Raw genomic sequence first — 57,671 nt, forward strand, 5'->3', positions numbered from 1 at the left:
CAATATTTACACCACTTTCTAACATTCGTTTTAAACCAATACTGCACTTTACTTCTCCATTATCAATAAAATGCGGTATTGTACTTGTAGTAAAATCTACATAACCTCCTTTTTTCGCGTAATTTATTCCAGCCTCAAATAAATAACCATTTCGATTAATATGAGTTGGATAAAATTGAGTGATTGGTAATTCTGTTTCTTCTACAATTTCTTCAATCATAGAGAGCATCGCTTTACTATCACCAATATGTATATTAACAACTCCCGATTTACCTGAAAGTAAACCTCCATTCCTCGCATTTGCGGCGATTCTGGCTAATTCTTGTTTAGTCGGCTGAGACGAACGATGATCGGAAATGGCAATTTCGCCTACCCCTATAATCTTGTCAATTAAAATAATATCTTCTTCAATTTTCGAGAACAACGTTTTTACTGGAGTTTGATAAGATCCCGTATAAACAAATGATGTAATACCTTCTTCTTCAAGTGCTCTACATTTTGCAAGTAGACTTGTCATCGTTCGTGTAGTTCCATCTGTGCCAATTACACCTATAACCGTGGTAATTCCACCTTTAATACAATCTGATAGTAATAACTCAGGTGTACGCGTTTTAAACCCACCTTCTCCTCCCCCACCAATTAAATGAACATGGGAATCAATAAAGCCAGGCACAATATAATAGTTTGTTGCATCCACTATTTGTATAGGCACTGATGAAGAATGTAAATCAATTTCTTTATGAACGAACTCTATTTTGTCATTTGAAATCAAAATATCATTTTTACCTAATGAAGCGGGTGAATATACTTCACCATTTTTAATAAGAATCATAGCAACCTCCTGCAATCTTGAATAGTATGACATTAGGTTATCATATTTAATTTGAAAATTGTGATAAGAAATTAAAAACTATTTCATGACAATTATTCAGCTCAATTTAAAATGAAATCCCTGTAATTGTTAATAATACTCATATGTCTAAAACAGATTTAAAAGTTAATTGTTTAGGAGGCATTGTTTATGAGTAGAGCAATGAAGGAAGAAATAGCTAATGCAATCACCCACGGTATAGGTGCTATTTTAAGTATACCTGCACTTTTTTATTTAATTACAAAAGCCTTTAAATATGGGTCCACATGGCATATTATTTCATTTACTACATTTGGGGCAACGATGCTTCTACTATATATTTGTTCAACTTTACTTCACAGTGTTCGTCATCCTAAAGTCATCAAGCTTTTTACAATTTTAGACCATTCGGCTATTTATTTGTTGATTGCAGGAACATACACACCTTTTCTACTTGTCACGTTAAGAGGTTCAATTGGTTGGACTTTATTTGTGATAATTTGGACGTTAGCCATTTTAGGTATCGTATTTAAATTTAAATTCATTAATCGTTTTGAAGTTTTTTCAACAATTGTCTATTTGATAATGGGTTGGTTAATGATATTCGCCATTAAACCTATTTATTTTGGATTAACGGAGAATGGATTTTTCTATCTATTATTAGGAGGTTTACTATATTCCGTTGGTACAATCTTCTTCTTAGCGAAAAAACTACCTTATAGCCATGCGATATGGCATTTATTTGTATTACTTGGTAGTGCCTCTATGTATATTTGTGTCTTTAAATTCGTAAATTGAACGCAGCTTTCGTAAACGTTGTTGTTATTAAAAAAGTATTTCGTTGATTTTCCCTCCTGGAGTCTCGCAAATCTGTTCATCATATTCTTTATTTACAGTTTTTTAAACATTAAAAAAAACACAAATCACTTAGAAAAGAGTCAAATAAAAAAGAAAGCGCTCATTATAAAATCGCGCTTTCTTTTCTTATGCTTCAATTATTTCTTTTATATAGTTTGATAATTCTTTTGCATCTGTTATTCCAATTTTTTCTGGATAAACAGGTGGGAATACTTTTAGTGTAACATTTGCAGGTTTAATTCGATTCCCATTAGCCTCTAATATATTGTATGTCCCTTCGATTCGCACTGGAATGACAGGTACACCTGACTTTGTAGCTAAGTGAAAACTTCCTGATTTAAATTCACCAACTTGGCTAGTTTTACTTCTCGTGCCTTCAGGGAAAATAACTAGAGAATGACCATTTTGTAGTTTTTCAACACCATCTTTAATTGCTTTTAGAGATTGTCTACGATCACTTCTATCCATAAATACACAGTGCATTTGTTCCATCCAATCAGGTACAATAGGTAACTTTGTAATTTCCATTTTTGCTATAAATCCGATTGGTTTTTTCAAATATCCTAATAATAATGGAATATCAAAATTACTTTGATGATTACTTACAAACAAGACAGATTGGTCTTTTGGAATATTTTCTAAACCTTCAACTGACACTTTACTTCCAGTACAGCCAATCATCATATTTCCGAAGTAATCAGGAAAAACATGCATCAATCGATCTCTTTCATGTACAGGTAAATCTTTAGGTAATTTTTTAACTGATGATAATTTAAGCTTTGCTTCAATTACACCAATTACAATGCGTGTTGCAGCAAATACTGTGCGAAACATATTAGTCCTCCGATAATTGAGTATGTTACTTATTATACAAAATGCACTTACACTTGAAAAGCATTTATCATTTATAGCAAATTTCACTTATTATTTCATAAAAAAAAGATCGACTTAAGTAAGCCGATCCCTTCAATTCATTTATCTTTAGTTCGAAACTTTAATTCCACTAAAATCTTTTGCTAATACTTTAGCTTTTTCAATTGCTGCTGCTTTAATATCAGCTGCTTTATCCGGCATAGCTGCCATACCTTCTACATGTAATGTAGTTACTTCTTTAACACCAATGAAGTTTAATGCATTTCTTAAGAATGGGCTGCTGAAATCAACTGCAGTACCTGGTCCTTCAGAATACACCCCGCCACTAGCTTGAATGTGTAATGCTTTTTTATTTTCAAGTAATCCTACTGGACCATTTTCAGTATATCTGAATGTTTGACCAGCTACAGTTACATTATCAATGAAGTTTTTAACAACTGCTGGAAAACCGAAGTTCCATAAAGGTGTTACAAATACATACTCATCAGCTTTTGAGAAAATTTCTAAGTTGCTACCCATTGCTGCTAATGTTGCTTGTTGGTCTGCACTTAACTCTTCAAAAGATGTACCATTAGCTAATTTTCCCCAAGCCTCAAGTACATTTCCGTCTATCATTGGAACATTTTCTTTAAAAAGATCAAAGTGTACAACTTCATGTGTAGGATTTACTTGTTTGTACTCATTAATAAATGCTTCCCCTACAGATAGACCAAATGAATTTTCAGTCGCATTTGGATTTGCAGTAATATAAAGTAATTTTGTCATAGTTATTTCGTCCTCTCAGTTTTAATTATCTTTAATTCGAGATATATTCCCAAAAATAAAGGGATATTTTAATCCCTTAAATTCATAATAATATCTTTAATTCAAGATGTCAATTGTTTTTCGTAAATAAAATATTTAAATTTAATTTTTGAATTTTCATCAAATTGTTCTTCTGAACAAGATTTTACTTTCCATTCATCTTTATTAAATGTTGGAAAAAATGTATCTCCTTCAAAATTATGTTGAATTTCTGTTATATAAAGAGTGTCTAGGTAAGGAAATGAAAGTTTAAATATTTCTTCTCCGCCGATAATAAACAAATCTTTACTTAAATTTTCCTTGATATAACTCTCTATATCATTTATTACAGCTACTCCCTCTGCTTTATAATCAGGTTGCCTTGTAACAACTATATTCTCACGATTAGGAAGTGGCCTACCAATTGATTCAAATGTCTTTCTACCCATGATCACTGTATGACCAGTCGTTATCTTTTTAAAATAAGCGAGTTCCTGAGGTAGATGCCATGGCATTTTATTATTTAAGCCAATTACATTATTTTCTGACATTGCTAAAATAGCTGCGATCATACACTTACTACTCCCTTGATAGCAGGATGCGAATCATAGTCTTCTAATGAAAAGTCTTCAATTGAAAAGTCAAAAATATTTTTGATGTTCGGATTAATCTTCATTTCCGGCAATTTTTTTGGTTCCCTTGTTAATTGCAAATTGATTTGTTCAAGATGATTTGTATAGATATGTGCATCTCCAAATGTATGTACAAAATCCCCTAACTCTAAATCACAAACTTGAGCAATCATCATTGTTAAAAGTGCATATGAAGCAATGTTAAAAGGTACACCAAGGAATATATCAGCTGAACGTTGATACAATTGACATGAAAGTTTACCATCGTTTACATAAAATTGGAAAAAACAATGACAAGGTGCAAGTGCCATTTTATCAATTTCTCCAACATTCCATGCCGACACAATTAATCTTCTTGAATCAGGATTTGTCTTAATTTGTTCAATTACTTCAGAAATTTGATCAATTGTCGATCCATCACCTGCTTGCCATGATCTCCATTGATGGCCGTAAACTGGTCCTAATTCTCCATTTTCATCTGCCCACTCGTTCCAAATTCTAACACCATTATCTTGTAAGTAACGAATATTCGTATCACCTTTTAAAAACCATATTAATTCATGAATAATTGATTTTAGGTGAACTTTTTTTGTAGTTACTAATGGAAATCCTTCTTGGAGGTTAAAGCGCATTTGATAACCAAACGTACTGATCGTTCCTGTACCTGTTCGATCTGTTTTAGTCATCCCATTATCCAATACGTATCTACATAACTCTAAATATTGCTTCATATTGACCTCCTAAATAAAATAACTCACTTTTGATTAAATCAAATAATATTTTATATGTATGGACAGAAAAATCACAAGATTCTTCTTTACTATTTCTCAATATATCCAAAATGAAACTCAGCTGACTTTCGAATTAACTGCTTAAAGCCATATTTTTCAAATCGATCACTCTTAAAATGATCTTTTAAAACGACTCTTTTTCTTGCTACTCTAATTGCTTCATTCATTGCTTCGAATGACAGATCACTAAATGATGCTAAATTTTTTAAGCCTGCTATACCATTCGAGCTCTCAATATTCCGTTCAAACATTGGGTCAAAATAGACAATATCAAAAGAATTATCTTCTAATTTGTAAAGATATTCTTTGTAATCACTATTTTCAACTATTATTCTTTTTGTAATCTGTTCCCAGTCAATTATATTTTGCTTATTTGTATGCAAGCCATGCTCGGTGAGATAAGCTATTATGTTGTTTTTCTCTAGTCCGACAACTCGTCCATGTTCACCTACAACATAACTTGCTACTATACTATCCGATGCCATTCCAAGTGTACAATCAAGTAGTTCATCTCCACTTGTTAATAAACATGCTTCGCAAAACGGATCATGATCTCCATTTTTGAGTCTTCGGATACGAAACACCGATGAGTTAGGATGAAAAAAATATGGGAGTGAATGTCCGTGTTCATACCATTCGATCCTTTGTTTACCTACTACAAGAATGGGTTCTTTCCACTTATTATATAGTTCGTCTAAACTATATTCATTTCTTTTTATTTCCTTACTGGCTAAATCGGATGCGATTTTTTTAGCTTTTTTTGTTAATTCGTCATTTGGTCTTAAGCATGTTGTAACAATCATATGTCTCCTTAAATTAAGAAAAAAAGAGGAGATTTCCTCTTTTTACATTTGGTTAAATATCGACTGTATTCTAGCTTTAATATCCTCAGGAGTTGATCCCTCGATTTGTTCTCTTGGTATAAAACCAACAACTTCTTTCCCTTTAAAAACTGCCATTGAAGGTGAAGAAGGTGGGAACTCAGCTAAATACTCTCTTAATGTAGCTGTTGCTTCTTTATCTTGTCCTGCAAATACAGTCATCGTGTGTACAGGTTTATTATCTGCCTCTACAATTGCTTGAACAGCAGATGGTCTAGCTAAACCAGCTGCACATCCACACACTGAGTTAATGACAAAAAATGCTGTATCATTTAAATCATTCATAAATGAATCTACTTCTACTCCAGTTGTTAATTCCGTAAAACCATTTGAAGTTAATTCTTCTCTCATCGGTTTTACAATACCTTTCATATACTCATCGTATGCATTCATTCGTTTAAATCCCCTTTATCATTTTCTATTTTCATTCGCTCAGTCATTTGTTTCCAAACAGAGCCTAAAGCTTCTTCCCCATTTTCAATTCGATGTAGTGCAAGTTGAATTTGTAACTTCACCTCAAATTCAGGGTCATCAAGAGCTTCCTTAAGTGCCGGTATAGCACTTTCGTCACCAAGCTCAAATAAAAACATTGCAGCACGCCATCTAACTAATTTACTTGGGTCTTTTAGCGCATCAATCATTACTGGCATCGCATCTTCATATCCTAAATCAGAAATACAATCCCCAGCAATTCTCCTTACCCCAACAGCTTTATCTTTTAAAGCTTCATATAAATAAGGTAGTACTAATTTAGATTTTAACATACCTAAATAGGCAGTTGCTAACCTTCTTATTGAAACATGCTCATCTTTTAAAGCTATTTTTAACAATGGTAAGTCTCCAATTGTTGGATCAATTTTCACAAATCGAGCATACCTTTTTTTCCAATCAGTTTCTTCAAAAATATCTGCTGTAAACTGCTCATACTTTGGCGTTTCGTGTTTTTCACTCATTGACGAATCGCTAGTAATGACTTGATTTACGATATTCTGAATATCATTTTCTGTATGAGTGGCTGTTAATTCATCAATAATCTCTTTTTCAATCGTACTCAATTCGCCATAACGAATTCCAAAGTCTATCCATTGTCTTTCAAAAACAACATTTGAAGCTGCTGAAGTCAGTTTCATAATTGCTTCTTTATAATATGGAGGTAAAGCCGCTCTCTGCTCTTCTCCATTTACGATTAATTTTAATTGCATAGGAATATTATGATACATTTGAACAAATACTTGAACCTCACCGAAATGCTTATCAATAGTCGATTCTTCAATTTCTGATTCATTTACATCTTCCCCAAATACATTTCGTACTTGAAGTAGAATAGCTTGCCAATTCGCATTCGATTTTCGATCAATGGCTAAGAAATCAGATACATGATATACACTCTTAATTCCTTCTATTGCTAAAATTTCTTTAATTTTCAAAGGAGCTTTATCAATATTATCAATTGAATAATGATTTCTACTTCCAGTTGGAAGCTCCTCATCTAATAAAACCTTCATTGTATTCGGACTTGGTGTTGGTTCGATTGATTTTATTTTCATCGCTATCTCCTCTTCTTGTCATTAATGTTATTTTATCAAAAAGAGGAACATCTCACTATTGTAACGCCTTCACAAATTGTTCAAACTCTGAAGGCTTTGATTTGTTTACATTTTGAGTTGTCTCTTCAGATCGAGTAGTGAAAAGATGAAATCGCTCTGCTACGATCTCAGTTACATAAATTTGCTTCTCTTGGTCATTCATATAACTCGAAGTCTTTACTATTCCTTCAATTGAAATTTCCATTCCTTTTTTCGCTCTTGAAACTGCATATTCTGCCTTATTACTCCATAATCGTATTGATACATAATTAGTTACTGTTTTCTTTAGATGTTCAGAATACACGTTTGTTGCGATATTAATAAAAGTAGTTTTCTTTCCATTTGAAGTAGTTTGTAAAATTGGATCCTTTGTTAATCTTCCTACAAGAACGACATTATTAACCATTATGACCATCTCCTCTGTTTTTTTACTACAATACACTGAATAGATATTTGAGTAAAAAATGAAAAAAAGTATTTTAATTGAAATTAATTCTTTAAAATACCATTTTCAAATACAAAGAATTAAGTAATAAAGGTTTAATAAACATTGAAAAATAAATTTATAAGTTTTATTTTAAGCTTTCTACTAAATCACTTAATATTGACCAACGTTCCATCTTTGATTCTAATAAAGCTTCATTTTCTTCGATCTCTTTAGATAATTTAAACGCTTCTTCAAAATTTGATCCTACTGCTAATAATTTTTCATTTAGTTGTTCAATCGTATTTTCAATCTTCTCGATATCAGATTCTATGCTTTCCCATTCCTTTTGCTCCTGATATGATAATCGTTTTTTCTTTTGGTCTTTTTGCTGTACAGGTTTTTCGGCTACCGTTTTCTCTACTATCATTTCCTTTTTTTCAATAGATTTACGTTCTAAATAATCTGTATAACTTTCTAAAGTAGAAGAAATCTTCCCTTCACCTTCAAAGATTAATAACTTATTTGTTACTTTATCTAAGAAATAACGGTCATGGGATACAGTTACTACTACACCACTAAAATTTTCGATATAGTCTTCTAAAACTGTTAACGTATCGATATCTAAATCATTTGTTGGTTCATCTAGTAATAAAACATTTGGAGCAGTCATTAATAACCTTAATAAATATAGTCTTCTTCTCTCACCGCCAGAAAGTTTTCCTACTTGAACGCCATGTGAATGTGTTGGAAACAAAAATGTCTCAAGCATTTGAGAAGCTGATATTGTTTTTCCATCAGGCGTATGGATTACCTCTGCTTCTTCTTTAATATAATCAATCATTCTCATAGTTGGATTGATATTTTCTTGTATTTGAGTGTAGTAAGCCACTTTAACAGTTTGACCTATGTCAATCTGTCCATTATCCACTACTTCTTCACCTACGAGCATTTTTAGTAAAGTGGTTTTACCAGCCCCATTTTCACCGATGATACCAATTCGATCATTTTGTAGTAGGAGCATATTAAAATTATCTAATAGATTTTTATCATTAAATGATTTACTTACGTTGATAAATTCAACTACCTTCTTACCTAAACGCGTTTGTTGGAAATTCATTTCTAATTCACTTTGTTCCTGATTTCCAATTTTAGTAGACAAATCCTCAAATCGCTGAATTCTTGCTTTTTGTTTGGTAGTTCGAGCTTTTGCACCTCTTCGCATCCAGGCTAGTTCTCTTCTAAATAAATTATTTCTTTTTTCATTTGTTGCAGCATCTTGTTCTTCCCTTGCTGCTCTTTGTTCAATATAATATTGATAATTTCCTTCGTAGCGATAAATATTCCCATTTGAAAGTTCCAACAAAGCAGTTGTTACTTCATCTAAGAAATAGCGATCATGTGTAACGAATAAAACAGCATTTTGTAATCTCTTTATGTATTCTTGTAAAAATACGATACACTCGTAGTCTAAATGGTTGGTTGGCTCATCTAAAATTAGTAAATCACTTGGATGAATTAATGCTTTAGCTAAAGCAACTCTCTTTTTCTGTCCACCTGATAGAAGCGTAACATCTAAATTCAAGTCATTTAATCCTAACTTTGATAGAATTGTTTTTGCATTTGCTTCTAAATCCCAAGCATTTTTTGTATCCATTTCGGATTGCAGCTTCATTAATTCATTTTGTAATGCTTGATTTGAAGGATCTTTTTGTAATGACTGAAGTGTTTTTTCATAAGTCTTTACTAGCTCCATCACCTTGTCTTCGCTTTCAAAAACTGCTTCAAGTATCGTTTGATTTTTTATAAAATCTTCATGTTGTGGAAGATAGCTTATAATATAATCTTTTGGAGTAATAATTTTACCTTCATCAGCCGATTCTGCACCTGAAATAATTTTTAATAAACTTGACTTACCTGTCCCGTTAATTCCTAATAATCCGATTTTTTGCCCTTCACTTACGGTAAATGAAATTTCGTTAAATAATGTTTTTTCTCCATAAGTTTTCATTAAACTTTCTACACTTAAGATCTTCATTCTGTAAAATTCCACTCTTTCATAAATTGGTTTATGAATCCCTCTACATACTCATGTCTTTCTTCTGCCATTGCTAAAGCTGTTCTTGTATTCATTAAATCTTTTAATTTTAATATTTTTTCATAAAAGTGATGTAGTGATGAACTCTGATCACTTCTATATTCCTCCATTGTCATGTTTTCTCTGATTTGAAAATTAGGATTAAACATACTTCTATCTTTTTTGCCACCGTATGCAAATGTCCTTGCTACCCCGATTGCACCGATGGCATCTAATCGATCTGCATCTTGTACGATCTTTCCTTCTAATGAAGTTGGAATAATGCCATTTCCACCTTTAAATGAGATGTTTTCTACTATATAGATTATTTCTTCTACTTGATTTTTATCTTCAAATAGATTCATTAATAATTCTACTAATTGTCTTTTTTGTTCTGATAGATCGGTATGTAATTTATCATCAATAACATCGTGTACTAATGCTGCACACTCTACTATAAATTCATTTGCGTTCTCTTTTCGAGCAATATGTACGGCTAAATTTCTAACCCGATTTATATGAAACCAGTCATGGCCACTGCTATCTCCACTATGAAGATCTTGAACATATTTTTCGATTTGTATAATGATTTGTTTGTGATTCATTCAAAGTCCCTCCAAGAAATAGACTAGTGATATTATACCATTTTTCTTTTAGCTAAATCATTGATTAGAAGATATCGTGGTAACTAATTTTATTCTATATAAAAATAACCTTCACAAAATAAATGTGAAGGTTTAATTTTTTCTTATGCTTTTAACAATTTCTCAATTGTTGATCTCATTTCTTGAGGGTTCGTTTGAGGTGCAAAGCGCTCAATTACATTACCTTTTTTATCAATTATGAATTTAGTAAAATTCCATTTTATTGATTTTAATCCCATTATTCCTGGCGCTTTTTCACGTAAGTACTTATATAACGGATCTGCGTTTTCTCCATTTACATCGATTTTTCCAAAGATAGGGAAAGTTACACCAAAGTTTAATTCACAAAAACTTTGAATTTCCTCATTTGAACCTGGTTCTTGGTTCATAAATTGGTTGCAAGGGAAACCAAGAACGACTAAACCTTGTTCTTTAAATTCTTCATATATAGCCTGTAAATCCTTATATTGAGGTGTATAACCACATGCACTTGCTGTGTTTACGACAACAATAACTTTATCTTTAAAATTTGAAAGAGGTATCTCTTCACCTTTACTACCTTTTACTTGAAAATCATAAATACTCACAATCTATTCCTCCTCCATACCATTTACCTTTATAGTAATTATTTTCCATCAAAATGTCTATTTCTAAGAACGATTAATGAAAAAAAACTTCAAACATGATTTAAATTAATCTATAGTTAATGTACATACTAATTTTCTACACCATTTAAATAATAAAATGGAGGTAAAATGATGGAAAATATCGGTTTCGGTACATATTTAATTGATTTATATGATTTATCGATGGAAAAACGAACTGGAAGTTATGTCATACTTGCAAATGATTTAACAATTATTGAAACAAGTGCAAGTCCTTCCCACGACTATTTGTTAAAAGGACTAAGCGAATTAAACATTCCTTTAGAGAGCATTAAAAATATTATCGTAACTCATATTCATTTAGACCACTCTGGTGGTGCCGGATTATTAATGGAGAAATGTCCTAATGCAACTCTATTCGTCCATCCTAAAGGTGCACCTCATTTGTCTAATCCAGCAAAGTTAATCGCGAGTGCAAAACAAGTTTATGGTGAGGATTTTGATCGATTATTTGATCCTATATTACCTGTTAACGCTAATCGAATTCATGAAGTGTTTGACGGCGAGGAGCTACTTATTGGCGAAAATCATAAGCTGACCTTCTTATTTACACCTGGGCATGCTAATCATCATATTTCAATATTTGACTCAAATAGCAAATACATCTATACAGGTGATACATTAGGAATTTACTATCCTCAATTGAAAAAAGAAATTGGAACGTATATTTTACCATCAACATCACCAAATCAATTCTCTAAACAATTAACTTTAAATTCACTAGAAAAAATTAAAGAATTTAATCCTGACGCAATTTGCTTTGGACATTATGGTTTAACGGATCAAACTCAGGTAGTATATAATTCTTTAACTTCAAAATTGGATCTATTTATTGAAATCGCAAATAAAGTAATAAATGAGTATGCTCAATTATCATTCAATGAGAAGAGTAAAAAACTTAGTGAAATTTTATTCCAAGAAATCAAACAAGACCTTCTCGAAAAAAACATTCAAGAAAATCATTCTGTTTTTCAATTAATCACTTTAGATATCGAAGTGTCATCAATGGGTTTAATCCTAGCACTTGATAAAAAATAAAAACTTCAGCACAATGCTGAAGTTTTTTCTTATTTTTGTTTAGGCTTTGAAAACTTTTTCGTTTTACCTTGAGTTGGATTAACACTATTTCTTTTTTCATTTGTTTCTTTTACTGGTTTTTCTTTCACTACATTCTTTTGAATTTCACCGTGTGATACCGTTAGTTGTTCAAAAAATAACTTTTGAGTACCTCTAAGTGTGAATAAATGTTTTTGTTCACGAGGCGTCACTAAGTTAATTACCGTACCTTGATTCCCCATTCTTCCAACACGTCCACTTCGATGAGTGTACTGTTCTACTTTCTCAGGTACGTCAAGCGTAACTACATAAGGCAAATCTTGTAAATCAATTCCTCTTGCTGCTACGTCTGTTGAAAATAAGAGTTTTATTTTACCAGATTGTAATTCCTTTAGCACTTTGCTTCGTTCCATTTTACCAAGTTTCGAATGTAATACCGCTGTACGTATTCCTCTGAAATTTAACTTAGAAGCAAATCCTTCTAATTTAAAAGGTTCATTACTAAATACAATTGCTTTCATATGATCAATCGAACCGATTCGTCTTAGTAATTCTAATTTATCACGTTCATCACATGGGATGAAGCCATGAATGATATTACCTTCTAAGCTTTGATTGATTGTAATTTCCTTTAAATTACTACTTTGATCTTTTGCAAATTGCATTGCTTGAGGAGTAATCGTCGCTGAGAAAAATAATAACTGACGATCTTTCATTGTCGTCTTTACAATTTGAGGTAAATCTTTTTGATCATCTGTCTTAATTAATTCATCTACTTCGTCGAATACCATTTTCTTTACGCCATGCATTTTAAGTTTTTTAAGCTTAATTAGCTGTGAAATTCGACCTGGTGATCCTACAATTATTTTCGGCTTTTGTTTCAATTTTTCGATTTGACGCTTAACATCAGCTCCACCAACAATTGATGCTACTTTTATATTTGTATTTTGAGTATAGTCTTGAACGACTTGGAAAATTTGCATAACAAGTTCTCTTGTCGGTGCCATAATGATTACTTGTGGACTTTCCTCTTTTTCATCAATTAATTGAATTAAAGGCAATACGTATGCAAGAGTTTTTCCAGTACCAGTAGGTGACTGTACTACTACATCGTATCCCTCAAAAATTGCAGGAATCGTTTGCTCTTGGACTTCTGTCCATTTCGAAATATTATTTTCTTTTATTTTTAATACTGTTTGTTCTGATAATTGAAATAGTTCCATTTAAATCTCCTTTAATAGTTGCTCATCGTACCATTGTAACATTATTTCCGAAATATGTATTAATTCTTCTAATTTATCAAAATCATCTTCCGTAATTTTTTCAGTGAAATAAAAAATCACCGATGTTTCTATAGTATTTTTATCAATAATTCCTTGTTTAATGTTACGAATTACTGAGAATTCTTGCCTTGTATGACTATTTAATAGAAGAAGACTTCGTTTAAGAACTTCAATTTTTAATTCCTTTGGAAAAAAATACGCTATCTCGACTGTACATCCAACATTTGAATCTCCTTTTAGCAATTCTGAATACAAATCTCTAGCGGTCGTTGAAAGAGTAATTTTACAAATAGAATTTATTTGATTTGTATTTATTTTTTTGAATTGTAACGAAAACTCACGACTCATTTTGGAAAGATTTACTAGATCATTCCGATCAATGATTTCAAATTCTCCATCTAAATCTTTATCATAAATAATTCCCTCTGTGATCACCTTCATATTATCGAAAGCTGTAGGATCAAACATATTAACAACACCTCCACTACAAACGAAAGAGGATAACCAATTAAAGTTTGGTATCCTCTACCTCATTACAAAATTTCTAATTAAAATAAACCTTGCGCTTGTCCAAATTCATCTACATCCATATTTAAAGCTGCAGGTTTTTTAGGTAATCCTGGCATCGTTAAGACATTGCCGGTTAATGCTACAATAAAACCAGCCCCAATTGATGCTTTTAATTCTCTAATTTCTAGCGTAAAACCAGTAGGTCTTCCTAAAAGCTGAGGTTGATCTGATAACGAATATTGAGTTTTCGCCATACAAATTGGCAAGTTATCCCAACCATTTTCTTTAAATTCAGTAATTTGTTTTTTTGCTTTATTTGAAAAGTTCACATCGACTGCACCATATACTTCCCGTGCAATCTTACGGATCCTTTCATCGATTGAATCAGATAAATCATATAAATAATGGAATGGTTGTTTCTGTTTATTTAATGAGTTAACAAGGGTTTCTGCTAAAGGGACTCCTCCAGTTCCACCATGTTCCCAAACTTCTGTTAATACAACTTCTATTCCGTTCATTTGTCCCCATTGTTTTAGATACCTAATTTCATCATCTGTATCTGTAATGAATTTATTGATTGCCACGATAACTGGAACATTAAATTTTCGTATTGTATCAACATGCTTTTCTAAATTACAAATTCCATCTTTCATTGCAGAAACATTCTCAAATGTAAGTTCATTTTTATTTACACCACCATGCATTTTCAGCGCTCTAATCGTCGCAACAATTACGACTGCATCTGGTGTAACACCTAATGCTCTTGTTTTAATGTTTAAGAATTTCTCTGCACCTAAATCTGCACCAAACCCCGCTTCTGTAACAACGTAATCCCCTAATTTTAAAGCCATTTTAGTTGCTATTACGCTATTACATCCATGAGCTATATTCGCAAAAGGACCTCCATGAATAATTGCTGGTGTGTGTTCAATTGTTTGAACAAGATTTGGTTTTATCGCATCTTTTAATAATAGTGTAAGTGCTCCATGAACACCTAAATCACCTACTGTTACTGGTTTTTTATGTATAGTATAAGCAACAACAATGCGTTTTAATCTTTCCTTCAAATCTTTTATTGAAGACGCCAAACATAGTACTGCCATAATTTCTGAAGCAACAGTAATATCAAAACCATCTTCTCTAGGAACACCTTCAGTAGGTCCTCCTAATCCAATAATTATTTTTCGTAACGCACGATCATTTAAATCAACTACACGTTTCCATGTAATTCTTCTAACATCAATTTCGAGTTCATTACCTTGTTGAATATGATTATCGATAAATGCAGCTAATGCATTATTTGTTGTTGTAATTGCGTGAATATCACCATTAAAATGTAAATTAATATCATCCATTGGAAGTACTTGAGAATAACCTCCTCCAGTAGCTCCACCTTTTACTCCCATTGTCGGGCCTAATGATGGTTCCCTTAAAGCAACAATCGCTTTTTTACCAATTTTATGAAATGCTTGTGCAAGTCCAACAGTAACTGTCGACTTTCCTTCTCCCGCTGGTGTTGGGTTAATAGATGTAACTAATATTAATTTTCCATCTTCATTATCTTTTAATCGCTCAAGAACTGTTAAAGATAATTTTGCTTTATAGTGCCCATAATTTTCCACATCATCTTCAAACAGATCCAATTCCTCAGCAATATTTGTTATTTTTTTCATTTTAGATTCAAATGCAATTTCTAAATCTGACTTTACATGATTACTCATTAAATCATCTCCATTACAAATCTTAAGTAACCAAATTATAACATGATTTTACATTTTTTTCATTCGCTTAGAACCCTTATATATCAGCATTTACTTGTGAAATTAGTAATACTTTCTACTTATCAAAGTAGCAGTAAGTCGCATACTAAACATAAGGCATGAGAGAAGGGAGTGGAATTATGTATCGTCACAAAAAGAAACAACATCATAAACATCATAACCATAAATTGTCAAACGACCATGAAGAAGAATATGGTGCTGAATTTTATCCAACAAGGGATATTTATTATACAGATTCGAAATCAAATTCATACATCTCCAGATTAGTACTAGGTTATGTAGCTCTATTTTTTTCCCTATTTTCATTGTTCTTAATGCCTGTAGTATTCGGTCTAATCGGAATTGTGCTTGGTATTTATACAGTGACAAAAGGTCACTCCACTTTAGGTTATACATCAATTGGATTTGGTTTATTTTCAGTCATCGTTTCAATATTCTACAATTTATTATTTGTATTAAGTGCAATTCTATAAAGAAGTCTGTTCATTCTATTGTTGTTTTTTAATAGGAGTTTTAGTTTCCGCTCCGATTAAAATTTTATAAATAAATTATCAAAACAACAATTTTTGAATAACAAAAAAGAGGATTCATTAAGAATCCTCTTTTAAACTTCAATAACACTCCACTCATCATCTTTTTTCGAATAAGTTAAATTCGCAAAGTGATTTGTTCGATCTTTATATTCTTCTACATTTTCTAAAACTTCATCTACACCCGAATAAAAATCCACACGAAAAATTGGGATTTCAATTACTTTTCTATTTTCATTTCTATCACTAATATCAATAATTAATCCATCTTCCATTAACGGATAAAGTGTTAACATCAGCTTAATATTAATTGGATTTATCGCTTTTGAACGTTGGAAAATATTTAAACTTCTTCTTTGAAGATGCGTTATTTTTTGAGAAATGACATTACATAACATAAAAATAAAGTCATTAATACGTTTATAATAAACCTTTTGATACATTCCATCGCTAATTGTTAGATAAGCAAAGGAATTATTTAATCTCGGTATAAAAGGTTTCATCAATGGCTCTTTTTTATGTGCAAGATATAATAATTCTGCAATTTCTTTTGGCTCAAGTTCATCTAAGTCTGCTAGTTCTTCAAAATCGATCCAACAAAGTTCATCATGTTCACTTTGTTCAAGAATAAATTGATTGATATATTCTTTTTCAACATAGAAAAAAGAAGAGTTTAAATTAAAATCTGACCATTCTCTATCATGTTTCAATAAAAGAATATTCTGAAGTGGAAAAGGCAGCCCTTGTACAAATTCTTTATAATTTATTCCTGAAGTGATAAAGCAATGATTATGGTTATCACCATATATATAGATAATCTCCTTTACTGAATCAATCCCTGCCAACGATAATGCCACCTTTAATTTTTTTCTTAATCATATCATATATTCCCTTAAAATTATCATCTAAAATACTATTTTCGAATCTTTTTACCTACAAAAAATTCTAAAATTTGCTAATTTGATTCGAAAACCATCATTTCTCAGGCATTTGTTTAAACTGGTGGTCTACAAATAGATGTAGTTTGAGTTCGTATTGGTACTTTTGTAATAGATCTTATATTCCATTCACCATCATCATTTGTAAAATTAAATTTAACTAACGTATAAGGTGGCGGTTGCTGAGGCTTATAGGCTACTAATTGGATCGTAGCTCCAAACACATATGTCCCATTATATTTCTTTTTTAAGTTTGTAATTGCTGCACAATTATACTTCTCCCCTGGCCCGAACATTTTAAATAATTCACTATTTATTCTTGGAAATAAAATTGATAATACTGCATCTTCTAGAACTTCATTTTGTACGGTTAATGCATAAGTAGGTTTTGAAATAATCAACATACTCAAAACCATTAGGATGATTAATCCTTTTTTCATTTCGTTCCCTCCTTTTACATATTGATTAATTTCCTTCTTACTATTCTTTACAATTTCTAGTAGGATATGTTATTTGGAGTTTCTTATAAGAATGAACGGCTCTTTTTTTTAAAAGAAAAAAACTGATTAATGGATAGCAGTTTCGCTAATCATTAATCAGTTTCAGAAATTAACTATTTGTTTTAGGTGATTCTTCTTGGTTTTCTTGAGTTAACTCATTTTCTATATTTGCTTCGTTGTCATTTAACTCAATTTCATCATTTTCACTAGTTTGATGATCAAATGATTCTTCTTCATGCTCATCATTTAATTGAAGATCCACAGTCTCGATTAATTCTGTGTTTTCTCCTTCTATTTGAATTTCTTCCTCTTCAGTTTCAATCGCAACAATCATTTGCTCATTCTTTATATCTTCTTGGACAAAAGTGTTTTGACTATTGTTTAATTCATTTTCAGACACTAATTCTACATGTACATCTTTTCGTGAATCATCAATAATAAACTGATTAATTACTTGATCCAGTTGACCAGATAATTGAGTTAGAATTCCAGCACTTGAAGCAACATCATCCATTGTAGCACTTTGTTCTTCTACAGAAGCTGCAGTTTGTTGAACACCTGCTACACTTTCTTCTGTTACTGCTGCTACTTGCTCGATGAACTTCATTAATTCCATACTACCATCTTGCATTGTAAATAATGTAGATGCAATTTCCTGAATCTCAAGGTTCATGCTCTCAACTCTTGTATTGATACCATTAAATGTTTCACCAGTAGCTTCGATTGATTGAGTACCTTTTTCTACTTCCTTATAACCAGCATTAAGTGATGTTGCCATAGTACTTGCTTCAGTTTGGATTGTTTGAACGATTGAAGTAATATCTTGTACTGAAAGTTTAACGCCTTCTGCTAATCTACGAACTTCATCTGCAACAACTGCAAATCCTCTTCCTGCTTCACCTGCACGAGCAGCTTCAATCGAAGCATTAAGTGCTAACAGATTCGTTTGGTCTGCAATGTCACGAATTACTTTGATTACTTTTGAAATCGATTTTGCATGGGAAACAAGTTGTTCCACATTTTCAACTGAACCTTTTACAACATCATGAATAATTGTCATTTGCTCTAATGATTCATTCATTTGTTTATAACCTAGATTTGTACGATCTTGAACCTCATTTGAAACGCCCTTAAGCATTTCTCCGGCTTGTCCTGCAACTGCCATCTTATCATTGAAGTCGCTCATCATTTCAGCCATTTGATTTGAAGAGTCAGCTTGAATGCCTGAGCCTGCTGCTAATTCTTGCATTGTAGCTGCAATTTGTTGAGACGCTTTTTGAACATCTGATGCGGATTGAGTTAACTCATTACTACGTCCATTCATTTCTGTAGAAACGCTGTTCATTTGTCTCACAATACGTAATAGATTTTCTTTTACTTTATTTGTAGAGTTAGAAAGTACTGCAATTTCATCTTTACCATCATAGACTTCATTTTCTACACTTAAATTACCTTTTGATATTTCATTAAGAGAATGTAAAACCTTATTCATCTTTCCATTGATTAAGCGATTCGTAATATATAGTGCAAGGCTAGAAATTAACGCACTAATTAAAACTGCTAAAATTAAAACAGTTTTTACAGTACCAATTGCGCCTTCGACTTTATTATCTACTTTACTATTTTTCTCACCTAAAATTTTGATGATTTTACTAGAAATACCATCGATATATTTTTGAGTACCGTATGCTTGTTGTACTAATAATTTAACGTAAGAATCATTTCTTTCTGAAATTGCTGGTACGATCTTTTTCTCCAAGATATCATTCATTAAATTATTATAGTCCATTACATCGCCAAGTGATTTTTTTATCTCTTTATTATCCATTGTTTTGTTAGCAGTATCGATGGATTTTAAAAATGATTTATCAATTGATCTGTAACTATCTAAAGAAGCTTGATCTTGAAATGTTGCATAGGCAGATAATGCTACATATTTTTTGTAAAAAGTAGATGATAGTTTTTCAGCCATAAGTGCTTGTTGGTTTATTTGATTAGCATTTTTATATTCATTATGTATAGAGTTTAATAAACCAAAAGTTAGTGCTGATGAAACAACAAATATTGAAATTGTACCAATTGTTACTATTCCATATTTGCCACTAATTCGAATATTTTTCAAGCGAATCATACCATAAAACCCCTTTATTTATATATTTAATATTCAAAAAATTTTGTGTAAAATTTTTATTGATAATTGTTTAAGAAAACATTGAAATCTCTATTTCTCAATTATTTTATACCCTTGTGATTGGAGGTAATTTGTAATCCCTTCATGGATAGCACTGGCAATAATCGTAATTTGTTGACTTGAGGATAAATAAAATTGATCCTTTTTTGAATCAATAAAGCCTAACTCTGTTAATACAGCTGGCATTGTATTATCTCTTATTACTTGAAAATTACCATGTTGAATACCTCGATCTGCTAGGTGCCAAGCATTAACCATTTCTGATTGAATCGATGTGGCTAATAATCGGCTTTGAGAGATATAAGGGTTTTTCCCTTTTGAACCATAATAATAAGTTTCCGATCCACCACCATTTTCACCACTACCTGAATTCACATGAATACTGACAAATAATAACGCATCATTTGATTGGGCTATCTTAACCCGTTCTCCAAGGTCCAAAAATACATCTGATTCCCTTGTAAGTACAACCTGTACATTTGAATGATTAAATGATTGCTTTACATCTAATGCTGTTTCCAATGTAATATCTTTTTCATTTAACTGGTTAAAATGTGTACCTGAATCTTTTCCTCCATGCCCCGCATCAATCGCTATCACGATATTCTTTACATTTACTTCTGAAGATTCAGTAATAAAATCATTACTTACAAATCCAACAATGTTTTTCGTTTTAATTTTAGTCCATTTACTAAATTTTGCCGTTACCTCTAGCGTTTCACCTTTGTAAACAGTGCCAATTTTCCTAGAAGTAATAGATTGTTCTTCTCTTACATTTAATTTATCGGCTAATACATAGACTTTTTTTACTAAATTTTCTGCATCATTCTTATTCGGACCATTATTCGGAACTAAAATAGTTGATTTTATATATTTGCTCGATATAAATGCTCTTTTATGATCAATCTCTATTTGAGTCCATTCAGGATTAAATTGACTACCAATTATTTTATCTTTCATATTTACAGTTTTTACGATTGGAAACATTTTTGATGGTCCAAGGCGTAAATTTACTTTATTTGCATTCACAACGTAAGTTACTTTTTCAAGTTCAGGCATCGATTTACTAATATCCATTGATAAATAGCCTATCTTACCTTTATATAAACCGATGTGAGTATTTCCAAATTTTCCGATAATTTGAAATGGCATTTTCTTTGGGATTTCTATGATGTGTTTATACTTTGAGGAAGGTCCTTCATTAATAAATAAAGTTTTGTCTGAGGTGATTTCTTGATTAGCTGTGTAATTTAACGATGATTGAAATTGATTAATAAATCTGCCAAAAAGTACAGCACCAACTCTTCTATTTAGTTGAGTATTTTTGCTAAAATAATTTGCTTCTTCATTCGAAATCAATTTCTTAATTTCATTTAATTGATTGATTTGAACTTCATCTAAAGTTCCATATCCTAAGAGTTTATATAATATCGAAAACATTTCTTTACAATTTATTTGCTTATTTAAACTATTTGTCTTTTCCCAGTACTCATAGAAAGTAAGTAGATTTAAATTTTTTATGTTTTGTTTTAATCTCTTATCTTCTGTTGGCTGATTCGAAATCAAATTTTTATTTTCATCATAAGACAAAAATTGTAACCAACTAAAAAACTCCTTTTTAGTTAACATTGCATCTAAATTTATATTTTTTGATATTAAATTCCCTTTTTTTAAATAACTTATTTGCTTCTTCTCGTCATCAATCGATTTCGATTGATGACTTGCTGCGTTGACAGAAAACGGATGTTGGAAAAGTAAATTACATAATACTAAAATAATCAGTACTTTTATTCCTTTCAATAATTTGTCTCCTTTTGTCAAATTCTGTATGATTCTATCATATAAGAAAGAATCATATTTTGGAAGTTTAATATAAGAATATTATTAAAATTAAATATATACTGCGAATTTAGTTTACATAATTAAATTATTATATATAAAATCAAAAAAGAAGAAGAGAAAATCACCCTTCTTCTTTAAACTAACAATAAACTATCCAATTAATTACCATTTACTTTCTCTGCTTGCCAGTAGTATTTACTTAGTATTTCTGAAAGTAGGTCAATTGTGCGATAAAGTTCTGGTAAAGTATTATCTACCCCACCTACTTCGATTAATAATGAATTAGGTGATAAGTCTTGGTTATAAACACCATTTCCTTGTTTATAATTTTTACTATAAATTCCTCGTGTAAGACCCGAATTTACTTTTTTAATTTCATTGTTTATTGCCTTTGCAAATTCCAGATTCTTTTTATAATTTTTATTTTCAACTCCAACAACGAAATAAAGTTTTGCATATTTTTTGCCATCTATATCGATCGTTGTTACTTTTCTTCTTTGGTCGTCTCTGTGAATATCTATTAAATAATTCAAATTTTTGTCTTGAGCAAGTGCTTCCTGGACAATAACCCTGGACATTTTATACGAGGATCCCCAATTCCAATTCCTCTTTACTAGCTCATTACCAATATTCGTCTTATTATCAACTGCACCAATGCCATCCGCTTCAAGATTTTTCTGTAATCTTTCACCAAGTAAACTAACATTTACTTTTGGAGAAGAGGCTTGATTCGGATTTTTTGCACCTGGTATTAATGGCAAGAAAGATTCCCAACTATGTGTATGATAAATATAAAATACATTTCGACCATTTGTTGTATGTTCTGGTGGTTTTGAAGGATTAATCGGTTCATTAGTTGGTTCTTTTACATCTGGATCTTGATTAATTTCATCTAATGTTAAACTGGACTCGATTGGTAAGTTTGTAAAATCTGTATCATCACCTGCGACTAAAATATTATTTTCAAATTTCGCCATGCTTGAAATTTCATGAACAAGTAAACTCTTTGGATCATATAGCCTAATATTTGTAATAAATGAAAATAAAATATTTCCGATAGGTTGTCCGTTTTTAAATGACTCGTCTCCCAATTTAAAATGTCCATTTTCATACTCAAAAGCCTTAATAAACCCTTCATAGCTCATTTTTTCAAACCATTGATGGATATAATATGATTTCGTATTTTTCATTGAAGTCACAAATAGACTAGCTACTAAAAATAATAAGACAATGCCAACAAAGACACTTGCCATAATTCGTTTCAAATTAAAAATTTTTATATAGATTGATTGTCTCACTAAATCACCTCTAATACATAGTTATGTACAAGCCCTATAAAATAGAAGAGAAATTTTTTCAAACAAAAAAAGGTGTCTTTTTTTAGGACACCTTTAAAGATAATGAACTTTTCTCAAGCAATTTGGATAATTCCTTGATTTATAAATTAATTACATATTTCTTTCGCAACCAGAGAAATTAGTTAACGGATTAGCATGACAACTACTTCTTGCTGCCTCTAATTGAGTGTTACAGAATGAAGAACTAGGTGAAACCATATTGCTGTTACGGTTTCTTCTGCATCCACCGCCTCTATTGCGAGTGTTCATGTTGTCGTTCATGTTGTCGTTCATGTCGTTGTTCATACTTTCACCGAACACTCTACCGTCATCCTCATGACAGCTATTACAAGATTTACGAACTGAAGTCCATTCTCTTGTATCTCTTACTTCTCTTCTGTCTTCTCTTCTCTCTTCGCGTCTGCGATTACATCCACAAAATCCCCACATATAAAAACACCTCTATAATTATTTTATTGTACATACTTAAGATACGTAAAAGTGTCCGAGAGTGAATGTGTACATACCTAGATATATACAAGTTTTTATTAAACTACCTATAAAAATTTTATTACGGTAAATGAAATTCCATAAAATTCAATCGAATTGAAATAAAAAAGAACAAAAAAACAGGCTTATTAGCCTGTTTTATTTATTGCGATAGACATATTGATTACTTGGTGGATCAATTTCTTTTGTTTGCGTTATTTCGATATATGGAATGTTCACTTTAAATGGTTGATAGTACATTTCTTTAATCGTACCCGTCGCCTCAATCCATTGATCATTTTTAAATGATTGATTTTCTGGTAAATTAACTAATAATCCATACACGCCTGAATCTGCTACACAGTGTATGATTCCAAAACGGAATAAGAATGTTTGATTATTTTTTAATCCTTTTTCATGATAGATAAAACCTTTAAACGTTAATTGCTTTCCAAGATACTTTCCAGGTTCGTCATATAATACTTCCATACCCTTTAAAAAATCTTCATCATTTAACTTAATACTTTTCTTATTTATATATTCTTTTGATTCTTGTGCAATTAATTTTTGATATCCTTCTTGACCATAGTAAATACTTAAATCAGGTTTTAAATATTGTCTTTCCATAAACGGATCATGGTTATTTGGTTCAGAAACCGGAAAATGGAAACCTTTTGCCTCAACAATAGTTGAATCCAAACTTGCTATCGGTAAGAATATACCTGTAAATAATGGGAATATAAAAATTATCCCATTAAGTAATTTTTTAAACCCTTTTGCTTCTTTATGCACATGTCCATGATCGCAAGTATGATTACAGTCGTGGTCATGATCGTGGTCATGATCGTGATCTTCATTACTACTTGTTCTTAATGTGTGAATTACTTGAATAAGTGTCAAGAATGCAAAAAGAATACCTGCTGTTAACGATAAATAAGAGTATTTCATATTAATATATTTTGAGATACTCCCCGTTATATGCATTTGCATTAAAAAGAAAGTAAAACCTAATAATACATATGCTCTAGCCATACTGATTCTCCCTTAAATTAACATTGTTGTTCCAAAAGTTAAGATAGCAACTAATCCAATAATAATTAGTACATATCGACTTTTAAAGTGTTGAAACAACATTAATGTATTTTTTATATCGACCATTGGTCCAAAAACCATAAAAGCAACAATCGAATTTACAGAAAACGTACTTTGGAATGAAGATGCAACAAATGCATCAGCTTCTGAGCAAAGTGATAAAATAAAGGCTAATGTCATCATGACAAGAATACTTGCTACCTGACCATTACCAATATGCATTAATGTAGAGGTGCTAATAAAGGTTTGTACAAATGATGCGATTAAAGCACCCAAAATTAAAAATTTCCCCATTGAAAAGAACTCTTCAATCGCATGAACACATACATTCCAAAGTTTTCGTTTCACTGGAAGTGATAGATTTACTGGAATTGATTCAATCTCGTGTTTTAATGGGTTTGATATATTAAGATACGATAATATGATTCCGACAATATATGCAACTATCATTGCAGCTCCAGCACGATAGATAACCATTTCAATATTATTTCCAAAAGCAATAAATGTAGCAAATAATACAATCGGATTAATGATTGGTCCTGTTAACATAAAAGCAACTGCTACATAATGAGGAACGCCCTTTTTAATTAGCCTGCTTACGATTGGTACGATGCCACATTCACACCCCGGAAAAATAAATCCTAAACAAATCGCGACCAGAACTGCTAAGTACCGATTTTTAGGGATTAATTTAGATAACATTTCTTCTGTAATAAATATTTGAATAATCCCTGAAATGAATACGCCAATTAAAATAAACGGTAATGCTTCGACTACAATCGAAATAAAGATCGTATTCATTTGCAAGAATGAATGATATAAGCTCGTAGTCATTTTCTCACTCCCATGTAGCTAAAAATTAAACTCACAAAACCTTCCAATAAACGGTCGGCTTTGTGAGTTAAAAATACCTTTTTTTCCAAAATATAAATGCAATTGTTGATGATAATATAGCTGAAATGCCAATGACAATTGTAAAAGCATGTGGAATCGACCTAAGCGGAATTCCAACATTCATTCCAAAAAAACTAGATACCATTGTAGGTATTGATAAAATAATGGTAATTGAAGTTAAAAACTTCATTACAATATTTAAATTATTTGAAATAACTGATGCAAATGTATTCATCATTCCACTTAAGATATTACTATAAACTTCGGCCATCTCAATCGCCTGTTTATTTTCAATGATTACATCTTCTAATAAGTCTTCATCATCTTCATACATTTTTAAAATATTACCCTTAAGAATCTTTTGCATAACAATCTTATTTGATTTAAGCGAAGTTGTAAAGTATACAAGACTCTTTTCAAGGTTCAACATCGTAAATAATTCTTGGTTTCTTGTTGATTGATGTAATTCTGCTTCGATTTCATTCGTTTTACGATTAATTTGTTTAAGATAACGTAAATAATAAGTCGATGTTGTATGCAATAACTGTAATGCAAAGCGTGTTTTCTTAAACGTAAAGAAACCTTTAACCTTCTGATAAATAAATCGCTCAAAAATAGGGTTCTCATTTAAACAAATTGTCACAAACGTATTAGAAGATATAATCATCCCAATTGGAATCGTATCAAAAATAGTATGCCCTGTATCATCATGAGCAATTATTGGTATATCAACAATGATTAGAGTGTGCTCCCCTTCAACCTCAATCCTGGAACGCTCTTCATCATCAAGGGGGTCTTTTATAAAGTCTAAATCTAAGTCTAGTTTTTGAACTAAAAATTGAATCTCTTGTTCACTTGGATTGATAGCATTGATCCAGCAGCCTTTTTCAATCGTATCGACTTGATTTAGTTTACCTTGTGCATCTGATACATAAAAATTTAACATCTAACTCACCTCTAATTCTAAAACAAAACTACACAATAATAGCATACGAAACATTTACCCTTGTTTCAACCTTTATTATAAAGAAAGACAAATTTCTAATAAAGCGATTATATGGTTAATACCGTTATTATTCATAACTTTTAGCAATAATGAAAAAGGTCACAAAAAGTGACCATTTTTTTTAATAACCACTTTTATAAAAATGGTTCATATCAATTAATTCGTCTACATATTGATAATGATTTAACTTACTTTCGAGTTGTTCTTTTGTATGCACTGAATAGTCTTCTGCATTCAACTGTTCCTGAACATTCATAAGCGTATTTGAAACATCAGACTTTAATGACATATAATCCATACTGAAAATCATCCTCTCATATAAAGTTAACATATTATATGTAAAATGAGGACAATCCACTCAAGCATTTATTTATTTTTTTTATTTGCTACTAATTTCTTGATTAAAAAATAAACAACAAATAATGCGACTGCAATAACAATTAACATGGGTGTATATGGAGCTAAAACTTCTTTTGCAGTTTCCCAATTTTTCCCCAGTTTCTCCCCTATCATTACAAAAAGAATAGACCAAGGTATGATTGCCAGTAATGTATAAAGTGTAAATTGACAAATCGGCATTTTAGCTAGTCCTGCTGGAATTGAAATTGCGTGCCTTACAACCGGAATAAATCGAGCCGTAAATATCACACCTACACCGTATTTTAAAAACCAATTTTCTGCTACATCCAGGTGATGTTTATTTATTAATATGTATTTACCATATTTTTCTATTATTGGTCGACCACCATAATATGCGATCCAATATACAAATAATTGGGCAAGTGTCCCACCAATTACTCCTGCAATAACTGCACCAACAAAATTAATATGTCCTTCAGCTACAAGGTATCCCGCATATGCTAAAACGATCTCACTAGGTATCACTTCAATCATTAAGCCTAAAGCAACCCCTAAATAGCCTAACGATGCGAAAAACTCTAATATTTGATGTATAATATTGGTCAAAAAATCTCTCCTCTCAAAAACAGCTCGTACTATCAGAATAATACATAGGAAGTTAAAATATGTCAAAATATACAATGTTTGTTACTAAAACTAGTTAACGGAATTAATCAAATAAAAAAAGGCTGTCCAAGTCAGTTACCTGACAGTTGGAGCAGCCTATTTTTGAAATTTAATTATTTAATTTCAACATGTTTGTAAGTGAAGTCAGCACCGAATGCGTGTTCCATTAAACCATGTACTTTTGGTTGCATAACGTGAGCAAGAGCACGTTGGTAAATTGGAAGAATTGCAGCATTGTCTTGTACTAAGATTTTTTCTGCTTGTAAGAACGCTTCAGTACGTTTTTCTGGATCTAATAGATATTCTCCACCAGCTTTAGCAATTAAATCATCATATTGTGCATTTGAGAAGCCCATTTGGTTGAATGGAGACTTCGAAGTCCACATATCAAAGTAAGTCATAGGATCTTTGTAGTCAGGACCCCATCCACCGAATGATACATCATAATCTTTTTTAGAGTTTAAATCTAATTGTTGAGCAAATGGTACTGATTTAATATCGATACTTAAACCTGGTAAGTTCTTAGTAAGTTCACCTTGTAAGTACTCAGAGATTTTTTTGTTAGTATCAGTGTCAGAACCTAATAATTCGATTTTCACATCTTTTTTACCGATTTCTTTTAATCCTTTTTCCCATAAAGTTTTAGCGTCTGCAGTATCATACTTAACTAGATCGCCACTTGCTTCACGGAAATCTTTGCCATCAGCAGTTGTTAAGAAGTTACTTGGAGCTAAACCAGTTAATGGTACTGAACCGTTGTTTAAAATTACGCTTGTAATTGCTTCACGGTCAAATGCTTCATTTAATGCTTTACGGATGTTTACATTTTTAAGAGCTGGGTTTTTCGATTCGTTTACACGTAAGAAGAACACAGTTGGCTCTTTTGTAGTTCCGAAGTTTGGATCATCTTTATACTTGTCTACAAATTCTGCAGTTAAACCAGCACGGTCAACTTTACCAGTTTCATAAAGGTTTACAGCAGTTTGTGGGTCTAATACGATTTTGAAGTTGATTTCTTTTAATTTTACGCTATCAGCATCATAGTAATCGTCGTTTTTAACTAGTTGGTAGCTAGTGTTATGTTTCCACTCTTTTAATTCGAATGGTCCATTGAATACTAATTTGTCAGCTTCTAAAGCGTAATCTTTACCTTGAGATTCAACGAATTTTTGATTTAAAGGTAAGAATGTTGGGAATGTTACTAAAGAATCAAAGTAAGGAATTGCTTTCGCTAATTTAACTTCTAAAGTTTTATCATCGATCGCTTTAACTCCTAATTGATCAACTGGTTTTTTACCTGTTGTAACATCTTCACCATTTAATAATACGTTCATCATGAAAGCATATTCGCTAGCATTTTTTGGATCTGCAGCGCGTTTCCAAGCATAAACGAAATCGCTAGCTGTTACAGCGTCACCATTTGACCATTTAGCATCACGTAAATGGAAAGTATAAGTTAAACCATCTTCTGATTTATCAGTAGTTTCAGCCATACCCGGAGTTACTGCATCGTTTTCACCAAGAGTATTTAAACCTTCCATGATATTAGCTAAAACGTTGAAAGATTCAGCATCAGTAGTAGTACTTGAATCTAATCCTGGAAGTTCAGCACCACCGATTAAATTTAATACCTGTGGTTTTGCTTTACCAGAGTCTTTGTTGTCATCTGTTTTGTTAGAGTTACACGCAGTTAGGAGCATGCTTACAGCGACAGATAGTGATAGAAAATACGAAACTTTCTTTTTCATTAGTTTGCCTCCCCAATTAGATATTACAATTAAACTTAAAAACTATTAAAATATTCGAACAATTTATTGTACGAATAGTTAATAATCTTTAACTACTCTTTATTTTACATAGTTTTTAGAAAATATCAACAAAATATCGACATTTTTTTCAAAAAAGTTAATATATTTACACAAATCTGTATCTTTTTACTTAAATCGATACGTTTTTTGGTAATTTTTTGAATATTTCTGCATATTTTTCATAAAAATTAAATGATTGACTTATCAATTTAGATTAATCGATTGAAAATAAAATGATACTTCTTTCCTAGTTTGATAAAAAACCACATTAATTATTCGAAAAAAGTTGGTTTCTTATCCTTTATTATAATCTAACTAGTTATTGGCGGATATCGGCTCCCTAGGATGCTCACATTTCGTTAGGTCGTTCGATTTGCTTCATCAGTGTTTTGCACATGCAGGATCTAAACTATCCCACAACAATAAGTAAGTGAAGTGTCTCGTAAATACGCTCCAGTCAAAATCTTTATTAACCACTTGCTACTTTATCAAAACCTAAAAAAAATATAATCAATCTGAAAAGAGACAAAAAAAAGAGAAGGGAATTCCCTTCTCTTTCCAAAAAATAGTAATTATTTTTTGTTAGTAGCCCATTTGTAAGAGAAGTCTCCGCCAAATTTATGAGCAATAATTCCTTGAACTGTATCTTTTTGTAAGAAAGCACGTCCGCGTTGGTAAATTGGGGAAATACCAGCTTCGTCCATGATAACTTTCTCAGCTTCTACCATGTTATCCCAACGTTTTTGTGGGTCTGCTTCTTTTTTAGCATCATTAACTAATTGATCATACTTAGGATTGTTGTATGCCATTTCATTGAATGGGCTGTTTGATAAGAACATATCAATAAATGTCATTGGATCTGGATAATCCGGTCCCCATCCTGAGAATGAGAAGTCATAATCTAATTTTTTCTCTAAATCAAGTTTGATTTCGAATGGTTGTGGTGCAACTTCCACTGTTAAACCAGGTAAGTTTTTAGAAAGTTCACCTGCGATATACTCAGCAGCTTTCTTTCTAGTTGTATCATCATAAGAAATCATTGTAAGTTTGAACTTGTCTTTACCTAATTCTTTTTTCGCTTCATCCCATAATTTTTTAGCTTCTTCAACGTTATATTTGTTGAAATCGCCATTATGATCACGGAAGTCTTTTCCATCTGGACCTTTTACCCATTCAGAAGGAACTAACCAATTTGCAGGTTTTGAACCGTCATTTAAGATAGCACTTGTGATTGCTTCTTTGTCATATGCTAAATCGAATGCTTTACGAGCTTTAGCATTTTTGAAGATTGGTAGTTTTTCATTGAAACGGAAGAATACTAAACGAGCATCTAATTGAGTTTGATAATCTGGATCATCTTTATATTTATCAACAAACTCAGAATCTAAAATAACTTTGTCGATATCGCCATTTTCATATAAGTTAACAGCAGCTGAAGTATCTTTAACTACATTGTACTTAATTTCTGATAACTTAACTGTATCTTTGTCCCAGTAGTTATCATTTTTAGTTAATGTAAAGCTTTCAGCATGTTTCCACTCACTTAAAGTAAATGGTCCATCATATAATACATTGTCTGCTTCAAGACCGTATTGATCACCTTGAGATTCAACGAACTTTTGATTCTCAGGTAAATATGTACCGAAAGTAGTTAATTGTAAGAAATAAGGTGTAGCTTGTTCTAATGTTACTTCTAAAGTTTTATCATCAATCGCTTTAACACCTAATTGATCCTTCTTCATTTTACCATTAAAGATTTGTTCAGCATTTTTCACATAATATAAAATAAATGAATATTCAGATGCTGTATTAGGATCAATTGCACGTTGCCAAGCATATACGAAATCGTTAGCAGTTACTGGTTCACCATTTGACCATTTTGCATCACGTAAATGGAAAGTATATTTAAGTCCGTCTGCACTTACTTCAGTCTCGTCTTTTTTCGCGATTCCGTCAACAACATCGTCACCTTGACCTAAACGAAGTAATCCTTCGTTTACGTTGTTTAATACTTCAAATGACATTGAATCAGTTGCTTTTGCAGAATCCATTGAAGGAATCTCAGTTGTAGTTGTAAGTCTTAAAGTTTGCTTCTTTTCTTTACCAGGTTTGCTTGATGTTGTTTCTGAGTCTTTGCCACACGCTGCTAATATAGTACTAAGTACTAATAGGCTTGAAACAGTTGTTGCTAATCTACGCTTCATAAGAGCACCTCCATATATTATGACCATTCTTTTTTTATTTTTCAGAATAATCACTTATTACTTTTTCAATATACTACATAATTTTCTGAAAAAAAAGCATTTTTTTAATATTTAAATAAATTTTTATTAAAATTCCGTAAAATACTAGTAAAATACTCTTATATTCCCTGCTTTTTCACATAGTTATATTTACACGTGATATTATTCACATATTTTCTAAGAAGCTTATCCAGCTTATTTTAGATCATTTCTAAAAGACTATTTTTTCTGTCTTTTCCAAGGTAAACTGTTAGATTATTTGAAAGTAAGGTGGTTAATTCCTATTGGATTTACAGGACAACTGAGTCCTCGAAGAACCGTTTGCAACACTAACACATAGATCCAATCATGCGGAATGCGAATACATTGGTGTAGCATAAATTTACATATTTAATAGCAATAGAATTTTAAAAACAGCCTTAAATTAAACTTGTGCTTAAATCATATTTGTCTAGAATATGAATACTATAATATTCATTTCCATTCTAACTAAATTTTGGGTTATAATATTATTTATGAATTTGCACATTATTTGTTTTTATTTCGAATTTAGGAAGTGAAGTTATGATTAGAAGAAGTATCCCAAACCTATTCACATTAGGGAATTTATATTGTGGGTTCCTTTCGATTGGATTTGCTGCAGATGGTCAAGTAAGAAATGCAGCCATTCTTATACTTATTGGAATGATGCTTGATAGTATGGATGGCCGTGTGGCTAGGGTTTTAGGGGTTCAGTCTCAATTAGGAAAAGAACTTGATTCATTAGCTGATATCGTTACATTTGGCGTAGCCCCTTCGTATTTAGTTTATTGCACTCAATTTTCGAATGAAGGGATTCTCGGTCTTGCAATCGCAGGGTTATTCCCACTATTTGGAGCATACCGATTAGCTCGTTTTAATGTCACACCAATCTCGACATCATTAAAGTATTTTACTGGAGTACCAATAACAGCTGCTGGTGGATTAGTTGCATTTTTAACTTTATTTGGCAATCGAATACCTCAGATCGTTATCATTACAGTTTTTGTAGCTTTAGCATTTTTGATGGTAAGTAAAATTAAAATACCTAGTTTCAAAGATATTCCGCTTCCAAAATATACGACGATTATTACTTTATTTTTGGGATACGCATTGTATCTAGTATGGAATGCTAAGAAGAATGAATGGCCATTTTTTCTATATATGGCAATACCCCTTTATATCTTCTTTATATTTTTCCAATTTTTTAAAAGCAAGAAAAAACAATCTGGTTTTGAGAATCAAAAACCACGTAGATTTCGTTTAAAACGCAAACCATAAACTTAATAAAAAGTATGTTTTTAGGGTCAGTAAGTGATTCTTCAAACATACTTTTTCTTTTTGCTTTTTTAATATTCTAATTCGTTCACATATTGCTTGCATATTGAAATTACCTGTTTTATAATAACAAAGTGTTAAATCGGATTTATTACGTTTTGATTAAATTTTTAATTATTTAAGTCTATCAAAAATGTGTGATGCAATTGTCTGCATTTCTTTTTTTACCACATAAAAAGTAATGATTACGATTTATATTTTAAATTTATTAGTTTAAATTTAAACCTTAGACAAAATAATAAGTAGATACGTACCTAGGGAGAGAAATAAATGAAATTTAAAAATTTAGCTATTACAACTTTGCTTTTATCAGGGACAATTTTATCAGGCTGTACTCAAAGTAATACGACAAATCAACATAAAAATAAAAACCAATTAACTATTTATACGACAATCTTTCCTTTAGAAGATTTTGCTCAAAAAATTGGTGGTAAATTTGTAAATGTAAAATCAATCTACCCTGCCGGTGTTGATTCACATGATTTTGAACCTACTTCTAAACAAATAGTAAATATTGCAAACTCGGATTTATTTATCTATAACGGAGCTGGTATGGAACCATTTGCAGATAAAATAAAAGAAACTTTAAAAGATAAACAAGTTGATATCCTTGAGGCTTCAAATAATATTGAACTAATAAAATCAACTGAGGAAGATGACCATGACCATCATGAATCAGAAGGAAATCATCATGATATGGATCCTCATGTTTGGTTAGACCCTACTTTAGCAAAAATTGAAGCAGAAAATATTAAAAATGAATTAATAAAGTTAATGCCTAAACAAAAGGATTACTTTGAAGCAAACTTTAATAAAATTGATCCTGAATTTGATAAGCTCGATAACGAATTAAGAAGTTTAATACTTCATTCCGAACGAAAAGATATTGTTGTATCACATGCAGCATTCGGATACTGGGAACAGCATTATGGACTTGAACAAATACCAATTACTGGACTATCTCCTTCTCAAGAGCCATCGCAAAAAGAGTTAAAGAAAGTAGTAGATTTTGTTAAAGAACACCATGTAAAGTATATTTTATTTGAAACATTCGCTACTCCGAAAGTGGCTTCAGTAGTTAAAGATGAAACACACGCGGAAATATTAAGATTAAATCATTTAGCTACAGTATCTGAAGATGACTTAAAAAATAATAGAGACTATTTTGATTTAATGAATGAAAATATTAAAACATTAGACAAAACATTAAATAATCGATAAAAAGGACCCAAATTTGAAGTGAACCCAAAAAGTTAGACAAATAGTTTTATGCAACTAAAGAGGATTGGACTCTGTATTGAACAGGGGACAATCCTTTTAGTTTTATCTTAATACGCTCATGATTGTAATAGTGAATATATTCATGCAATTTTTCTATAAACTGATCCATACTGCTAAATTCTTCATTATATAGTAATTCAGATTTTAATAAGCCAAAGAAGTTTTCGATAACTGCGTTATCTAAACAATTCCCTTTACGGGACATACTTTGTGTAATGTTATTTTGTTTTAGTATCTCTCGGTACTGTCTCATTTGATAATGCCAGCCTTGATCCGAATGAAGAATTGGCTTCTCTCCATCATTTAAGCAGCTCAAACCCCGTTTTAACATTTTGTAAACTAATTGAAAAACAGGACGCTTGTTAATGCTATAAGCTATAATTTCTCCGTTATAAAGGTCTAATATCGGAGATAGATATAGCTTTTCCCCGTACATTTGGAATTCTGTAATATCAGTTACCCACTTCTCATTTGGCTTTGAAGCAGTAAAATTTCTTTCAAGAATATTAGGTGCAACCTTTCCTACTTTTCCTTTATACGAACGGTATTTCTTTGAACGTACAGTAGCCTTCAATCCTATTTCATTCATCAATCGAAGTACTACTTTATGATTAATTTGAAATCCTCTTTTACGTAATTCTAAAGTAATGCGACGGTAACCATAACGTCGCTTATGTGAATGATATACCTCTTTAATCATTACTTTTGTTTTACTATATTTGTCTGGTTGTTTCATATTTTTAACCCAGTAGTAGTAAGTCGCACGAGGAATATCAGTTACTTCGAGTAAAACTGATAAACTAAAATTAGACCTTAATTCATTTATGATTTGTGCTTTGATTTGGCTTGTGATTTTTCTTTTTCTTGAATTAAGGCGTGTAACTTTTTTAGATAAGCATTCTCCGCACGTAAACGCTCATTCTCTGCTTGTATTGCTTCTTTAGATCCTGGTAAATGTGTTTTTTTATTTTCCTTTTTCATTGGTGGACGCCCCTTTTTCTTTGGAATAAGGGCATCATTTCCGTGTTCTTCAAGTTTTTTTCTCCAAGTTTCAATTGAACTAGGAGATGGAATTCTAAACTTTAGAGCTGTTTCTAGAACAGTGGCCCCTGTGTTACTCATATATTTTAATACGTCCATTTTAAACTCTATCGAATAGTTTGTATATGTAGAAGTTAAACCATCTACGCCATATTCATTATAGAAAGCTACCCAAGTTTGTACGATTCTTTTTCGTACACCAATAGATTTACCGATAGAATCATATGAACCATGACCATCAAGATATTTATGAATAGCTATTAATTTTTGATCTAGTGAAATTTTGGTCACAAAAAATGCACCTCCAATTGTTAGTTGTGTCTAACAATTGGGGTGCAGTTCATTATTAAATGGCTACTTTATCAACATTAATTAATAAGCTGGATATAATTCGTATTTACTTGATAAAGCGTTAACTCTATTACGAGATACTTCTAATACTTCTTCATTCTCGTGATTTTTTAACGTTTCAGCGATGATAGATGCAATTTCATCCATATCTTCTAAAGTAAAGCCGCGAGATGTTACTGCCGCTGTACCAATTCTGATTCCGCTAGTTACGAATGGGCTAGCTGGATCAAATGGAATCGTATTTTTATTACAAGTAATACCGACTTCGTCTAATACATGCTCAGCCACTTTACCTGTTAATTCTAATGAACGTACATCAATTAAGATTAAATGATTATCAGTTCCACCAGATACTAGATTTAAGCCTTGAGCTTTTAAGCTTTCAGCTAAACGTTGCGCATTATCAATAATTGATTGAGCATAGTTTTTAAAATCAGCTTGTAAAGCTTCTCCAAATGCTACTGCTTTAGCAGCAATTACATGCATAAGAGGTCCACCTTGAATTCCAGGGAAAATTGATTTATCAATAGCTTTAGCAAACTCTTCTTTACATAAAATCATTCCACCACGAGGTCCACGTAATGTTTTGTGAGTCGTTGTAGTTACAAAATCAGCAAATGGCACTGGATTTTGATGTAAACCAGTAGCTACTAAACCAGCGATATGCGCCATATCAACCATTAAATAAGCACCGACTTCATCCGCAATTTCACGGAATTTTTTGAAGTCAATCGCTCTTGGGTAAGCACTTGCACCAGCTACTATTAATTTTGGTTTATGTACTCGAGCTTTTTCTAATACATCATCATAGTTAATTACTTGAGTATCTTGGTCTACGCCATACTCAACGAAGTTATATTGAAGTCCACTAAAGTTTACTGGACTACCATGTGTCAAATGACCACCATGTGATAAATTCATACCTAATACTGTATCACCATGTTTTAAAATCGTGAAATAAACTGCCATATTAGCTTGGGCACCAGAATGTGGTTGTACATTTACGTGCTCAGCACCAAAAATTTCTTTTGCACGGTCTCTTGCAATATTTTCAGCAATATCTACATATTCACATCCACCATAGTAGCGTTTGCTTGGATAACCTTCAGCATACTTATTAGTTAATACTGAACCTTGAGCTTCCATAACTGCTTCACTTACAAAATTCTCAGATGCAATTAACTCGATTTTTGAACGTTGTCTACCTAGTTCTAACTGAATTGCTTCATACACTGATGGATCTTGCTTCTTTAAATTTTCCATGGCTACTTCCCCCTTTTAATAAAACACGAACATTATTAGTATAAATATATAATATCATTCGAAAAAAGACTGAATTCCATTTTATTTTAACATGATTATTAATAGAATGAAATGATTTATCTTAATTCTCCTTAATATTTAATTTATGAGAATTCGCTCCAACTCCCTTTTTAACGGATACCTTATACTTAAAGATTGATTTCCTCTTCTAGTGAATAGACTGCTCTTTCTCCTCCAATTAATTTCGGACGAGTTTTAGCTACTGAAATATGAGCATGTCCTACCTCTTTAATACTTGTTCTTAAAGGAACAGCTACGTGTTTTAAATGCATTCCAATCAATGTATCACCAATATCTATCCCTGCATCAGCTTTTATAAATTCTACAATTACAGCATTTTCTAGATGACGATATGCATAGGATGCTAGAGCCCCACCTGCTGTTCGAACAGGAGTAACAGTCACTTCATCTAGAGATAAATTTTTAGCTGTCATTTTTTGAACTACTAATGCCCTATTTAAATGTTCACAACATTGGAATGCTAGTTGTACACCGGTTTCATTTTGAAAATCTTTAAATGTATTAAATAGAATCTCAGCTACTTCCAATGTTCCTGAAGTTCCTATCTTTTTACCGATTACTTCACTCGTACTGCATCCGATGACTAACACATGTTCATTTGATAATGTTGCCTGATCCTGAAGTTCAGTCAAAAGCGTTGAAAGTTGGTGTCTTATTAAACTCAATTCTTCACTCATTCTATTCTTCCTTTCACGGAAACTTAAATAATTTATAGAAAAGTTATGTAATTATAAAAAAGCCGATAATCTTCACATTGATAGGTTTGGATTAGCGGCTATATTTGATATTAAAATTTGACTGTATTCGTAATCTTTTATTTAATTTTCGAATTCTTTAATTTTATTTACACGATTTTCATGTCGACCGCCTTCAAATTCAGTGGTCAACCATAATTGTGCAATGTCTCTAGCTAATCCAGGTCCAATTACGCGTTCACCCATCGCTAAAACATTGCTGTCATTATGCTGACGAGTTGCTCTTGCACTAAATGTATCATGGACTAATGCACAACGTATACCTTTTACTTTATTAGCAGCAATTGACATTCCAATTCCTGTTCCGCAAACTAAAATTCCACGATCCACTTCTCCATTTGCAACTTTTTGTGCAACTGGAAACGCATAATCAGGGTAATCTACAGATGAACCACATTCACAACCAAAATCTTCATATTGAATACCCATTTCATCCATTAGGTTCATAATTTCTTGACGAATGTTTACTCCGCCGTGATCAGATGCTATTGCTACTTTCATTCGTTTTACCCCCATACTTTTCTTGTCATTAGCTACATTTACGAGTATATTTCTTCCACTTCTATCTTACACTATTATGTTCAAACTTGGTCAATCTAATTATGATTTCAATTTCCGTTTAACTTCAATTCTCTTCAGATTTCCGAACGACTTTTTGGATTAATTCTTCAAGTTCATTAAGTGTATTTTCATATCGTTCTAATGAACCGCTGTACGGGTCTGATATATCCTTTTCATTTCCGTTCACGTATTCATGTAATGTATATATTTTATCTTTATATTGTGGAAATTGGGAAATCAACATCTGTTTATGACTAGAAGTCATTGATAATACATTTGTAGACCAATCTAGTAATTCTACAGATACCAGTTGTGAGGTGTGATTAATTTCAATTCCTCTTTTGCCAAGCGCCGTTATCGCATTGCGAGAGGCCCCTTCTCCTGACATCGCAAATACTCCCGCAGATTTCGCTTGATGAGTTTCTTTTCCATAATGTTTTAAAAGAGCCTCTGCCATTGGACTTCTACAAGTGTTACCTGTGCAAACAAATAATATATTTTTCATAAATTCCCTCTCTTTCATCTTAATTCATCAAGTTATTTCAAACTCTATTAAATTTTAATTTAGATTTTTCATTTGTTTATACTCTTTATATTATCAATAAATCATTTCTTCTATAAGATATCAAATCTAAATGATCATTCTTTTTAGAAAAGAATCAACTTTTAGATCAGATTCATTCAATTAATAGCAAAAAGGATGATGAATTCACTAAGCAAATTCACCATCCTTAATTTCAATTAAGAGAAAAATAATAATTTAATTCCAAAGACAAGTAAAAACGAACCACCAAGCAACTCGCCAAACTTTCCTAATTCTTGTTCGACTCTTCGTCCTAAAAGTAAACCTGCCCATGTTAGGAGTGTACTAATTATCCCAAATAGTAAAATGGTTAACCACGTTTTTGCTCCAAATGTCCCTAAACTTATCCCCACTGAAAAACTATCTACACTCACACTAAATGCAAAAAGGAGTAAACCAGCTCCAGTTGGTGAAAATTTATTTTCTTCCTTACCAAATAAGGTTGAATAAATCATATGAAATCCAATACCCATCAACAATATACCGCCAATAACTACGGCTATTCGACCAAAATTTTCGGATAGCTCGTATCCTATCGCCATTCCTGAAAGGGGCATAATTACATGAAATAACCCAATAACTAAACCTATATTAATAATTTGCTTAAATTTTAGTTGAATGACTCCCATTCCTAAGCCAACAGAGAATGCATCTAATCCTAGCGCAGATCCCATAATGGTTAATGTAATCATTTCATCGATTAATGAGCTATTCATGCTTCCCCTCCTAGGACTTGCTATTACAAAGATATGCACGTCCAATAATACATATGAGGGAAATCATTAATAATAAATTTTATTTATTCAGTAATAACAGAATGTCCACAAGCTTTCCACAACCTGTTCATAATCGCAATACCAATTCCTTCGTATGGAAACGTCTCACAATAAATTATATCCACATTCTGTTCATTAAATTGACGGATACAATCGTAAAGCGATGCTGCAACTGTTTCTAATTCATTACGTTTTCCACAGGCTAGAACAACTTCAGCATTGTATTGTGATTTATTTTCCTCAGTTGTTAACACTCCCACACGTCTTCCATCTAATTGATTTTTGTGTATAAGTTTGTTAATAAATCCAATGCTTCCTTGAACAAGGTGCATTTCTGCATTTGGAGCATAATGTTTATATTTCATACCAGGAGATTTCGGTGCTTTTGTTTCATTTATTGTTGCAGGATCAATTTCCACATTAGAAATGATTTTCCGAATCATTTCGGGTGTTATGCTTCCTGGCCTTAAGATTGTGAACACTTCTTGGGTACAATCTATTACAGTTGATTCCACACCAACGCCTGTACTACCCCCATCTACGATTCCAGCTATCCGTCCATTTAAATCTTCAAAAACATGCTTCGCTGATGTAGGACTTGGTTTCCCAGATGTATTTGCACTTGGCGCAGCTATTGGTAATTCACTTGCCTCAATAAGCGCTAGAGCGACAGGATGATCTGGCATTCTGACACCCACCGATGATAATCCTGCTGTTACAAATTTAGAAACATTCTCTTTACTTTTTAAAATAATCGTCAAAGGTCCAGGCCAAAATGCTTCCATTAACTTCTTCGCGTCAACAGGAATGTTTTCAACAAGTTCAACTAGTTGGTGTTCTTTTGCTATATGTACGATTAATGGATTATCACTTGGTCTTCCTTTTGCTTGAAAAATTCGCTGTACGGCTTCGTCAGAAAAAGCATTTGCTCCTAATCCATAAACTGTTTCAGTTGGAAAAGCAACAACTTGTCCTAATTGCAATTTTTTCGCTGCATCCACAATCTGTGGGTAAATTCCCTCTTTATTCACAGGATTATCCACATACCATAATTTTGTTTCCATGTGTAGCACCTCTCTTTAGAGTGAATAATAGTGTATATTTTACAAAATTAGACAATACCCAAAGAATGAAAAGCAAGTCTTATCCACAAATTGTGGATAAAACTTGCTAATTTGTGGATAACTTTGTGTATAGTTCTTTTTGATATACTAATACATTCTCGTTTTTGATTGTATTTTGAAAATGCTGCATTTCTTTAATATTTTCCGAAACATCAGCTTCATCCGTTTGTTGAAAACCTAATAAAAGGAATAAATCCTGAACTACATTTTGTCTTGTTAATAAGTATACATGAGTTATCATTTCTTCACTTAATTTTTCTAGTACACTTTGTAAAAAGAGTACCATATGCTGTGAATAAATGGTAGGTGCAACAACTAGAGATCTTAATAGTGCTTCATTACCATTTTGTTCATAACCTACTACGGCTTTTGCTTCTCCGACTTCATCTTCCAATATGAAAAAGGATTCCTGCTGTTCTTGGAGTCCAATAGTTGAGAGTCCTGCTTGTCCTAAAAAAGAAAAGATTGTTTCAAAATCTTCCGGTAATGATGAGCGTATCTTCAATAAAATAACCTCCCTAATATGCTTGTAATACTTTATGCACACAGGGAGATTACTAGAACTAAAATAATTGTTTAATCATTTGTACAAAAAAACTTTCTACTTTTATGTCTTCTTTTGGTTCTTCTTTCGGTAAAGCAGAAACTTCTTCAACTTGATTATTCTCTTGAGTTAAACTTGATGCTTCAGTACGTTTCTCTTCTTGGGTATAAGCAAAACCTTTACCTTTTTCTGAATCATTTTCAATTTCCGTTTCTTTTTCAACCTTTTGCTGCGCTTGAAGTGAGTTAATCGTCGCGTCTCCATTTGAGAAATCTAAGAAACATAATGGAGGAAATAATACACACCACCAGTTAGCTCCTTGACCTGCACCAAGTTTAATTAGAACAGCTTCATAATTACCAGCTGGATATAAAAAACTACCGTATAACTTTGTTGGAAACTTAACTTTTTTTGAATATGTGATTGTGAAAGTTTGATTTGATCCTTCTTCCTTAATTACACGTTCAACAGTTTTCTCTAGTTCAGGAATATGGCTCTGAATGACCTTTTGACCTTCTTCAAAGCTAACTAAGTCTTTTACCCATGTATTTATTTGTGCATTAACTTCATCTCTAACTTTACGTTTAAGTGCTTGATCCTCACTAGAATCACTATTAGCTAAAATTCTTAATCGAACGGCCTTTTTAGGAATAACAACCATTTCGTTACCTTTTGCATTTGTATCTTGAAGTGGCACCAATACCAACGAACTAATCAATAATATGATAAATAAAGATATAATCTTATAAGTAGTTTTTGTTTTATTTTTAGTTTTCATTGTCTCTCCACCGTCCCTCTAGCAAACAGTGTAGACAAAACTACTAATTCTTAAACACTACTATTCTATTTTTTGATTACTTTTTTGATTACTTTTCTGGATTAATCGCCAATCTTACAATCGATTTTTTATGTTCTTTTGTGTTGTTTCTTAACAGATCTTTTTTGATATAATCTATTATTAATTCTGCGACATTGATACCCGTACATTTCATAATCGCCTTCATATGTGCATTTGAATTTACTTCACATACAATCGCTTCATCATTTTCAGCAAATAATAAATCGATTCCTGCGAAATCTACTCCTAGTATTTTTGCACATCTTAACGCTAGATCTTTTTGTGCTTCTGTTGGTTCATATGAAGCTGCATTTCCTCCGAGTTCCGCATTTGCCCTAAAATCTGTTTCAGAACTACGTATCATCGAAGCAACAACTCGATCACCAACAATGTATAGTCTCATATCTCTACCTTTACTCGTTTCAATAAACTCCTGATAAAGATGTGGGACATACTGCAATTCTTCAACTTTTTGTAAAAACTCATCTCGATTATGGATTAGATAAACTTGCATTCCAAAAGAACCATAGGATTCCTTTAAAACAAATGGGTAGCCTAATTCTTGCTCTACAGTATCATAGAAACTAAAATCATTCACTTTACAGCTTGGATACACTAAAGGCGCATTAATTGTTTTTGGCATAGGTATTTCATATTCAGATAAAATTTGATACGTTAATGATTTATTATCGCAGTTCTTTATCGCAAGAGCTGAATTATATACTTTAAAACCCATAATTTCTAAATGGCGTGCTAAAGCTGTATCTTTATCCCAATAAATAATAAAATCTGGCTTTTCATCTTCATATTTACCTTTTAAAATCGCTCTTCCCTTATCAATTACAGGGATTAATTCATTATGTTTTATTAGCTTTGTATTTAAGCCTTTGTTAGCACAAATTCCTTGCAATTCAATAAATAAATCCATAAATTTTGAAGATGTCACATGTCCATTGTATACAATCCAGCCATTTAAACTTGTCATCTACACACTCAACTTTCGTCCCAGTATCATTAAATAAGTTTGTTATTTCATCATATATACCATGCGGTCTTTACCATTTATATCAAACACAACTTCTACATCACTCGTTGGAAATGCACTCTTCAGTATCGACGCTACCGGCTCTCCTTGACCAACACCCACTTCAAAAGCAACCAGTGCCTTTTCGCGTAGTACCTTTGGTAAGTCCTGTGCAAATCGGCGATAAAAATCCAATCCATCTTCCCCACCTACTAAAGCTCTATAAGGTTCGTGGTCTTTCACTACATCATCTAACTGTAACCAATCTTCGTGAGGGATATAGGGTGGATTTGAAACGACAATATCTACTTTTTTATTTTCTTCAATGAAGTAATTTAATAAATCATTGTGTATAAAGTTTACATTCGCATGTAATTCTTGTGCATTCTGTTTAGCAACCTTAATAGATTCTTCAGCAATATCAACAGTATGAACCATTAATTGGTTGTTCTCAAGTGCAAGGGAGATTGCAATCGCTCCACTACCTGTCCCAACATCTACAAGCTCAAGTTTTTCAGTTTTCTCCCAAAGCTGATTAATTCGATGAAGAACACCTTCTACTAATTCTTCTGTTTCTGGTCTTGGAATTAACACTTCTTCATTAACAAAAAACTTTCTACCATAAAAATATTCGTAACCAATTAAATACTGAATCGGTTGCCCTTCAATATGTTTCGTCAACATATCTTGGAATTGAATCCATTGATTTTCAAGTAATTCTTCTCTCATATTCATGAGTAATTGCGTACGATTGCAATCTAAAATATGCTGTAACGTAATTTCGCCCACATTTTCATCTCGACCATGTTTTTGTAAAAAAGAAGAAGCCCATTTTAGGGCTTCGTATATCTTCGTTGTCATTATTGACTTTGTTCCATTCTTTTTGCTTGATCATCCATAATTAATGCATTTATGATTTCGTCAATCTTACCTTCGACGATTTGATCAAGTTTTTGGATTGTTAATCCAATTCGATGGTCAGTAACACGGTTTTGTGGGAAGTTATAAGTACGAATACGCTCAGAACGATCGCCTGTACCTACAGCTTGTTTACGATTTTGATCGTACTCCGCTTGGATTTCTCGTTGGAATTTATCATAAACTCTTGCTCGAAGAACTTTCATTGCTTTTTCTTTATTTTTAATTTGTGATTTTTCGTCTTGACATGATACGACAGTATTTGTAGGAATATGTGTTAAACGAACCGCAGACATCGTCGTATTTACTGATTGTCCTCCAGGTCCACTAGACGCAAATGTATCTACGCGTATATCTTTATCATGGATTTCAATCTCAACTTCTTCTGCTTCTGGTAATACAGCAACTGTTGCAGTTGATGTATGAATACGTCCGCCTGATTCTGTTTCAGGAACACGTTGAACTCGGTGTGCACCATTTTCAAATTTTAATTTTGAGAATGCGCCCTTACCATTAATCATAAAGATAATCTCTTTGAAGCCACCTAGCTCAGTATAGTTACCCTCGATTATTTCTGTTTTCCAGCCATTTACCTCAGCAAAACGGCTGTACATTCTGTAAAGAGTTGCAGCAAATAAAGCCGCTTCATCTCCACCAGCTGCGCCACGGATCTCAACTATAACGTTTTTGTCATCATTAGGGTCCTTTGGTATTAAAAGTACTTTTAATTGCTCTTCAAGGTCTTTCGATTCAGCTTCAAGTTCATTTAATTCTTCTTTTACCATTTCGCGCATATCTGCATCAAGCTTATCTTCAAGCATGGTTTTTGCGTCTTTAATTTGCTCTTTTACTGATTTATATTGACGATATGCATCAACTGTTTCTTGAATATCAGATTGTTCTTTTGAGTATTCACGTAATTTTTTTGAATCATTAATAATCTCAGGATCACTAAGTAGTTCATTTAATTTATCATAGCGATCTTCTACTGCTTGCAAACGATCAAACATATCTTTCACCTCGACAATTTCGTCTTAAATAGTTACTTAATGTATATTTTAATCAGCGAATCTTAGTTGGCATTCGCTTCCATTCTATTTATTGCCCGCTTCCACACTTCTTTAGTATATTGTCAAAAATCTTTATTTTCAAGCAAGTGTATCTTAGTCATTTTGATTTTGGAAGGCTGGTTCTGGTTGTGTAGTTTTTGTAGGAACTTCGTGACAGTGGCGGCATCTTGGTTCGTACGATTCTGAAGCTCCAACTAAAATAATAGGATCTTCGAATAGAGCCGGTTTGCCATTAATTAAACGTTGGGTTCTACTGGCTGGTGAACTACATGAAGCACATACTGCATTTAATTTTGTTACATGCTCAGCAATCGCCATTAGTTCAGGCACTTTACCGAATGGTAATCCTCTAAAATCTTGATCAAGACCTGCACAGATTACTCTTTTCCCCATATTCGCTAGCTGTTGAACAATAGACACGATTTCATCGTCAAAAAATTGAATCTCATCTATCGCTACTACTTCAACTTCTTCTGTTGCATATTTAAGTATATTAGATGAATGTGATACTGCATAAGCAGGTACTTTCATGCCTGTGTGAGACACCACTTCTACTTCACTATATCTATTATCAATCGAAGGTTTAAATGTTACACAACTTTGTTTTGCAAACTGTGTACGACGAACACGGCGGATCAGCTCCTCTGATTTACCTGAAAACATACTACCGCAAATCATTTCAATCCAACCATTTTTTCTCATCATAAACATTAAAAGTCTCACCTTTCTAAATCAGTACTATGTCTAATTGGAATTATTTTTGTTCATTCCACTGAAATTTATGATTTAACATCTTCAGTGTAATTTTCGTATTAATCTATATTAAAATTCTTCTATTTGAATGAAATATTTAAGTTATTTGACCATAAATGCGTAAAAAAAGCAGGCAAAGTAGCAATAACTCGCCTGCTTTTCATCAATATTACTTAAGGCCGTATTTTTTGTTGAAACGTTCAACACGTCCTGCAGCGTTAGCAAATTTCTGACGACCAGTGTAGAATGGGTGAGAATCAGAAGAAACCTCAACTTTGATAAGAGGGTAAGTGTTACCATCTTCCCATTCGATTGTTTCGCTAGAATATTTTGTTGATCCGCTTAAGAATTTGAAGCCAGTGTTAATATCCATAAACACGACTTTCTTGTAATCAGGATGAATATTTGCTTTCATGTTTTTCATCTCCTTCCGCCCTGAAATCCTTGAAATCAGAGTTATAAAAATCATGTGTATTCCACATAATTTATATTTCACATACAAATGAAATTATAGCAACTAACCCGGGAGATTGCAACCCACTATTTTTTGAATAGGATGCTTATATTTACCAACTAGTATTTATTTGTAACTGGTGTTTTTTTACTTTCCTCGGTCATTGTATTGAAAAATTCTTCATTTGTTTTTGTTTGACGCATCATTCTGAAGTAACGTTCAACGAAGTCAGGTATATCTGACATTGTTTTACGCATTAACCATAGCTTGTCCAGATGATCTTTTGGTATTAACAGATCTTCTTTACGAGTACCAGAGCGACGAATATCAATCGCTGGGAAGATTCTTCGTTCTGCTAAAGAACGATCTAGATGAAGTTCCATATTACCAGTACCTTTAAATTCTTCGTAAATTACATCATCCATTCGAGAACCTGTATCGATTAATGCCGTAGCTAATATTGTTAAGCTACCACCCTCCTCGATGTTACGAGCTGCTCCAAAAAACCTCTTAGGACGATGAAATGCAGCTGGGTCAATTCCCCCAGATAATGTACGTCCACTTGGTGGAATGACTAAGTTGTAAGCGCGTGCAAGACGAGTAATACTATCCATTAAAATAATTACATCTTTTTTATGTTCAACAAGTCTCATTGCTCGCTCAAGCACTAATTCTGCCACTTTTATATGACTATCAGGTGTTTCATCAAATGTAGAACTGACAACATCACCTTTAACAGAACGCTCAATATCTGTTACTTCTTCAGGTCGTTCATCAATAAGTAACACAATTAGTTCTGCATCCGGATGGTTTGTTGTAATACTGTTTGCGATTTCTTTTAATAATTCCGTCTTACCTGCTTTTGGAGGTGCAACAATTAATCCACGTTGTCCAAATCCTACTGGGGCAATCATATCGATGATCCTAGTTGAAAACTTAGCAGGGGATGTTTCAAGCTTCATTTGTCTGTTTGGATATAAAGCAGTTAGGCCAGGAAAATGAACTCGTTCTTTTGCATTTTCAGGATCATCACCATTAACCGCTTCTACTTGTAGCAATCCAAAATATCTTTCATTTTCTTTTGGTGGACGAACTTTTCCGGAAACTTTATCTCCATTTCGCATATCAAATCGGCGAATTTGAGATGCAGAAATATAAATATCCTCCGAACTCGGTGAATAATTTATTGGGCGTAAGAAACCGTAGCCTTCTGAAGGTATAATTTCAAGTACACCTTCCATGAATAATAATCCATCTTTTTCAGCCTGCGCTTTAAGGATGGCAAATATTAATTCCTTTTTTGTTAATTTGCTGTAATACGAAATTTTCATTACTTTCGCATGTTCATACAAATCTTTTAATTTCATATTTTCTAATGCAGAGATTGTTAAACTCATACAACACCACTCTTTACTTTTTTTCATTCATTTTAGGATTTTCTTAATTCGGAAGGTTATTTAGAAGGTTTTTTGAAGGAAACTTACATAAAGTAATTTATTCTTTAGTGTAACCTTTTCCCCTAAAAATATTCTAAGTAATTAGAATTAATAGGTTTACTATCTATTGAGATTATAATTCGAAAGGGTTTTTTATGCCAACTATTTTTCTATTAATACAAGTAATAACTCTTTCCTTTGGTAAATATAGGAAAGAGTTATTATGCTAGTAAATTAATATTTCATTTTTAAAGGCTTTTTTCATAAACATTGTTGCGATTAAATATGGATATTCTAGTTTTCAATCTTTTAGAAAGAAACCTTATTTAGATATGTTGTGATTCTTACTTAATAACTAAGTTCGGTTTTTTGTTTAAACTATGACGTCCATCTACGAAGCGAACAGTTCCTGATTTTGCGCGCATTACTAATGAATGAGTTGTTCCAACATTCCCTTTGTATTGTACACCTCTTAATAATTCACCATCAGTTACACCTGTAGCTGCAAAGATTGCATCATCACCTTTTACTAGGTCGTCCATGTATAATACTCGGTCTGGATCTTCAATACCCATTCGTTTACAACGAGCAATTTCTTCTTCATTTTGAGGTAATAGCTTACCTTGAAGTTCTCCACCTAAGCATTTTAATGCAACAGCTGAAATTACCCCTTCAGGAGCACCGCCACTACCAAATAATATGTCAACGCCTGTATGATCGAATGCAGTATTAATCGCTCCTGCTACATCACCATCATTAATTAATTTGATTCGAGCTCCTGCTTCACGGATTTCCTCAATTAACTTAGCATGACGTTCTCTATTTAATACAGTTGCTACAACTTCATTTATATTTTTTCCTTTTGCCTCAGCAACAGCCGTAAGGTTTTCAAGTACCGAAGCATTAATATCAATTTTCCCTACAGCTTCAGGACCTACAGCGATTTTCTCCATGTACATATCAGGAGCATGTAATAGATTACCATGATCAGCAATTGCAATTACAGCTAAAGCGTTCCATCCACCTGATGCTACGATATTTGTTCCTTCAAGAGGATCAACTGCTACATCCACTCTTGGACCATATCCATTCCCAAGTTTTTCACCAATATAAAGCATTGGTGCTTCGTCCATTTCACCTTCTCCAATGACAACTGTACCTTTCATTGGAATGGTATCAAATACATCACGCATTGCAGTTGTTGCTGCATCATCGGCCTCATCTTTTTTTCCAAGACCCATCCACTTTGCAGAAGCGAGTGCTGCTGCCTCAGTAACACGTACTAACTCCATCGATAAACTTCTCTCCACTTCTAACTCCCCCTTATAAGAAATGTATTGTCACTTATTCATTTTCTAATCATCAATAACTAGTCAAAGACAAAGGATAGCTTTGCTATTATATTTTCCGATTGAAATGATGCGACTTCACAAACACAAATATTATTTGAACATATCTATTTTTCGTTTTAGAAATCCAGGATATGTAGATAACTTTTTAAGCGTTTTTTAATTGCTCCAACTCTTGCTTCGTTAGCTGAACTCGCCAAACGTTTGCCCCTAATCCTAACAGCTTTTCAACTAAGTCTTCATAGCCTCTATCTACATGCTCTAAGCCTGTTAGCTCTGTCTTACCTTCAGCGATAAGTCCAGCAATAACAAGAGCAGCACCAGCCCTTAAGTCACTTGCTTTTACACGACCACCTTGTAAATCAATCGGTCCCGAGATAATCGCAGTACTTCCTTCAACTTTAATTGCTGCACTCATTCTTCTAAGCTCATCGATATGCTTAAATCGAGCACCATAAATGGTATCTGTGATAACAGCTGTACCATTTGCTTTTGTTAACAGTACAGAAAAAGGTTGTTGAAGGTCTGTCGGAAAACCTGGATAAACCAATGTTTTAATATCAACAGATTTTAAAGGTTTATTTGTTCCTGTTACGATAATTTGATCATCATTTGTATCAATTTCGATATTCATTTCTCTCATTTTTGCAATAAGAGACTCTAAATGATGAGGAATAACATTATCAACAATAACTTTGTCCCCATCTTTCACAGTAGCAGCTGCTAAAACAGCATAAGTACCTGCTTCGATTCGATCTGGAATAATCGTATGTGTACAACCAGATAACGACTCTACCCCATCAATTCGAATAACGTCTGTACCTGCACCTTTAATTCTAGCTCCCATACTTGTCAGCAAAGTAGCTACATCAACGATTTCAGGTTCTTTTGCAGCATTCTCAATAACAGTTCTACCATTAGCTAAAACTGCTGCTAGCATGATATTTATTGTTGCTCCTACACTTACTACATCTAAATAAATTCTAGCACCCTTTAACTCTTCTGCTCGCAAATAAATTGCACCTTGTTCATTTGTTACTTTTGCCCCGAGTGCTTCAAAACCTTTTATATGCTGATCGATAGGTCTTGGTCCAAGATAACATCCACCTGGTAAACCAATAACCGCTTGCTTAAATCTACCTAACATTGCACCCATTAAATAATATGATGCTCGAAGTTTTTTAACTTTTCCACTCGGAAGTGGCATGGCAACCATATTTCGTGGGTCTATAATTATTTTTTCATCAGACATCTCTACGTTACCGCCAATTTCCTCCAACAGGTCACATAAAGTGTCAACATCTGAAATAGAAGGAACACCTTCAAGTGTTACAGGTGAACTTGCTAATATTGTCGCAGGAATTAATGCTACTGCACTATTTTTGGCACCGCTAACTCGAATTGTCCCTTTTAAAGGTATACCGCCTTCTATTACAAGCTTTTCCATAGCATACTCCCTTCTTATTGAGCAGAAGAAAATAGGGAGAGAAGTAAGAAATCGTATTTCTCAAATCTCGATTAACTTCTACCTATTTTCTCCAATTTTCTATTTCTCTAACCTAAGTTTATACTTTAGACGCAAACCTGATTAAGATTATTCACTTAATCTTAAATACGCTTTCACTTTGATGTTTGCGAATATTGAAATTCCCTTAAAATATTATTAGGTCACTTTCTGTTAACGGAAGAAATAACTTTGCTTGTACACTTTTAACAAAATATATATCTAGTACATATTATTTAACCTTAGAAGGTTTTTGCAAAGAAGGACAGTCATAAAATAGTTGAAATAATACGTATTTGGAATCTTTTTTTACTCTACTCCTAATTCTACTCATTTTTGTCTAATATCATCAAGTCTTATTGTTTAAATTAGTGAAAAATAAAACCGCCTAAATTAATTTAGACGGTTTTGGTTGTTAAAAATATTAGATATTTTAGTTTAAATAGTGAAAAATTATGCTTTGTTGCTAGTACCGAATTCACGAATTTTTCCAGAAACAGTTGCGATGATTGCTTCACGACCTGGTCCAAGAACTTTACGAGGATCATATTGCTTTGCATCATTAGCAACGAATTCACGAACAGCTTTATTGAATGCAATTTGATTTTCAGTATTAACGTTAATCTTAGCAGTTCCGCGTGCAATAGCTTTTTGAATTTGGTCAGTAGGAATACCTGTTCCACCATGTAATACTAATGGTACATTTGTTTCTTTACCGACTTGTTCCATTTCATCGAAACCTAATTTTGGTTCACCTTTGTAAGGTCCATGAACAGAACCTAGTGCTGGAGCAAGGCAATCAATACCAGTACGCTCTACTAATTCTTTACATTCTGCTGGGTTAGCATAGATAATATCACCAATAACGTGATCTTCTTGTCCACCAACAGTTCCTAACTCAGCTTCAACAGAAACACCTTTTGAATGTGCGTATTCAACAACTTTTTTAGTTGTTTCAACATTTTGTTCAAAAGGATCATGTGAAGCATCAATCATAACAGAAGTAAAACCAGCATCGATAGCTGCTTTACATGCGTCAAAGCTAGAACCGTGATCTAAGTGAATTGCAACTGGCACAGTTACTTTTAAATCAATTAATAGACCTTCTACCATTTTTACAACAGTATTAAATCCGCCCATATACTTTGCTGCACCCTCAGATACACCAAGGATTACTGGAGATTGTTCTCTTTCAGCAGCAGTAAGAATAGCATAAGTCCATTCTAAGTTATTGATATTGTATTGACCAACTGCATATTTACCTTCTTTTGCTTTGTTAAGCATTTCAGTCATAGATACTAAAGGCATTACAAGCCCTCCTTCTAACCATTTATATATATTTAATTACTGTACCTATAATTTACTAACAAGAATAGAATGCACAAAATGCTCTATATTATGTAATTTATTAGGTACTTATATCACATACTTAGAATACAAAAAATGCTATGAAAAAACAACAAATATCACCTAATGTTCGTATTATCGTAACATTTCAATTGAATTTGTCGATTTCCAATCAATTTTATACGTTTTTTCCGAAAACGCTTACAAAATAAAATAAAAGCAGATGGTTTGCTAGCCATCTGCTAAGTTACTTAAGAGTTTGAGGTTGTGAAGTATGCTCCCTAACCACTTTCTTAATTTCATCGATATCAAATGGTTTTGGAAAATAGCGAAGAGCACCTAGTTTTTTTGCTTCTTCAATAATATCTAATTCACCGTAAGCAGTCATTAAAATGACTTTAATTTCCTTGTTGATTTCTTTAATTCGTTTTAAAATTTCTACTCCATCCATACCTGGTATTTTCATATCAAGAATAACTAAGTCGGGACAATCTTTTATAACAATATCGATTGCTTGAAAACCGTTCGCAGCTTGAAACACTTCATAGCCTTCTTTTTTGAAAATTTCATGTAGTAATAAACGAATTCCGTACTGATCATCTACAATTAATAATTTAATTCCCAAAATTAGTACCACCTTCCTTAACCAAGATAGATTTCCTAAAAATACAAAATCCCCTAAATTTTTACATTCTATTTAGATGTCCTATTTTCCTGCATATTTCTATAAAATTTTACAATAAATTAATTCTGTTAAATTTTATGTTAACCTCTAGTTACAGTATAATGGTTAGAACATACATTTTTAAGAGGAGTTTAATAAATGTTAAAAATTTTTACAACCCAACTTACCGGTGTTTTTCAAAAGATCTTAAAGAATGAAGAAGTATTTGAAGATGCTGCCCGCTTTTTAGCACAAGCAATGATTGGTGAAGGTAAGGTTTTTGTTCATGGTACGAAAGAATTTAACGGAATCAGTTCAGAAGTTGCTTATGGTGCAGATCAAATCAATTCAATTGAGCCTCTATTTATAAATGGAGAAATTCAGAACTTATCAACTGTTGATAGAGTACTTTTATTTACAAGACAAACAGATGATTTAGAAGCAATTGAAATCGCTAAGAACCTATCAGATTCATCTATTGGACTAGTCATCGTTTCAACCACTTCAGATAATGAAGACTCTTTATCTGATTTAGCTGATGTATTTATCAATTATGAATTAACACGCAAACTTGTTCCGACCGATGAAGGTGACCGAATTGGCTACCCTAGTTTACTTATTGGTTTATTTATTTATCATTGTTTATTGTTAACCATAAATGAAATACTTGCAGATTATGAGTAAGAAAAAAATCACCCAACTAATTTGAGTTGGGTGATTTTTTTTCAGGCAAAACGCCTTCCACTTTTCTTATTGTCTGGTGCCAAAAGCTAGCTCTTCGGTATTATTCCATAGACCATTGAAGTGGAAAGTTCGACACTTCTTCTGGTCCATGGAGATAATCCCTTCAGAGCTGAACAAGCTTTTTCTACTTTTCTTATTGTCCAGTTTCAAAAGCTAGCTCTTCGGTATTATTCCATAGACCATTGAAGTGCAAAGTTCGACACTTCTTCTGGTCCATGGAGATAATCCCTTCAGAGCTGAACAAGCTTTTTCTACTTTTCTTATTTATTAGCTAAAGATGCGCCAATGAAGTCTCTGAATAGTGGTTGTGGTCTATTCGGACGAGAAATGAATTCTGGGTGGAATTGTGATGCTACAAACCATGGGTGGTTAGGAAGCTCAATAATCTCCACTAAACGACCGTCAGGACTTGTTCCCGAGAAAATAAAGCCTGCTTGTTCCATTTGTTGACGGTACTCATTATTGAACTCATAACGGTGACGGTGACGCTCATAAACAACCTCTTCCCCGTATGCTTCAAATGCCTTAGAACCTTCAACCAGTTTACAAGGATATAGACCAAGACGTAATGTCCCACCTAAATCTTCAACATCTTTTTGTTCAGGTAATAGGTCAATAATTGGATAGTTTGTTGTTGGATCGATTTCCGCTGAATGAGCTCCATTCATGCTTAAAACATTTCTAGCAAATTCAATCGAAGCAATTTGCATACCTAAACAAATTCCTAAGAAAGGAACATTGTTTTCACGAGCAAATTGAGCTGTTAAAATCTTACCTTCAACACCACGATCTCCAAACCCACCTGGCACTAAGATTCCATCAACATCACTTAATAATTCAGTAACATTGTTCGTAGTTACTTCCTCTGCATTAATCCATTTAATTTCGATTTCGCTATCGAATGCATATCCTGCATGTTTTAAAGCTTCTGCAACAGAAATATATGCATCTTGTAATTCAACATATTTACCCACAAGAGCAATTTTAGTTGTATTAGAAAGGTTTTTAACTTTATCAACAAGTGCAATCCATTCTGTCATATCTGCTTTATTTGTTTTTAATTTTAAATGCTCACAAACAATATCGTCTAATCCTTGTGCTTGTAAAGCCAATGGGATTTCGTAAAGTGTTTCAGCATCCACACATTCAATAACATCTTTTGCATCTACATCACAGAATTGAGCGATTTTATCTTTCATTTCTTGTGGTACAGATGTTTCTGAACGTAATACGATCACATTTGGTTGAATTCCAATGCTACGAAGTTCTTTTACACTATGTTGAGTTGGTTTTGTTTTTAACTCACCTGCTGCTTTAATATAAGGAAGTAGAGTACAGTGAACATACATTACGTTATCACGGCCAACATCACCTTTAATTTGACGAATTGCTTCGATGAATGGTAATGATTCGATATCTCCAACTGTTCCACCAATTTCAGTAATTACTACATCCGCATTCGTTTCACGACCTGCACGGAATACTTTATCTTTAATTTCATTTGTAATATGAGGAATTACTTGTACTGTTCCACCTAGATAGTCTCCACGACGTTCTTTTTGTAAAACTGTTGAATATACTTTACCGCAAGTTACATTACTAAATTTATTAACATTAATATCAACAAATCTTTCATAATGACCTAAATCTAAATCTGTTTCCGCTCCATCATCTGTTACAAAAACTTCACCGTGTTGATAAGGACTCATTGTTCCTGGATCTAAGTTGATATACGGATCAAACTTTTGAATTGTTACATTTAAACCTCTGCTTTTTAATAGTCTTCCTAGTGATGCTGCAACAATTCCTTTACCTAAAGAAGAAACTACGCCACCTGTTACGAAAATATACTTTGTCATATTGAGCCCCTTTCATTTTTTAGCATTCGTATTTTATTTTTTCTTTACTAGAAATTACAAAGCTAAACTTTAATAAAAAATTAATTAACAACTTAATTTTACGTATGCTTTATTGTCGTCCAAAATAGGTTTGTTTCATGCAAGTACTTCTGATATATCATTTCGGATCGACTAAATAAAAACATTCATAATACTTTATATTCCAAGCTTTCCGTAAAAAAAATAAAGACGCCCCCTATATAAAATAGGGAGCGTCAAATATGTTTCGTTCTTTTTTAAAGAGCCCAATAAGAATTCTACTCATTCACCATAAAAAAGTCAAGAACTTATAGTTCTTCTTCCTCATCAATTTCCTCTAATTCTTCGTCTTCGTCATCTTCAAGTTCTAAATCTTCGTCGACTAAGTCTAAATCTTCGTCTTCATCTTCATCGATATCATCGTCTTCGAATACATCAACTACTTCATCCGCAAGATCTTCATCAAGTTCATCTAACTCAACTAAATCTTCATCTTCTTCAAACTCATCTTCTTCTGAAGCATCGTATTCAGCAAATTCATCATCGTCTTCGAATTTTTTAGCACGTTTCTTCTTAGGTTTCGCAACTGGCAATACTTCTTCTTCTGCTTGATCATATGGATACCAAGCACGTAGACCCCAGCGAGTTTCTCCTAAACATACAAAACGACCATCAATATTTAATTCAGTATAAAATTGAGGAAGCTTTTCTAAAAGTTCATCTCTAGTTACTCCTAATTCAGTTGCCATACGGTCAACTAAGTCATAAAAAGAAAATGGCTCTTTTGTTTCAGAAAAAAGTTCATATGATAATTCAATTAGTGATAATTCTTTTAATTGCTCTTCCGAGTATTGCTTTAAACTCAAGGTAAGCACTCCTTTAAACATATTATTTTCAACGTAAATCCAATACATTATGTATAAATTTTACTTGTTAGTTATAAAATACATATCTTTCATTATAAACAAAAGTATGTTAAATATGCTAGCACCTAGACTATATTTTTCAATATTACAGCAATTTTTCATGAAAATGATAAAAATGAGCGTCATAACGACGCTCATTTGAAATGTGGAGCAAGCTCGCCCAGCTCTGAAGGAAATATCTCCATTTATCTGAAGAAGTGGCGTACGTTCCACTTCGAAGATTAATAGAATATTACCGATGAGCTTGCGGAACTAGACATACTTAAACATCTTTATTACATATTTCTTCGATACTGTCCGCCAACCTCATATAGCGCTTGAGTGATTTGGCCTAAACTTGCTACTTTAACAGTATTCATTAATTCCTCAAATAAATTGCCATTTTGACGAGCTACACGTTTTAACTGCTCTAACGCAATTGTCGCTTCTGATCGATTATGATTTTGGAATTCTGCCACATGATCAATTTGAGATTGTTTTTCATCATAACTAGCTCTTGCAATCTCCATTGTATTTATCGATTCCATTTGCTCATTTGGATTAATGTATGAGTTAACTCCGATTATCGGTAGCTCTCCATTATGTTTTAACGTTTCGTAATATAAAGATTCCTCTTGTATTTTTCCACGTTGATATTGAAGCTCCATCGCTCCTAGAACTCCACCACGATCGCTAAGTCTTTCAAATTCTTTTAACACCGCTTCTTCTACTAAATCTGTTAGTTGTTCGATAATAAATGAACCTTGGATAGGATTTTCATTTTTTGATAGACCATTCTCTTTTTGGATAATGAGTTGAATAGCCATCGCTCGTCGAACAGATTCCTCTGTAGGAGTTGTAACTGCCTCATCATATGCATTTGTATGAAGAGAATTACAATTATCATACAAGGCCATTAACGCCTGTAAAGTTGTACGAATATCATTGAACGCCATTTCTTGAGCATGTAAAGAACGACCTGATGTTTGAACATGATATTTAAGTTTTTGGCTTCTTTCTGACGCCCCATATTTTTCTTTCATCGCTACAGCCCAAATACGTCTTGCAACACGGCCTATTACTGAATATTCCGCATCTAAACCATTGCTGAAGAAGAAAGATAAATTATGTGCAAATTCATCAATATTCATACCTCTACTTAAATAATACTCAACATAAGTAAATCCATTTGATAATGTAAAGGCTAGTTGTGAAATTGGATTTGCTCCAGCTTCTGCTATGTGATAGCCAGAAATTGAAACAGAATAATAATTTCGCACGCTATTATCGATAAAGTATTGTTGAATATCTCCCATCATTTTAAGTGCAAATTCAGTGGAGAATATACATGTGTTTTGTCCTTGGTCTTCTTTTAAGATATCTGCCTGAACAGTTCCACGTACTGTTTGTAAAGTCTTTGTTTTTACATTCATAAACTCTTCAACAGTTAAGATACGACCTAACTCTTGTTCTTTTATTTCA

The 57,671-nt window shown here is 32.5% G+C and carries 56 protein-coding genes (2 of these 56 cut by a window edge); 6 read left to right on the forward strand and 50 right to left on the reverse strand.

Translation table 11 applies throughout. The features are described 5' to 3' along the window. On the reverse strand, positions 1-832 hold the 5' portion of the coding sequence (iadA, locus tag B7R65_RS06540) for a beta-aspartyl-peptidase (RefSeq protein WP_088041970.1). Its footprint begins 338 nt before the window's first position; only the first 832 of its 1,170 coding nucleotides appear in the window; the start codon lies at positions 830-832; its stop codon lies beyond the left edge, outside the window. 189 nt (positions 833-1,021) lie between these two features. Between iadA and trhA the strand changes: the two genes are divergently transcribed. Further along, the gene (gene trhA / locus B7R65_RS06545) at positions 1,022-1,648 is read left to right on the forward strand and encodes a PAQR family membrane homeostasis protein TrhA (protein ID WP_088041971.1); all 627 of its coding nucleotides are present in this window, start codon (positions 1,022-1,024) and stop codon (positions 1,646-1,648) included. A gap of 186 nt (positions 1,649-1,834) precedes the next feature. On the opposite strand, the gene B7R65_RS06550 is transcribed toward trhA, so the two are convergent. The 11 genes from B7R65_RS06550 to B7R65_RS06600 form a co-directional block, all read right to left on the reverse strand. Next, complete coding sequence (locus B7R65_RS06550; protein WP_088041972.1) at positions 1,835-2,542, reverse strand: lysophospholipid acyltransferase family protein; 708 nt, start codon at positions 2,540-2,542, stop codon at positions 1,835-1,837. Between the two features lie 147 nt (positions 2,543-2,689). Beyond that, positions 2,690-3,346 (reverse strand): FMN-dependent NADH-azoreductase, encoded by a 657-nt coding sequence (locus tag B7R65_RS06555; protein ID WP_088041973.1) that lies wholly within the window; start codon positions 3,344-3,346, stop codon positions 2,690-2,692. 101 nt (positions 3,347-3,447) lie between these two features. Beyond that, positions 3,448-3,936 carry a dihydrofolate reductase gene (locus B7R65_RS06560; RefSeq protein WP_088041974.1) on the reverse strand — a complete coding sequence of 163 codons (489 nt, stop codon included), beginning with the start codon at positions 3,934-3,936 and terminating at the stop codon, positions 3,448-3,450. Then, on the reverse strand, positions 3,933-4,727 hold the full coding sequence (locus B7R65_RS06565) for a thymidylate synthase (protein ID WP_088041975.1): 795 nt from the start codon (positions 4,725-4,727) through the stop codon (positions 3,933-3,935). Before B7R65_RS06565 ends, B7R65_RS06560 begins: the two co-directional genes overlap by 4 nt. A gap of 89 nt (positions 4,728-4,816) precedes the next feature. Then, the gene (locus B7R65_RS06570) at positions 4,817-5,590 is read right to left on the reverse strand and encodes a class I SAM-dependent methyltransferase (RefSeq protein ID WP_088041976.1); all 774 of its coding nucleotides are present in this window, start codon (positions 5,588-5,590) and stop codon (positions 4,817-4,819) included. A gap of 42 nt (positions 5,591-5,632) precedes the next feature. Continuing rightward, positions 5,633-6,061: a BrxA/BrxB family bacilliredoxin gene (locus B7R65_RS06575; protein WP_088041977.1), complete on the reverse strand. Its 429-nt coding sequence runs from the start codon at positions 6,059-6,061 to the stop codon at positions 5,633-5,635. Further along, positions 6,058-7,215 (reverse strand): conserved virulence factor C family protein, encoded by a 1,158-nt coding sequence (locus B7R65_RS06580; RefSeq protein ID WP_088041978.1) that lies wholly within the window; start codon positions 7,213-7,215, stop codon positions 6,058-6,060. Before B7R65_RS06580 ends, B7R65_RS06575 begins: the two co-directional genes overlap by 4 nt. Positions 7,216-7,270: 55 nt before the next feature. Further along, a complete protein-coding gene (locus B7R65_RS06585; RefSeq protein ID WP_179194797.1) occupies positions 7,271-7,660 on the reverse strand; it encodes a single-stranded DNA-binding protein in 390 nt (129 codons plus the stop codon). Between the two features lie 166 nt (positions 7,661-7,826). Beyond that, the gene (locus B7R65_RS06590) at positions 7,827-9,716 is read right to left on the reverse strand and encodes an ABC-F family ATP-binding cassette domain-containing protein (protein ID WP_088041980.1); all 1,890 of its coding nucleotides are present in this window, start codon (positions 9,714-9,716) and stop codon (positions 7,827-7,829) included. Then, positions 9,713-10,360, reverse strand: coding sequence for an HD domain-containing protein (locus tag B7R65_RS06595; protein ID WP_088041981.1), 648 nt, complete (start codon positions 10,358-10,360; stop codon positions 9,713-9,715). Before B7R65_RS06595 ends, B7R65_RS06590 begins: the two co-directional genes overlap by 4 nt. 143 nt (positions 10,361-10,503) lie before the next feature. Beyond that, positions 10,504-10,986, reverse strand: coding sequence for a glutathione peroxidase (locus B7R65_RS06600; RefSeq protein WP_088041982.1), 483 nt, complete (start codon positions 10,984-10,986; stop codon positions 10,504-10,506). 171 nt (positions 10,987-11,157) lie between these two features. Here B7R65_RS06600 and B7R65_RS06605 point away from each other — a divergent pair, with 171 nt between their 5' ends. Further along, positions 11,158-12,102, forward strand: a complete 945-nt coding sequence (locus B7R65_RS06605) for an MBL fold metallo-hydrolase (protein WP_256941193.1) — start codon at positions 11,158-11,160, stop codon at positions 12,100-12,102. A 29-nt stretch (positions 12,103-12,131) separates the two neighbouring features. Here the strand turns inward: B7R65_RS06605 and B7R65_RS06610 are convergent, their stop codons facing one another. The 3 genes from B7R65_RS06610 to B7R65_RS06620 all read right to left on the reverse strand — a co-directional run bounded on the left by B7R65_RS06610 (position 12,132) and on the right by B7R65_RS06620 (position 15,634). Further along, positions 12,132-13,343 carry a DEAD/DEAH box helicase gene (locus B7R65_RS06610; RefSeq protein WP_088041984.1) on the reverse strand — a complete coding sequence of 404 codons (1,212 nt, stop codon included), beginning with the start codon at positions 13,341-13,343 and terminating at the stop codon, positions 12,132-12,134. After that, a complete protein-coding gene (locus B7R65_RS06615) occupies positions 13,344-13,871 on the reverse strand; it encodes a hypothetical protein (protein ID WP_088041985.1) in 528 nt (175 codons plus the stop codon). It lies immediately after the preceding gene. 80 nt (positions 13,872-13,951) lie between these two features. Beyond that, the gene (locus B7R65_RS06620) at positions 13,952-15,634 is read right to left on the reverse strand and encodes a formate--tetrahydrofolate ligase (RefSeq protein WP_088041986.1); all 1,683 of its coding nucleotides are present in this window, start codon (positions 15,632-15,634) and stop codon (positions 13,952-13,954) included. A gap of 179 nt (positions 15,635-15,813) precedes the next feature. Here B7R65_RS06620 and B7R65_RS06625 point away from each other — a divergent pair, with 179 nt between their 5' ends. Beyond that, positions 15,814-16,167, forward strand: a complete 354-nt coding sequence (locus B7R65_RS06625; RefSeq protein ID WP_088041987.1) for a permease — start codon at positions 15,814-15,816, stop codon at positions 16,165-16,167. A 131-nt stretch (positions 16,168-16,298) separates the two neighbouring features. Here the strand turns inward: B7R65_RS06625 and B7R65_RS06630 are convergent, their stop codons facing one another. The 13 genes from B7R65_RS06630 to B7R65_RS06685 all read right to left on the reverse strand — a co-directional run bounded on the left by B7R65_RS06630 (position 16,299) and on the right by B7R65_RS06685 (position 31,551). Next, positions 16,299-17,069, reverse strand: a complete 771-nt coding sequence (locus tag B7R65_RS06630; protein ID WP_088041988.1) for an oxalate:formate antiporter — start codon at positions 17,067-17,069, stop codon at positions 16,299-16,301. A 149-nt stretch (positions 17,070-17,218) separates the two neighbouring features. Beyond that, entirely contained in the window at positions 17,219-17,602 is a 384-nt protein-coding gene (locus B7R65_RS06635) for a DUF3888 domain-containing protein (protein WP_088041989.1), read from the reverse strand. Positions 17,603-17,771: 169 nt separating this feature from the next. Beyond that, positions 17,772-19,793, reverse strand: a complete 2,022-nt coding sequence (locus tag B7R65_RS06640; protein ID WP_088041990.1) for a methyl-accepting chemotaxis protein — start codon at positions 19,791-19,793, stop codon at positions 17,772-17,774. A gap of 90 nt (positions 19,794-19,883) precedes the next feature. After that, a complete protein-coding gene (locus tag B7R65_RS06645; protein ID WP_088041991.1) occupies positions 19,884-21,653 on the reverse strand; it encodes an N-acetylmuramoyl-L-alanine amidase in 1,770 nt (589 codons plus the stop codon). Positions 21,654-21,853: 200 nt separating this feature from the next. Beyond that, on the reverse strand, positions 21,854-22,960 hold the full coding sequence (gene spoIIP / locus B7R65_RS06650; protein WP_256941194.1) for a stage II sporulation protein P: 1,107 nt from the start codon (positions 22,958-22,960) through the stop codon (positions 21,854-21,856). A 183-nt stretch (positions 22,961-23,143) separates the two neighbouring features. Continuing rightward, positions 23,144-23,482, reverse strand: coding sequence for a hypothetical protein (locus tag B7R65_RS06655; RefSeq protein WP_088041992.1), 339 nt, complete (start codon positions 23,480-23,482; stop codon positions 23,144-23,146). A gap of 198 nt (positions 23,483-23,680) precedes the next feature. Further along, positions 23,681-24,553, reverse strand: coding sequence for a TIGR03943 family putative permease subunit (locus B7R65_RS06660; RefSeq protein WP_088041993.1), 873 nt, complete (start codon positions 24,551-24,553; stop codon positions 23,681-23,683). Between the two features lie 12 nt (positions 24,554-24,565). Continuing rightward, entirely contained in the window at positions 24,566-25,447 is an 882-nt protein-coding gene (locus B7R65_RS06665) for a permease (protein ID WP_088041994.1), read from the reverse strand. Between the two features lie 67 nt (positions 25,448-25,514). Beyond that, positions 25,515-26,453, reverse strand: a complete 939-nt coding sequence (locus tag B7R65_RS06670; protein ID WP_088041995.1) for a magnesium transporter CorA family protein — start codon at positions 26,451-26,453, stop codon at positions 25,515-25,517. Between the two features lie 181 nt (positions 26,454-26,634). Next, positions 26,635-26,811, reverse strand: coding sequence for a hypothetical protein (locus tag B7R65_RS21260; RefSeq protein WP_179194798.1), 177 nt, complete (start codon positions 26,809-26,811; stop codon positions 26,635-26,637). Between the two features lie 68 nt (positions 26,812-26,879). Then, positions 26,880-27,479, reverse strand: a complete 600-nt coding sequence (uptA, locus tag B7R65_RS06675; protein ID WP_256941196.1) for an undecaprenyl phosphate transporter UptA — start codon at positions 27,477-27,479, stop codon at positions 26,880-26,882. A 173-nt stretch (positions 27,480-27,652) separates the two neighbouring features. Continuing rightward, entirely contained in the window at positions 27,653-29,287 is a 1,635-nt protein-coding gene (locus B7R65_RS06680) for a peptide ABC transporter substrate-binding protein (RefSeq protein WP_088041996.1), read from the reverse strand. A 632-nt stretch (positions 29,288-29,919) separates the two neighbouring features. After that, the gene (locus tag B7R65_RS06685) at positions 29,920-31,551 is read right to left on the reverse strand and encodes a peptide ABC transporter substrate-binding protein (protein WP_088041997.1); all 1,632 of its coding nucleotides are present in this window, start codon (positions 31,549-31,551) and stop codon (positions 29,920-29,922) included. 603 nt (positions 31,552-32,154) lie between these two features. Between B7R65_RS06685 and pssA the strand changes: the two genes are divergently transcribed. Together pssA and B7R65_RS06695 are read left to right on the forward strand one after the other, a co-directional pair. Continuing rightward, the gene (gene pssA, locus B7R65_RS06690) at positions 32,155-32,889 is read left to right on the forward strand and encodes a CDP-diacylglycerol--serine O-phosphatidyltransferase (RefSeq protein WP_088041998.1); all 735 of its coding nucleotides are present in this window, start codon (positions 32,155-32,157) and stop codon (positions 32,887-32,889) included. Between the two features lie 327 nt (positions 32,890-33,216). Next, positions 33,217-34,167, forward strand: a complete 951-nt coding sequence (locus tag B7R65_RS06695; RefSeq protein WP_088041999.1) for a metal ABC transporter substrate-binding protein — start codon at positions 33,217-33,219, stop codon at positions 34,165-34,167. 46 nt (positions 34,168-34,213) lie between these two features. Here the strand turns inward: B7R65_RS06695 and B7R65_RS06700 are convergent. From B7R65_RS06700 to B7R65_RS06790, 19 genes are all read right to left on the reverse strand, one after another. Further along, a protein-coding gene (locus B7R65_RS06700; RefSeq protein WP_088042000.1) for an IS3 family transposase occupies positions 34,214-35,559 on the reverse strand; the annotation gives its coding sequence in 2 pieces (ribosomal slippage) (positions 34,214-35,103 and positions 35,103-35,559; 1,347 coding nt in all). Positions 35,560-35,640: 81 nt separating this feature from the next. Continuing rightward, positions 35,641-36,882: a serine hydroxymethyltransferase gene (locus B7R65_RS06705; protein WP_088042001.1), complete on the reverse strand. Its 1,242-nt coding sequence runs from the start codon at positions 36,880-36,882 to the stop codon at positions 35,641-35,643. Positions 36,883-37,070: 188 nt separating this feature from the next. After that, positions 37,071-37,640, reverse strand: a complete 570-nt coding sequence (locus B7R65_RS06710; protein WP_088042002.1) for a TIGR01440 family protein — start codon at positions 37,638-37,640, stop codon at positions 37,071-37,073. 141 nt (positions 37,641-37,781) lie between these two features. Beyond that, entirely contained in the window at positions 37,782-38,219 is a 438-nt protein-coding gene (gene rpiB / locus B7R65_RS06715) for a ribose 5-phosphate isomerase B (RefSeq protein ID WP_088042003.1), read from the reverse strand. A gap of 124 nt (positions 38,220-38,343) precedes the next feature. Further along, a complete protein-coding gene (locus B7R65_RS06720; protein ID WP_088042004.1) occupies positions 38,344-38,784 on the reverse strand; it encodes a low molecular weight protein arginine phosphatase in 441 nt (146 codons plus the stop codon). Positions 38,785-39,020: 236 nt separating this feature from the next. Further along, positions 39,021-39,578, reverse strand: coding sequence for a manganese efflux pump MntP (locus B7R65_RS06725; protein WP_088042005.1), 558 nt, complete (start codon positions 39,576-39,578; stop codon positions 39,021-39,023). A gap of 83 nt (positions 39,579-39,661) precedes the next feature. Continuing rightward, positions 39,662-40,702 (reverse strand): L-threonylcarbamoyladenylate synthase, encoded by a 1,041-nt coding sequence (locus B7R65_RS06730; RefSeq protein WP_088042006.1) that lies wholly within the window; start codon positions 40,700-40,702, stop codon positions 39,662-39,664. Between the two features lie 106 nt (positions 40,703-40,808). Then, a complete protein-coding gene (locus tag B7R65_RS06735; protein ID WP_088042007.1) occupies positions 40,809-41,267 on the reverse strand; it encodes a GNAT family N-acetyltransferase in 459 nt (152 codons plus the stop codon). A 58-nt stretch (positions 41,268-41,325) separates the two neighbouring features. Then, a complete protein-coding gene (gene spoIIR, locus B7R65_RS06740; RefSeq protein ID WP_088042008.1) occupies positions 41,326-42,084 on the reverse strand; it encodes a stage II sporulation protein R in 759 nt (252 codons plus the stop codon). A gap of 88 nt (positions 42,085-42,172) precedes the next feature. Then, entirely contained in the window at positions 42,173-43,129 is a 957-nt protein-coding gene (locus B7R65_RS06745; protein WP_088042009.1) for an ATP-grasp domain-containing protein, read from the reverse strand. Positions 43,130-43,171: 42 nt separating this feature from the next. After that, entirely contained in the window at positions 43,172-44,029 is an 858-nt protein-coding gene (gene prmC / locus B7R65_RS06750) for a peptide chain release factor N(5)-glutamine methyltransferase (protein WP_088042010.1), read from the reverse strand. Further along, complete coding sequence (gene prfA, locus B7R65_RS06755; RefSeq protein WP_142288213.1) at positions 44,029-45,096, reverse strand: peptide chain release factor 1; 1,068 nt, start codon at positions 45,094-45,096, stop codon at positions 44,029-44,031. The genes prmC and prfA overlap by 1 nt, the downstream gene beginning before the upstream one ends. Before the next feature lie 153 nt (positions 45,097-45,249). Further along, a complete protein-coding gene (locus B7R65_RS06760; protein WP_088042012.1) occupies positions 45,250-45,867 on the reverse strand; it encodes a thymidine kinase in 618 nt (205 codons plus the stop codon). Between the two features lie 211 nt (positions 45,868-46,078). Beyond that, on the reverse strand, positions 46,079-46,324 hold the full coding sequence (locus B7R65_RS06765) for a type B 50S ribosomal protein L31 (protein ID WP_088042013.1): 246 nt from the start codon (positions 46,322-46,324) through the stop codon (positions 46,079-46,081). A 158-nt stretch (positions 46,325-46,482) separates the two neighbouring features. Continuing rightward, a complete protein-coding gene (gene rho / locus B7R65_RS06770; protein ID WP_088042014.1) occupies positions 46,483-47,760 on the reverse strand; it encodes a transcription termination factor Rho in 1,278 nt (425 codons plus the stop codon). 383 nt (positions 47,761-48,143) lie between these two features. Continuing rightward, positions 48,144-49,109, reverse strand: coding sequence for a class II fructose-bisphosphatase (gene glpX / locus B7R65_RS06775; RefSeq protein ID WP_088042015.1), 966 nt, complete (start codon positions 49,107-49,109; stop codon positions 48,144-48,146). A 187-nt stretch (positions 49,110-49,296) separates the two neighbouring features. Next, positions 49,297-50,595 (reverse strand): UDP-N-acetylglucosamine 1-carboxyvinyltransferase, encoded by a 1,299-nt coding sequence (locus B7R65_RS06780; protein ID WP_088042016.1) that lies wholly within the window; start codon positions 50,593-50,595, stop codon positions 49,297-49,299. Between the two features lie 510 nt (positions 50,596-51,105). After that, entirely contained in the window at positions 51,106-51,960 is an 855-nt protein-coding gene (locus tag B7R65_RS06785) for a class II fructose-bisphosphate aldolase (protein WP_088042017.1), read from the reverse strand. Positions 51,961-52,246: 286 nt separating this feature from the next. Then, positions 52,247-52,627: a response regulator gene (locus B7R65_RS06790; RefSeq protein ID WP_373419555.1), complete on the reverse strand. Its 381-nt coding sequence runs from the start codon at positions 52,625-52,627 to the stop codon at positions 52,247-52,249. A 195-nt stretch (positions 52,628-52,822) separates the two neighbouring features. Between B7R65_RS06790 and B7R65_RS06795 the strand changes: the two genes are divergently transcribed. Next, on the forward strand, positions 52,823-53,347 hold the full coding sequence (locus B7R65_RS06795; protein WP_088042019.1) for a DUF2529 family protein: 525 nt from the start codon (positions 52,823-52,825) through the stop codon (positions 53,345-53,347). Positions 53,348-53,667: 320 nt separating this feature from the next. On the opposite strand, the gene B7R65_RS06800 is transcribed toward B7R65_RS06795, so the two are convergent. The 3 genes from B7R65_RS06800 to icmF form a co-directional block, all read right to left on the reverse strand. Then, a complete protein-coding gene (locus B7R65_RS06800; protein WP_088042020.1) occupies positions 53,668-55,266 on the reverse strand; it encodes a CTP synthase in 1,599 nt (532 codons plus the stop codon). 326 nt (positions 55,267-55,592) lie between these two features. Beyond that, positions 55,593-56,150 carry a DNA-directed RNA polymerase subunit delta gene (gene rpoE, locus B7R65_RS06805; RefSeq protein ID WP_088042021.1) on the reverse strand — a complete coding sequence of 186 codons (558 nt, stop codon included), beginning with the start codon at positions 56,148-56,150 and terminating at the stop codon, positions 55,593-55,595. A 335-nt stretch (positions 56,151-56,485) separates the two neighbouring features. Then, positions 56,486-57,671 carry the 3' portion of a fused isobutyryl-CoA mutase/GTPase IcmF gene (gene icmF / locus B7R65_RS06810; RefSeq protein WP_088042022.1) on the reverse strand. Its footprint extends 2,054 nt past the window's final position, so 1,186 of the gene's 3,240 nt are visible here — the last part of the coding sequence; its start codon lies beyond the right edge, outside the window; the stop codon is at positions 56,486-56,488.

The sequence above is a fragment of the Bacillus sp. EAC genome, assembly GCF_002156875.1.
Taxonomy (GTDB): Bacteria; Bacillota; Bacilli; order Bacillales; family Bacillaceae_G; genus Gottfriedia.

What these genes read in the sequence shown, in the direction of transcription:
- trhA (WP_088041971.1), top strand. Translation starts at nt 1,022, where the DNA reads ATGAGTAGAGCAATGAAGGAAGAAATAGCTAATGCAATCACCCACGGT.
- B7R65_RS06550 (WP_088041972.1), bottom strand. Translation starts at nt 2,542, where the DNA reads ATGTTTCGCACAGTATTTGCTGCAACACGCATTGTAATTGGTGTAATT.
- B7R65_RS06555 (WP_088041973.1), bottom strand. Translation starts at nt 3,346, where the DNA reads ATGACAAAATTACTTTATATTACTGCAAATCCAAATGCGACTGAAAAT.
- B7R65_RS06560 (WP_088041974.1), bottom strand. Translation starts at nt 3,936, where the DNA reads ATGATCGCAGCTATTTTAGCAATGTCAGAAAATAATGTAATTGGCTTA.
- B7R65_RS06565 (WP_088041975.1), bottom strand. Translation starts at nt 4,727, where the DNA reads ATGAAGCAATATTTAGAGTTATGTAGATACGTATTGGATAATGGGATG.
- B7R65_RS06570 (WP_088041976.1), bottom strand. Translation starts at nt 5,590, where the DNA reads ATGATTGTTACAACATGCTTAAGACCAAATGACGAATTAACAAAAAAA.
- B7R65_RS06575 (WP_088041977.1), bottom strand. Translation starts at nt 6,061, where the DNA reads ATGAATGCATACGATGAGTATATGAAAGGTATTGTAAAACCGATGAGA.
- B7R65_RS06580 (WP_088041978.1), bottom strand. Translation starts at nt 7,215, where the DNA reads ATGAAAATAAAATCAATCGAACCAACACCAAGTCCGAATACAATGAAG.
- B7R65_RS06585 (WP_179194797.1), bottom strand. Translation starts at nt 7,660, where the DNA reads ATGGTTAATAATGTCGTTCTTGTAGGAAGATTAACAAAGGATCCAATT.
- B7R65_RS06590 (WP_088041980.1), bottom strand. Translation starts at nt 9,716, where the DNA reads ATGAAGATCTTAAGTGTAGAAAGTTTAATGAAAACTTATGGAGAAAAA.
- B7R65_RS06595 (WP_088041981.1), bottom strand. Translation starts at nt 10,360, where the DNA reads ATGAATCACAAACAAATCATTATACAAATCGAAAAATATGTTCAAGAT.
- B7R65_RS06605 (WP_256941193.1), top strand. Translation starts at nt 11,158, where the DNA reads ATGGAAAATATCGGTTTCGGTACATATTTAATTGATTTATATGATTTA.
- B7R65_RS06610 (WP_088041984.1), bottom strand. Translation starts at nt 13,343, where the DNA reads ATGGAACTATTTCAATTATCAGAACAAACAGTATTAAAAATAAAAGAA.
- B7R65_RS06615 (WP_088041985.1), bottom strand. Translation starts at nt 13,871, where the DNA reads ATGTTTGATCCTACAGCTTTCGATAATATGAAGGTGATCACAGAGGGA.
- B7R65_RS06620 (WP_088041986.1), bottom strand. Translation starts at nt 15,634, where the DNA reads ATGAGTAATCATGTAAAGTCAGATTTAGAAATTGCATTTGAATCTAAA.
- B7R65_RS06625 (WP_088041987.1), top strand. Translation starts at nt 15,814, where the DNA reads ATGTATCGTCACAAAAAGAAACAACATCATAAACATCATAACCATAAA.
- B7R65_RS06635 (WP_088041989.1), bottom strand. Translation starts at nt 17,602, where the DNA reads ATGAAAAAAGGATTAATCATCCTAATGGTTTTGAGTATGTTGATTATT.
- B7R65_RS06640 (WP_088041990.1), bottom strand. Translation starts at nt 19,793, where the DNA reads ATGATTCGCTTGAAAAATATTCGAATTAGTGGCAAATATGGAATAGTA.
- B7R65_RS06655 (WP_088041992.1), bottom strand. Translation starts at nt 23,482, where the DNA reads ATGTGGGGATTTTGTGGATGTAATCGCAGACGCGAAGAGAGAAGAGAA.
- B7R65_RS06660 (WP_088041993.1), bottom strand. Translation starts at nt 24,553, where the DNA reads ATGGCTAGAGCATATGTATTATTAGGTTTTACTTTCTTTTTAATGCAA.
- B7R65_RS06665 (WP_088041994.1), bottom strand. Translation starts at nt 25,447, where the DNA reads ATGACTACGAGCTTATATCATTCATTCTTGCAAATGAATACGATCTTT.
- B7R65_RS06670 (WP_088041995.1), bottom strand. Translation starts at nt 26,453, where the DNA reads ATGTTAAATTTTTATGTATCAGATGCACAAGGTAAACTAAATCAAGTC.
- B7R65_RS21260 (WP_179194798.1), bottom strand. Translation starts at nt 26,811, where the DNA reads ATGGATTATATGTCATTAAAGTCTGATGTTTCAAATACGCTTATGAAT.
- B7R65_RS06680 (WP_088041996.1), bottom strand. Translation starts at nt 29,287, where the DNA reads ATGAAAAAGAAAGTTTCGTATTTTCTATCACTATCTGTCGCTGTAAGC.
- B7R65_RS06685 (WP_088041997.1), bottom strand. Translation starts at nt 31,551, where the DNA reads ATGAAGCGTAGATTAGCAACAACTGTTTCAAGCCTATTAGTACTTAGT.
- pssA (WP_088041998.1), top strand. Translation starts at nt 32,155, where the DNA reads ATGATTAGAAGAAGTATCCCAAACCTATTCACATTAGGGAATTTATAT.
- B7R65_RS06695 (WP_088041999.1), top strand. Translation starts at nt 33,217, where the DNA reads ATGAAATTTAAAAATTTAGCTATTACAACTTTGCTTTTATCAGGGACA.
- B7R65_RS06705 (WP_088042001.1), bottom strand. Translation starts at nt 36,882, where the DNA reads ATGGAAAATTTAAAGAAGCAAGATCCATCAGTGTATGAAGCAATTCAG.
- B7R65_RS06710 (WP_088042002.1), bottom strand. Translation starts at nt 37,640, where the DNA reads ATGAGTGAAGAATTGAGTTTAATAAGACACCAACTTTCAACGCTTTTG.
- rpiB (WP_088042003.1), bottom strand. Translation starts at nt 38,219, where the DNA reads ATGAAAGTAGCAATAGCATCTGATCACGGCGGAGTAAACATTCGTCAA.
- B7R65_RS06720 (WP_088042004.1), bottom strand. Translation starts at nt 38,784, where the DNA reads ATGAAAAATATATTATTTGTTTGCACAGGTAACACTTGTAGAAGTCCA.
- B7R65_RS06725 (WP_088042005.1), bottom strand. Translation starts at nt 39,578, where the DNA reads ATGAATAGCTCATTAATCGATGAAATGATTACATTAACCATTATGGGA.
- B7R65_RS06730 (WP_088042006.1), bottom strand. Translation starts at nt 40,702, where the DNA reads ATGGAAACAAAATTATGGTATGTGGATAATCCTGTGAATAAAGAGGGA.
- spoIIR (WP_088042008.1), bottom strand. Translation starts at nt 42,084, where the DNA reads ATGAAAACTAAAAATAAAACAAAAACTACTTATAAGATTATATCTTTA.
- B7R65_RS06745 (WP_088042009.1), bottom strand. Translation starts at nt 43,129, where the DNA reads ATGACAAGTTTAAATGGCTGGATTGTATACAATGGACATGTGACATCT.
- prmC (WP_088042010.1), bottom strand. Translation starts at nt 44,029, where the DNA reads ATGACAACGAAGATATACGAAGCCCTAAAATGGGCTTCTTCTTTTTTA.
- prfA (WP_142288213.1), bottom strand. Translation starts at nt 45,096, where the DNA reads ATGTTTGATCGTTTGCAAGCAGTAGAAGATCGCTATGATAAATTAAAT.
- B7R65_RS06760 (WP_088042012.1), bottom strand. Translation starts at nt 45,867, where the DNA reads ATGTTTATGATGAGAAAAAATGGTTGGATTGAAATGATTTGCGGTAGT.
- B7R65_RS06765 (WP_088042013.1), bottom strand. Translation starts at nt 46,324, where the DNA reads ATGAAAGCAAATATTCATCCTGATTACAAGAAAGTCGTGTTTATGGAT.
- rho (WP_088042014.1), bottom strand. Translation starts at nt 47,760, where the DNA reads ATGAGTTTAACAATCTCTGCATTAGAAAATATGAAATTAAAAGATTTG.
- B7R65_RS06780 (WP_088042016.1), bottom strand. Translation starts at nt 50,595, where the DNA reads ATGGAAAAGCTTGTAATAGAAGGCGGTATACCTTTAAAAGGGACAATT.
- B7R65_RS06785 (WP_088042017.1), bottom strand. Translation starts at nt 51,960, where the DNA reads ATGCCTTTAGTATCTATGACTGAAATGCTTAACAAAGCAAAAGAAGGT.
- B7R65_RS06795 (WP_088042019.1), top strand. Translation starts at nt 52,823, where the DNA reads ATGTTAAAAATTTTTACAACCCAACTTACCGGTGTTTTTCAAAAGATC.
- B7R65_RS06800 (WP_088042020.1), bottom strand. Translation starts at nt 55,266, where the DNA reads ATGACAAAGTATATTTTCGTAACAGGTGGCGTAGTTTCTTCTTTAGGT.